General features: G+C 67.1%; 61 protein-coding genes, 1 tRNA gene and 1 pseudogene (2 of these 63 running past the window's edge). 33 read left to right on the top strand and 30 right to left on the bottom strand.

The annotated features are described in order from the left end of the window. From NO878_RS04395 to cyaB, 3 genes are all read right to left on the bottom strand, one after another. Positions 1-345 carry the beginning of a tRNA sulfurtransferase gene (locus NO878_RS04395; protein WP_379824189.1) on the bottom strand. It extends 837 nt beyond the left edge of the window, so 345 of the gene's 1,182 nt are visible here — the first part of the coding sequence; its start codon is at positions 343-345; the stop codon falls past the left edge of the window. A 64-nt stretch (positions 346-409) separates the two neighbouring features. Further along, positions 410-1,630: a methionine adenosyltransferase gene (locus NO878_RS04390; RefSeq protein ID WP_256404744.1), complete on the bottom strand. Its 1,221-nt coding sequence runs from the start codon at positions 1,628-1,630 to the stop codon at positions 410-412. 62 nt (positions 1,631-1,692) lie between these two features. Next, positions 1,693-2,241 carry a class IV adenylate cyclase gene (cyaB, locus tag NO878_RS04385; RefSeq protein ID WP_256404743.1) on the bottom strand — a complete coding sequence of 183 codons (549 nt, stop codon included), beginning with the start codon at positions 2,239-2,241 and terminating at the stop codon, positions 1,693-1,695. Positions 2,242-2,355: 114 nt separating this feature from the next. Between cyaB and NO878_RS04380 the strand changes: the two genes are divergently transcribed. Further along, positions 2,356-3,357 (top strand): FKBP-type peptidyl-prolyl cis-trans isomerase, encoded by a 1,002-nt coding sequence (locus NO878_RS04380; protein ID WP_256404742.1) that lies wholly within the window; start codon positions 2,356-2,358, stop codon positions 3,355-3,357. A 43-nt stretch (positions 3,358-3,400) separates the two neighbouring features. Here the strand turns inward: NO878_RS04380 and NO878_RS04375 are convergent, their stop codons facing one another. The 3 genes from NO878_RS04375 to NO878_RS04365 all read right to left on the bottom strand — a co-directional run bounded on the left by NO878_RS04375 (position 3,401) and on the right by NO878_RS04365 (position 5,210). Further along, the gene (locus NO878_RS04375) at positions 3,401-4,024 is read right to left on the bottom strand and encodes an RAD55 family ATPase (RefSeq protein WP_256404741.1); all 624 of its coding nucleotides are present in this window, start codon (positions 4,022-4,024) and stop codon (positions 3,401-3,403) included. A 9-nt stretch (positions 4,025-4,033) separates the two neighbouring features. Next, entirely contained in the window at positions 4,034-4,681 is a 648-nt protein-coding gene (locus NO878_RS04370) for a MinD/ParA family ATP-binding protein (protein WP_256404740.1), read from the bottom strand. Between the two features lie 154 nt (positions 4,682-4,835). Continuing rightward, on the bottom strand, positions 4,836-5,210 hold the full coding sequence (locus NO878_RS04365) for a YlbF/YmcA family competence regulator (protein WP_256404739.1): 375 nt from the start codon (positions 5,208-5,210) through the stop codon (positions 4,836-4,838). A 104-nt stretch (positions 5,211-5,314) separates the two neighbouring features. On the opposite strand from NO878_RS04365, the gene NO878_RS04360 reads away from it, so the two are divergent. Both NO878_RS04360 and NO878_RS04355 read left to right on the top strand, forming a co-directional pair. Beyond that, on the top strand, positions 5,315-7,348 hold the full coding sequence (locus NO878_RS04360) for a hydantoinase/oxoprolinase family protein (protein ID WP_256404738.1): 2,034 nt from the start codon (positions 5,315-5,317) through the stop codon (positions 7,346-7,348). Beyond that, the gene (locus tag NO878_RS04355) at positions 7,345-9,048 is read left to right on the top strand and encodes a hydantoinase B/oxoprolinase family protein (RefSeq protein WP_256404737.1); all 1,704 of its coding nucleotides are present in this window, start codon (positions 7,345-7,347) and stop codon (positions 9,046-9,048) included. The genes NO878_RS04360 and NO878_RS04355 overlap by 4 nt, the downstream gene beginning before the upstream one ends. Here the strand turns inward: NO878_RS04355 and NO878_RS04350 are convergent. Together NO878_RS04350 and NO878_RS04345 are read right to left on the bottom strand one after the other, a co-directional pair. Next, complete coding sequence (locus NO878_RS04350) at positions 9,042-9,701, bottom strand: RAD55 family ATPase (protein ID WP_256404736.1); 660 nt, start codon at positions 9,699-9,701, stop codon at positions 9,042-9,044. The genes NO878_RS04355 and NO878_RS04350 overlap by 7 nt on opposite strands. Next, a complete protein-coding gene (locus NO878_RS04345) occupies positions 9,694-10,290 on the bottom strand; it encodes a response regulator transcription factor (protein ID WP_256404735.1) in 597 nt (198 codons plus the stop codon). The genes NO878_RS04350 and NO878_RS04345 overlap by 8 nt, the downstream gene beginning before the upstream one ends. 99 nt (positions 10,291-10,389) lie before the next feature. Between NO878_RS04345 and NO878_RS04340 the strand changes: the two genes are divergently transcribed. Further along, positions 10,390-11,187 (top strand): BtpA/SgcQ family protein, encoded by a 798-nt coding sequence (locus NO878_RS04340; protein WP_256404734.1) that lies wholly within the window; start codon positions 10,390-10,392, stop codon positions 11,185-11,187. On the opposite strand, the gene NO878_RS04335 is transcribed toward NO878_RS04340, so the two are convergent. After that, positions 11,184-12,320: an NAD(P)/FAD-dependent oxidoreductase gene (locus NO878_RS04335; protein ID WP_256404733.1), complete on the bottom strand. Its 1,137-nt coding sequence runs from the start codon at positions 12,318-12,320 to the stop codon at positions 11,184-11,186. The genes NO878_RS04340 and NO878_RS04335 overlap by 4 nt on opposite strands. An 82-nt stretch (positions 12,321-12,402) precedes the next feature. Between NO878_RS04335 and NO878_RS04330 the strand changes: the two genes are divergently transcribed. Continuing rightward, positions 12,403-12,957 (top strand): beta/alpha barrel domain-containing protein, encoded by a 555-nt coding sequence (locus tag NO878_RS04330; protein ID WP_256404732.1) that lies wholly within the window; start codon positions 12,403-12,405, stop codon positions 12,955-12,957. Here NO878_RS04330 and mvaD read toward each other — a convergent pair. Continuing rightward, on the bottom strand, positions 12,954-13,922 hold the full coding sequence (gene mvaD / locus NO878_RS04325) for a phosphomevalonate decarboxylase MvaD (protein ID WP_256404731.1): 969 nt from the start codon (positions 13,920-13,922) through the stop codon (positions 12,954-12,956). The two genes, NO878_RS04330 and mvaD, sit on opposite strands and share 4 nt — an antisense overlap. 92 nt (positions 13,923-14,014) lie before the next feature. Here mvaD and NO878_RS04320 point away from each other — a divergent pair, with 92 nt between their 5' ends. Next, positions 14,015-14,896 carry a hypothetical protein gene (locus tag NO878_RS04320; RefSeq protein ID WP_256404730.1) on the top strand — a complete coding sequence of 294 codons (882 nt, stop codon included), beginning with the start codon at positions 14,015-14,017 and terminating at the stop codon, positions 14,894-14,896. Between the two features lie 39 nt (positions 14,897-14,935). Here NO878_RS04320 and NO878_RS04315 read toward each other — a convergent pair whose 3' ends face one another. Next, positions 14,936-16,642, bottom strand: coding sequence for a glutamate--tRNA ligase (locus tag NO878_RS04315; protein WP_256404729.1), 1,707 nt, complete (start codon positions 16,640-16,642; stop codon positions 14,936-14,938). 164 nt (positions 16,643-16,806) lie between these two features. Between NO878_RS04315 and NO878_RS04310 the strand changes: the two genes are divergently transcribed. Beyond that, positions 16,807-17,529, top strand: a complete 723-nt coding sequence (locus NO878_RS04310) for a fumarylacetoacetate hydrolase family protein (protein WP_256404728.1) — start codon at positions 16,807-16,809, stop codon at positions 17,527-17,529. Between the two features lie 18 nt (positions 17,530-17,547). On the opposite strand, the gene NO878_RS04305 is transcribed toward NO878_RS04310, so the two are convergent. Next, the gene (locus tag NO878_RS04305) at positions 17,548-18,504 is read right to left on the bottom strand and encodes a D-2-hydroxyacid dehydrogenase (protein ID WP_256404727.1); all 957 of its coding nucleotides are present in this window, start codon (positions 18,502-18,504) and stop codon (positions 17,548-17,550) included. Positions 18,505-18,599: 95 nt separating this feature from the next. Between NO878_RS04305 and NO878_RS04300 the strand changes: the two genes are divergently transcribed. From NO878_RS04300 to NO878_RS04290, 3 genes are all read left to right on the top strand, one after another. Further along, on the top strand, positions 18,600-19,973 hold the full coding sequence (locus tag NO878_RS04300; RefSeq protein WP_256404726.1) for an NAD(P)/FAD-dependent oxidoreductase: 1,374 nt from the start codon (positions 18,600-18,602) through the stop codon (positions 19,971-19,973). A 380-nt stretch (positions 19,974-20,353) separates the two neighbouring features. Then, positions 20,354-20,740: a DUF5820 family protein gene (locus NO878_RS04295; protein WP_256404725.1), complete on the top strand. Its 387-nt coding sequence runs from the start codon at positions 20,354-20,356 to the stop codon at positions 20,738-20,740. 25 nt (positions 20,741-20,765) lie between these two features. After that, positions 20,766-21,215, top strand: coding sequence for a UPF0179 family protein (locus tag NO878_RS04290; protein WP_256404724.1), 450 nt, complete (start codon positions 20,766-20,768; stop codon positions 21,213-21,215). Here the strand turns inward: NO878_RS04290 and NO878_RS04285 are convergent. The 3 genes from NO878_RS04285 to NO878_RS04275 form a co-directional block, all read right to left on the bottom strand. Beyond that, entirely contained in the window at positions 21,158-22,024 is an 867-nt protein-coding gene (locus NO878_RS04285; RefSeq protein WP_256404723.1) for a M14 family metallopeptidase, read from the bottom strand. The two genes, NO878_RS04290 and NO878_RS04285, sit on opposite strands and share 58 nt — an antisense overlap. Before the next feature lie 293 nt (positions 22,025-22,317). Beyond that, on the bottom strand, positions 22,318-22,812 hold the full coding sequence (locus tag NO878_RS04280; RefSeq protein WP_256404722.1) for a DUF309 domain-containing protein: 495 nt from the start codon (positions 22,810-22,812) through the stop codon (positions 22,318-22,320). Between the two features lie 118 nt (positions 22,813-22,930). Further along, positions 22,931-23,422, bottom strand: a complete 492-nt coding sequence (locus tag NO878_RS04275; RefSeq protein ID WP_256404721.1) for a protein-tyrosine phosphatase family protein — start codon at positions 23,420-23,422, stop codon at positions 22,931-22,933. Between the two features lie 152 nt (positions 23,423-23,574). On the opposite strand from NO878_RS04275, the gene NO878_RS04270 reads away from it, so the two are divergent. The 3 genes from NO878_RS04270 to NO878_RS04260 all read left to right on the top strand — a co-directional run bounded on the left by NO878_RS04270 (position 23,575) and on the right by NO878_RS04260 (position 25,898). Further along, complete coding sequence (locus NO878_RS04270) at positions 23,575-23,922, top strand: hypothetical protein (protein ID WP_256404720.1); 348 nt, start codon at positions 23,575-23,577, stop codon at positions 23,920-23,922. 242 nt (positions 23,923-24,164) lie between these two features. Beyond that, positions 24,165-25,178 carry a DUF7961 domain-containing protein gene (locus NO878_RS04265; RefSeq protein ID WP_256404719.1) on the top strand — a complete coding sequence of 338 codons (1,014 nt, stop codon included), beginning with the start codon at positions 24,165-24,167 and terminating at the stop codon, positions 25,176-25,178. A gap of 9 nt (positions 25,179-25,187) precedes the next feature. Further along, positions 25,188-25,898, top strand: a complete 711-nt coding sequence (locus tag NO878_RS04260) for a GIY-YIG domain-containing protein (RefSeq protein ID WP_256404718.1) — start codon at positions 25,188-25,190, stop codon at positions 25,896-25,898. Positions 25,899-26,281: 383 nt separating this feature from the next. Here the strand turns inward: NO878_RS04260 and NO878_RS04255 are convergent, their stop codons facing one another. Beyond that, positions 26,282-27,211, bottom strand: coding sequence for an ADP-ribosylglycohydrolase family protein (locus NO878_RS04255; RefSeq protein ID WP_256404717.1), 930 nt, complete (start codon positions 27,209-27,211; stop codon positions 26,282-26,284). 186 nt (positions 27,212-27,397) lie between these two features. On the opposite strand from NO878_RS04255, the gene NO878_RS04250 reads away from it, so the two are divergent. Beyond that, positions 27,398-27,577 carry a hypothetical protein gene (locus NO878_RS04250; RefSeq protein WP_256404716.1) on the top strand — a complete coding sequence of 60 codons (180 nt, stop codon included), beginning with the start codon at positions 27,398-27,400 and terminating at the stop codon, positions 27,575-27,577. On the opposite strand, the gene NO878_RS04245 is transcribed toward NO878_RS04250, so the two are convergent. Both NO878_RS04245 and NO878_RS04240 read right to left on the bottom strand, forming a co-directional pair. Next, a complete protein-coding gene (locus NO878_RS04245) occupies positions 27,567-28,571 on the bottom strand; it encodes a zinc-binding dehydrogenase (RefSeq protein ID WP_256404715.1) in 1,005 nt (334 codons plus the stop codon). The genes NO878_RS04250 and NO878_RS04245 overlap by 11 nt on opposite strands. 221 nt (positions 28,572-28,792) lie before the next feature. Continuing rightward, the gene (locus NO878_RS04240) at positions 28,793-29,287 is read right to left on the bottom strand and encodes a pyruvoyl-dependent arginine decarboxylase (RefSeq protein WP_256404714.1); all 495 of its coding nucleotides are present in this window, start codon (positions 29,285-29,287) and stop codon (positions 28,793-28,795) included. Positions 29,288-29,368: 81 nt separating this feature from the next. On the opposite strand from NO878_RS04240, the gene NO878_RS04235 reads away from it, so the two are divergent. Next, complete coding sequence (locus NO878_RS04235; protein WP_256404713.1) at positions 29,369-29,875, top strand: gamma carbonic anhydrase family protein; 507 nt, start codon at positions 29,369-29,371, stop codon at positions 29,873-29,875. 1 nt (position 29,876) lies between these two features. On the opposite strand, the gene NO878_RS04230 is transcribed toward NO878_RS04235, so the two are convergent. Further along, on the bottom strand, positions 29,877-31,490 hold the full coding sequence (locus NO878_RS04230) for a long-chain-fatty-acid--CoA ligase (protein WP_256404712.1): 1,614 nt from the start codon (positions 31,488-31,490) through the stop codon (positions 29,877-29,879). 114 nt (positions 31,491-31,604) lie between these two features. Between NO878_RS04230 and NO878_RS04225 the strand changes: the two genes are divergently transcribed. The 6 genes from NO878_RS04225 (at position 31,605) to NO878_RS04200 (ending at position 38,518) form a co-directional block, all read left to right on the top strand. Continuing rightward, positions 31,605-31,784 (top strand): DUF5786 family protein, encoded by a 180-nt coding sequence (locus NO878_RS04225; RefSeq protein WP_256404711.1) that lies wholly within the window; start codon positions 31,605-31,607, stop codon positions 31,782-31,784. A gap of 109 nt (positions 31,785-31,893) precedes the next feature. Further along, positions 31,894-32,472, top strand: a complete 579-nt coding sequence (locus NO878_RS04220; protein ID WP_256404710.1) for a DUF7524 family protein — start codon at positions 31,894-31,896, stop codon at positions 32,470-32,472. 65 nt (positions 32,473-32,537) lie between these two features. After that, positions 32,538-33,230, top strand: a complete 693-nt coding sequence (locus NO878_RS04215; protein ID WP_256404709.1) for a YqjF family protein — start codon at positions 32,538-32,540, stop codon at positions 33,228-33,230. Beyond that, a complete protein-coding gene (locus tag NO878_RS04210; protein WP_256404708.1) occupies positions 33,227-33,634 on the top strand; it encodes a thiol-disulfide oxidoreductase DCC family protein in 408 nt (135 codons plus the stop codon). Before NO878_RS04215 ends, NO878_RS04210 begins: the two co-directional genes overlap by 4 nt. Positions 33,635-33,689: 55 nt before the next feature. Further along, entirely contained in the window at positions 33,690-34,955 is a 1,266-nt protein-coding gene (locus NO878_RS04205; RefSeq protein WP_256404707.1) for a CaiB/BaiF CoA transferase family protein, read from the top strand. Between the two features lie 59 nt (positions 34,956-35,014). After that, positions 35,015-38,518, top strand: coding sequence for a PAS domain S-box protein (locus NO878_RS04200; RefSeq protein WP_256404706.1), 3,504 nt, complete (start codon positions 35,015-35,017; stop codon positions 38,516-38,518). A 353-nt stretch (positions 38,519-38,871) separates the two neighbouring features. Here NO878_RS04200 and NO878_RS04195 read toward each other — a convergent pair. Further along, positions 38,872-38,955: transfer RNA gene (locus NO878_RS04195), tRNA-Leu, on the bottom strand. 215 nt (positions 38,956-39,170) lie between these two features. Here NO878_RS04195 and NO878_RS04190 point away from each other — a divergent pair. The 6 genes and pseudogenes from NO878_RS04190 (at position 39,171) to NO878_RS04170 (ending at position 42,540) form a co-directional block, all read left to right on the top strand. Continuing rightward, positions 39,171-39,344, top strand: coding sequence for a hypothetical protein (locus NO878_RS04190; protein WP_256404705.1), 174 nt, complete (start codon positions 39,171-39,173; stop codon positions 39,342-39,344). A gap of 28 nt (positions 39,345-39,372) precedes the next feature. After that, positions 39,373-39,447: pseudogene (locus tag NO878_RS17375) on the top strand (DUF7837 family putative zinc-binding protein); the annotation flags it as partial. A gap of 231 nt (positions 39,448-39,678) precedes the next feature. Beyond that, entirely contained in the window at positions 39,679-40,911 is a 1,233-nt protein-coding gene (locus NO878_RS04185) for a glycosyltransferase family 2 protein (protein ID WP_256404704.1), read from the top strand. A 118-nt stretch (positions 40,912-41,029) separates the two neighbouring features. Then, complete coding sequence (locus NO878_RS04180) at positions 41,030-41,443, top strand: TRAM domain-containing protein (RefSeq protein ID WP_256404703.1); 414 nt, start codon at positions 41,030-41,032, stop codon at positions 41,441-41,443. Positions 41,444-41,709: 266 nt separating this feature from the next. Beyond that, on the top strand, positions 41,710-41,973 hold the full coding sequence (locus tag NO878_RS04175; protein ID WP_256404702.1) for a hypothetical protein: 264 nt from the start codon (positions 41,710-41,712) through the stop codon (positions 41,971-41,973). A 258-nt stretch (positions 41,974-42,231) separates the two neighbouring features. Next, on the top strand, positions 42,232-42,540 hold the full coding sequence (locus tag NO878_RS04170; RefSeq protein ID WP_256404701.1) for a cyclin family protein: 309 nt from the start codon (positions 42,232-42,234) through the stop codon (positions 42,538-42,540). Between the two features lie 87 nt (positions 42,541-42,627). Here the strand turns inward: NO878_RS04170 and NO878_RS04165 are convergent, their stop codons facing one another. The 3 genes from NO878_RS04165 to NO878_RS04155 all read right to left on the bottom strand — a co-directional run bounded on the left by NO878_RS04165 (position 42,628) and on the right by NO878_RS04155 (position 44,812). After that, positions 42,628-43,110, bottom strand: a complete 483-nt coding sequence (locus tag NO878_RS04165) for a phosphopantetheine adenylyltransferase (RefSeq protein ID WP_256404700.1) — start codon at positions 43,108-43,110, stop codon at positions 42,628-42,630. Positions 43,111-43,189: 79 nt separating this feature from the next. After that, positions 43,190-43,687: a winged helix-turn-helix domain-containing protein gene (locus NO878_RS04160; protein WP_256404699.1), complete on the bottom strand. Its 498-nt coding sequence runs from the start codon at positions 43,685-43,687 to the stop codon at positions 43,190-43,192. A gap of 48 nt (positions 43,688-43,735) precedes the next feature. Next, positions 43,736-44,812, bottom strand: coding sequence for a glutamate--cysteine ligase (locus NO878_RS04155; protein WP_256404698.1), 1,077 nt, complete (start codon positions 44,810-44,812; stop codon positions 43,736-43,738). Positions 44,813-45,181: 369 nt separating this feature from the next. On the opposite strand from NO878_RS04155, the gene NO878_RS04150 reads away from it, so the two are divergent. Further along, positions 45,182-45,481, top strand: a complete 300-nt coding sequence (locus NO878_RS04150) for a PadR family transcriptional regulator (RefSeq protein WP_256404697.1) — start codon at positions 45,182-45,184, stop codon at positions 45,479-45,481. Positions 45,482-45,733: 252 nt separating this feature from the next. On the opposite strand, the gene tenA is transcribed toward NO878_RS04150, so the two are convergent. From tenA to NO878_RS04115, 7 genes are all read right to left on the bottom strand, one after another. After that, positions 45,734-46,408 (bottom strand): thiaminase II, encoded by a 675-nt coding sequence (tenA, locus tag NO878_RS04145; RefSeq protein ID WP_256404696.1) that lies wholly within the window; start codon positions 46,406-46,408, stop codon positions 45,734-45,736. 72 nt (positions 46,409-46,480) lie between these two features. Further along, a complete protein-coding gene (locus tag NO878_RS04140) occupies positions 46,481-47,116 on the bottom strand; it encodes a fibrillarin-like rRNA/tRNA 2'-O-methyltransferase (RefSeq protein WP_256404695.1) in 636 nt (211 codons plus the stop codon). Beyond that, a complete protein-coding gene (locus tag NO878_RS04135; protein ID WP_256404694.1) occupies positions 47,113-47,958 on the bottom strand; it encodes an NOP5/NOP56 family protein in 846 nt (281 codons plus the stop codon). Before NO878_RS04135 ends, NO878_RS04140 begins: the two co-directional genes overlap by 4 nt. A gap of 286 nt (positions 47,959-48,244) precedes the next feature. After that, positions 48,245-48,958 carry an energy-coupling factor ABC transporter ATP-binding protein gene (locus tag NO878_RS04130; protein ID WP_256404693.1) on the bottom strand — a complete coding sequence of 238 codons (714 nt, stop codon included), beginning with the start codon at positions 48,956-48,958 and terminating at the stop codon, positions 48,245-48,247. After that, entirely contained in the window at positions 48,955-49,680 is a 726-nt protein-coding gene (cbiQ, locus tag NO878_RS04125; RefSeq protein WP_256404692.1) for a cobalt ECF transporter T component CbiQ, read from the bottom strand. Before cbiQ ends, NO878_RS04130 begins: the two co-directional genes overlap by 4 nt. Further along, positions 49,664-49,936 (bottom strand): energy-coupling factor ABC transporter substrate-binding protein, encoded by a 273-nt coding sequence (locus NO878_RS04120; RefSeq protein WP_256404691.1) that lies wholly within the window; start codon positions 49,934-49,936, stop codon positions 49,664-49,666. Before NO878_RS04120 ends, cbiQ begins: the two co-directional genes overlap by 17 nt. Beyond that, on the bottom strand, positions 49,933-50,595 hold the full coding sequence (locus NO878_RS04115; protein WP_379823908.1) for an energy-coupling factor ABC transporter permease: 663 nt from the start codon (positions 50,593-50,595) through the stop codon (positions 49,933-49,935). Before NO878_RS04115 ends, NO878_RS04120 begins: the two co-directional genes overlap by 4 nt. Positions 50,596-50,739: 144 nt before the next feature. On the opposite strand from NO878_RS04115, the gene cobA reads away from it, so the two are divergent. The 5 genes from cobA to cbiG all read left to right on the top strand — a co-directional run. Next, positions 50,740-51,630, top strand: a complete 891-nt coding sequence (cobA, locus tag NO878_RS04110; protein WP_256404689.1) for a uroporphyrinogen-III C-methyltransferase — start codon at positions 50,740-50,742, stop codon at positions 51,628-51,630. Positions 51,631-51,708: 78 nt separating this feature from the next. Next, positions 51,709-52,266, top strand: coding sequence for a precorrin-6Y C5,15-methyltransferase (decarboxylating) subunit CbiT (gene cbiT, locus NO878_RS04105; RefSeq protein WP_256404688.1), 558 nt, complete (start codon positions 51,709-51,711; stop codon positions 52,264-52,266). Beyond that, entirely contained in the window at positions 52,263-52,970 is a 708-nt protein-coding gene (locus tag NO878_RS04100) for a cobalt-factor II C(20)-methyltransferase (RefSeq protein ID WP_256404687.1), read from the top strand. Before cbiT ends, NO878_RS04100 begins: the two co-directional genes overlap by 4 nt. Next, on the top strand, positions 52,967-53,803 hold the full coding sequence (locus NO878_RS04095; RefSeq protein WP_256404686.1) for a cobalt-precorrin-4/precorrin-4 C(11)-methyltransferase: 837 nt from the start codon (positions 52,967-52,969) through the stop codon (positions 53,801-53,803). The genes NO878_RS04100 and NO878_RS04095 overlap by 4 nt, the downstream gene beginning before the upstream one ends. After that, positions 53,796-54,675: the 5' portion of a cobalt-precorrin 5A hydrolase gene (cbiG, locus tag NO878_RS04090; protein WP_256404685.1), read on the top strand. It continues 89 nt past the right edge of the window; 880 of the gene's 969 nt are visible here — the first part of the coding sequence; the start codon lies at positions 53,796-53,798; its stop codon lies beyond the right edge, outside the window. Before NO878_RS04095 ends, cbiG begins: the two co-directional genes overlap by 8 nt.

Raw genomic sequence — 54,675 nt, 5'->3', positions numbered from 1 at the left:
GGTGTCGGGCGGCGACGTGGCACGCGCCAGGGTGGCGAGTGCGTCGCCGATGGCGTCGGCGTCTGCAGGACGGGTCGCCACCGGTCGGGCCCAGACGACACCCGGCGCGTCGGCGGCGACGCGGGCGGCGCGTCCGGGGTCGGGGGTGTCGACGACGAGCCGTGCCCAGGTCTGCTCGACCGTCGCCTTGACGTCCCGGTCCGCGAGGAGGGCGGCGAGGTTGTCCCGGAGGCGACGGGTCATCTTCGCCCGCACCTCGCTACTTTTCGTCGAGAGTTCGCCAAAGCTCACGAGGACGGCGTCCGCGGGGTCGTTCCCGTCGGTGACGGTGTCACGCTCGTCCACGGTCACGGTCAGCGTAGGCGGCCAGGATACTAGGGTGTTCGGTCCGGTCGCGTCGGACCGGCGTTCAGAACGTCCGGAGTTCGCCCTCGATGACCGAGCGGGTCACGTCGGTCACGTCGGCGAGCTCCCGGTCGGCGATGGTCTCGATGTCGGCCTCGATGTCCGAGAGTGCGACGTCGTCCTCGGTGACGACGAAGACGTCGGCGACGTGCGGTTGGTCGATGGGGCGGCCAATCTGTGAGAGCAGGCGCACCCGGAACTCGCGGATGCCGGGCACCTCGTCGACGACCGACTCCGCGATGCGCGTGCTGAGGAGGTTGTAGATCTTTCCGATGTGGTTGACGGGGTTCTTGCCGCTGGTGGCCTCCATGCTCATGGGACGATTGGGGGTGATGAGGCCGTTGGCGCGGTTGCCGCGGCCGACGGAGCCGTCGTCGCCCTGTTCGGCGCTGGTGCCGGTCGTGGTGAGGTAGATCGACCCCTCGTCGTAGTCGTCGGCGGTGTTCACCTCGACGGCGACACTCCGGTCGGTGCGGGCCTCCGCGAGGTCCGTGACAGCCTCGCGAACCTTGTCGACGGCGTCGCGGTAGGCCGCCATGTCCGGGAGGTGCCGGTCGATCATCGCCGCGGCCACCGTCAGGTCGATGTGATCGCCCTCGCGTTTGCCCATGATCTTCACGTCCGGGCCGAGTTCCGGATTCTCGGCCGCGTAGGGGCCGTTGAGATGCTCCTCGGCGTCGCGGACGATCCGCTCGGTTTCGGTCAGTGGTGCGTGGCCGACGCCGAAACTCGTGTCGTTGGCCATCGGGACGGCTGCCCCCTCCTCCCCGAAGACGGTCTGGAGGTCGCCGCTCCCTTCCCCGAGGCGCACGTCGACGATCACGTCGGTGCCGAAGTCGAGTTCGGGGACGACCTCGTTCAGATATTCGCGGGCCGCAGACAGCGCCGCCGTATCGACGGGGAGGGTGTACTCGGTGCCGTCCGGCGCCTCGTACTCTCGGGTCGCCCGCCCCACGATCAGGATGTAGATCGGTTCGACCACCTCACCGCCGCCGAACGCCGGCGCGGCGTTGCCCGCGGCCAACTGCGTCTCGTCGGTGTTGTAGTGAAGCACTTCCCCCACGCGGTCGAGATAGAGGTTCGACAGCGCACGCGAGACGTGTTCGGCGATCCCGTCACAGAGGGAGTCGGGGTGGCCGATCCCTTTCCGCTCGACGATCTCCACCTCCTGGTCCTCGACCGCACGCCGGTCGCTGGACTCAATTCGAATGTTCCGGTCGCTCATCGGCGGCAGTTGTCGCCGCCGGGTGCTATAACTTGCGGAAACCTTTCGACTCCGTAGTATTACTACTGAGAATTTTCTGCGTCCAACAGGAGGCCGAGATACGACGTCCGGATCTGGTCGTCCGGGTCGAGGGTTAGGTCACGGAGGTGAGCGGCGGCGCCCTCACGGACCGCCTCAACGTCCGCTTCCGTCGCCTCGCGTTCGATTTCGACGAACTCGCCAAGGTCGCCGACCGTATCCAGCGTCACCGTGTAGCCGTCGAGCCGGTATCGGTCGCGGTCCTTCTCGACGACGGCCGCGGGCGAGAAGCCGAGGGCGTCGAGAACCTCGGCCATCCGGTCGGCGTCGGCGACGCCCGTCTCCACCTCCCGGCGGGTCTTCGAGGCCGCCTCGACGAGTGGCCCCTTGTACGTGATCCGGGTCGCCGAGTCGTCGTCGGCCTCCTCCCGCCGGATCCGAAGCGCCTCGTCGGTTTCGCCGAAGTCGCGGTGGGGGGCGTCGTAGTAGGTGTCCACCTGTTGGACGCGCCCGACGTGTTCGGCGTCGAGCGCCGACAGTCGCTCGCGGACCGCCTCGTGGGATGCCCGCACCTTCAACTCGACTTCGTACATACCCCATCCGTCGGGAGCCGGGCCGAAAAAGCCCGCTATCGGTGATCGCGGCGCCGCCACTCACGTCGGACGGGAAACGTGATTCTTAAGGGTCGCACGGGAGTTGTGGGTGGTATGAGTGACGAACAGGCCGAATCGGCCGACGAGCCGGTAGACGCCGACACGGCCGATGACCCCGACGCGGAGACTGCAACTGAGTCCGAGACCGAGGCGGCGTCCGGCCTGCAGGACGGTGACTTCGTCCGTCTCGACTACACCATCCGAACCACGGACGACGACCAGGTCGTCGACACGACCAGTCAGGAGGTGGCCGAGGAGGCCGGCATCGACGAGGAGGGCCACGAGTTCGAGCCCCGAACCGTCGTTATCGGCGCGGGACACGTCTTCCAGGCCGTCGACGACGACCTGATCGGCAGTGACGTCGGCGACGAGAGCACCGTCGCGGTCGACGCCGTCGAGGCCTTCGGCGAGTTCGACCCCGACGACGTGCGGACCGTCAGCGCCGAGAAGATCGACGAGGACGACCGCTACCCCGGCGCTCACGTCACCGTCGACGGAGAACAGGGCCACGTCGAGACGATCATCGGCGGCCGCGCCCGTGTCGACTTCAACCACCCGCTCGCCGGCGAGGACCTCGAATACGAGTACGAGGTGCTCGACGTCGTCGACGACCCCGCGGAACAGGCCCAGGGTCTGCTCGGCATGTACCTCGATCAAGCGCCCGAGGTCTGGATCGAAACCGACGAAGTCGAGGAAGAGGTTCAAGTCGAAGTCGAGAGCGACGACGACGAGGACCCCGAGTACGAGACCGAGACCCAGACCGCCGAGAAAGAGACGCTGTACGTCGAAGCCACGCCGACGATGACGATGAACCAGCAGTGGCTCTTCCAGAAACAGCAGATCGCTCAGCAGATCATGGACCGTCTCGACCTGGACCGCGTCATCGTCCAGGAGACCATCGACGGCTCCGGCGGCATGATGGGCGGTATGGGCGGCATGATGGGCGGTATGGGTGGCGCCGGCGGCGCCGACGTCGAGGAAGCCCTCGAGGATGTCGACGTTGACGCCGACGAAATCGTCGAAGAACTCGAAGACGACGTCGACCTCGAAGAGTAACACGCTTCTCCGTTCTTCGAGCCGACGGGTCGTCGGTGACCCGTCAGGCGATGTCGCGGCTGGTGTCGATAGTGACGCCGTCGGTGAGTTTCAGCTTGATAGTCTCCTCTAGGGCGCTCCCGCCGCGGAACTTGGGGACGGCGAGTCGGTTGACGATCTGTGAGCCGCTGGTGTCCGTCCGGAGGTCGAACACCACGTCCGCCATATGTTCCGTGAGCGACCGGTTGGGCGTGTCGTCGCCGTGCATTGCATGTAACACCGCAATCGATCCCGTGTTGACCATGTGGGTCTGGAGTTCGTTAAGAAAGCGCCGATACCGGGTCGGCTCGGCGTCTTCGAGGGGATCAACGACGTCGATGAGGAGGTTGGCACTCTCGGGGAGGTCCTTCACGAGGCGGGTCGCGTTGTCGATGGGTGGGTAGTCGCCAGCGTCACGGACCGACAGGCGGTCGACGCCGCCGCGGTAGCGCTCGATGGCGTCACGCACCGCCTGTTCCGAACGGATCGTCGTCACGTACAGCGTCCCCCGCGCGGCCGCAATCTCGTACAGTAGCGACTCAGACTGGCTGGCCGGATCGGCGCTCAGCAGGAGGATGCTCCCCGGCGGAATCCCCCCGTCGAGCTGTCTGTCGAGGACCGAAATCCCCGTTGGCAGACGCTTGGCCATTGTTCGATATCACGCTTGGGACGCTAATAGGTCTTCTCCCAACTGCATCGCGAGGCGTCGGTAGGCGCGTCGTACCCGCTCGTCGTCGAGGATTGGCGGGTCAGCCGGGGGCACCGACGCGGCCACCGGACAGTCGAGGAGGTCGGTCACCGCGTCGGGGGCCGAGCGTGTGCGGGTCAACACGACCCCACACACCGGGGCGCCGAGGGTCCGGGCCATCGCGGCCGTCTTGACGGCGTCCCGGAGCGCTGGCGCACAGAGCGTCGTGACGAGGAGCGTCGCGTCCGCGGCCCGGAGCGGGGCGGCGGCATCCGGGCCGGCGCCGCCGGGGCAGTCCACGAGCGCCGGCCGGTCGGCCGCGGCCACCCTGTCGAGCGCCCGGGCGAGTGCGTCCGGGTCGGCGCCGGCGTCGCCGACGTGGGGCGCAGGCAGGACGCCAACCCCCGGCTCGTCGGATCCCGTCCGTGCGACGCCTCCCACGCCACGGTCGTCGACGGCCGCGAGCGTCGGCTCACGGTCGACGCCGGCGAGCGCGTGCAGGTTCGGCATATCGGCGTCGGCGTCGGCCGCGACGACCGGCGGGTCGAGCGCCGCGGCCAGGCCGAGGGCCGTCGTCGTCTTTCCCACTCCGCTCTTGCCTCCGGCGATGGCGAGCATGGCGGGGGGTGGACGCCCCACCGGATTTGAACGTCGGGGTGAAAACGGGTCACACAGCCGTCTCGATGGTGTTCCACGAATGACGGGAACTGTTTTCTGGTGGTTCGTCGGAGCATCTCGGCGACCCACCGGTAACGATTCGGGATACCCCGTATCAGTCGTGACAGCAGCCGCCGGCCTCGCCGCCGAAGTCGACGGCGAGTGGCTCGGAGATTGCGCGGTTGACCGCTTCGAGTTGGCTCTGGAGCGCCTCTTGGGCGTTCAGGTACTCCTCCATCACCGGCAGCGAGTGGAGGTCGTTCTGTGCCTGCTGGAGTTTTGCGACGTGTTCCTGGCTCGCCTCGCCGGCCTCGCGGGCCGTGACGAACTCGTCGCGGAGGCGTTCGACCTCGGCGATCCGCTCTTGTGCGTCCGGGTCGTCCTCGACGGCGGCTTTCGCCTCCGCGAAGCGCTCGTAGGCGGGTGAGTCCGCGATGGCTTCGCCGAGTTCCGAGCCCAGATCCTCCAGCCGACTCGTTGTCGTGCTCATATCTCCCCTTGCGGCTCCCGGCGTTTCAATTTGCCGCCCCCGCCCTCCGCAACTGGGTCGGGAGCCGGCCGGAGGTTTATCTGCCACCCCTCCCTGCCCCCGGTATGGAAACCGACACACGTGTCGGGGTCGACGTCGGCGGCACCTTCACGGACGTGGTCGTCGCCGACGCCGACGGACTCGCGACGCTGAAGGTACCGTCGACGCCCGACGCCCCGGACCGGGGCGTTCTCGACGGGGTCGACGCCGCGGGCGAGGCGGCCAATCTCGACCCGGCCACAGTCGAGTTCTTTGCCCACGGAACGACCGTCGCCACGAACGCCCTCCTCGAACGCGAGTGGGCCGAGACGGCGCTCGTGACGACCGCAGGGTTCCGCGACGCGGTCGAGATTGGTCGACAGACCCGCCCCGACCTCTACGACCTGCGCGCCGAGAAGCCGTCACCGGTCGTCGACCGGGACCGGCGCTTCGAGGTGCCCGAACGCCTCGATCACCGGGGCGAGGTCGTCGAACCCCTCGACGAGGACGCCGCCCGCGAGGTAGCCCATGCCGTCGCCGACGCCGACGTCGAGAGCGTCGCCGTCGCCTTCCTCTTTGCCTTCGAGGACGACGTCCACGAGCGGCGGATGGCGGCACGCCTCCGCGAGGCGGGCGTCGACGCCGAACTGTCGCTGTCCAGTGACGTCTTGCCCGAGATCCGAGAGTACGAGCGCACGCTGGCGACGACGATCAACGCCGCGCTCAAGCCGGTGATGAACCGATATCTGGGGCGCTTGGAGGAGGGTATCGCCTCGGCCGGCGTTCCCGCGGCGATGCAGGTGATGCAGTCAAACGGCGGGGTCGCCTCGGCGGCCGCGGCGCGAGAGCGTCCCGTGAATACGCTCCTCTCGGGGCCGGCCGCGGGCGTCCGCGGCGCCGCCCACGTCGCGGGTGCCGCCGGGTTCGACGACGTCCTCACGATGGACATGGGCGGCACCTCGTGTGACGTGTCGCTGGTCCGGGACGGCGACCCCGTCGTCTCGACGGAGGGATCGGTCGGCGAGTATCCGGTCAACGTCCCGATGGTCGACGTACACACCATCGGCGCGGGCGGCGGCTCGGTCGCGTGGGTCGACGAGGGGGGAAGCCTGCGCGTCGGTCCCCGGTCGGCCGGCGCCGACCCCGGCCCGATCTGTTATGGCCGCGGCGGGACCGAGCCGACGGTCACCGACGCCCACCTCCTGCTCGGCCGGATCGACCCCGGTGCCTTCTTCGCGGAGAGCGCAGACGAGGCGACCGTCCGCGAGGCGGTCCGGGAGCGAATCGCAGACCCCCTCGATCTGAGCGCCGACGCGGCCGCACAGGGGATTCTCGACGTCGCCAACGCGAACATGGAACGGGCGCTGCGCGTCGTCTCCGTCGAGCGCGGCCACGACCCCCGCGATTTCTCCCTCGTCGCCTACGGCGGTGCCGGGCCGCTCCACGCCGCGGAACTCGCCGCCGAACTCGACGTACCGCAGGTCGTCGTCCCCCGCTCGGCCGGCGTTCTCTCCGCGCTTGGCCTCCTCATCAGCGACGTGGTCTACGAGGACGGCGTCTCGGCGGTCCGGCCGTGGGACGCGGTCGACCCCGCGGCACTCACCGAGCGCTTCGAGGCGCTCGCGGACGAGCGCCGGGACCGTCTCGCCGACGAGGGCTACCCCCCGGAACGCCGGCGGTTCGAACGCGCTGTCGACCTGCGATACCGCGGCCAGTCCTTCGACCTCCGGGTTCCGCTCCCGGACGGCCCACTGGACGACGCGGCACTCGCGACCGTCGAGGATCGCTTCCACGAGCGCCACGAGCGCCGATACGGCCACGCCTCCCCCGACGAACCAGTCGAACTCGTCACCCTTCGCCTTCGCTCGCGGGGCGTCGTCGATCCGCCTCCGCTCTCGATGGCCGACGAGGTGACGGGTACGCCGGCCCCGCAGGCGACCCGCACCGCCTCCTTCGACGGGGCGACCCACGAGACGCCGGTCTTCGACCGTGCGGCGCTCGGACCGGGTGCCGCACTCGACGGCCCGGCGGTGATCGAGGGGACGGAAAGCACCGTCGTCGTCCCGCCGGGGGCGGCAGCGAGCGTCGACGACCTGGGAAACGTGGTGATCGAGCCATGAGCGAGGCGGTCGATCCGGTGACCCTGGAGGTCCTCCGTAACGCCTGTGTCGCCGTCGCCGAGGAGATGAACGCGACGCTCGTCCGGACGAGTTACTCGCCGAACATCAAGGACCGCCGCGACTGCTCGTGTGCGCTGTTCGACCTGACCGACGGGGTCGCCGAGATGATCAGCCAGGCGGAGAACATCCCGGTTCACCTCGGCGCGATGCCGTACTCGGTGGCGGCGGCGGTCGAGGCGTTCCCGCCCGACGAACTGCAGGATGGCGACGCCATTCTCCTGAACGACCCGTTCCACGGCGGCGCCCACCTGCCCGATATGACGCTCGTGACACCGATCTTCGTCGACGACGAACTGGTCGCCGTCGCGGCCAACCGCGCTCACCACGCCGACGTGGGTGGGGGACAGGCGGGCAGCGTCGCCGCCGATTCGACGGAGATCTATCAGGAGGGCCTCCGCGTCCCGCCCGTGAAACTCTACGACGGCGGCGACCCCGTCGCGGACGTCTTCGACCTGCTCCTGACGAACGTGCGGACGCCCGACGAGCGACGGGGCGACTTCCGCGCCCAGCGGGCGGCCAACCGGACGGCCGTCGAACGGGTCCGCGAGGTGACCGAGCGCCACGGCCTCGATACGTTCCGCGCGGCGACGGCGGAGATAAAGGCCTACGCCGAACGCCGGATGCGCGCCGAAATCGACGCGCTCCCGGACGGCACTGTCACATTCGAGGATTACCTCGACGACGACGGTCAGGGGCACACGGATCTTCGGATCGCCGTCTCGGTGACCGTCGACGGCGACGAACTCGTCGTCGACTTCGCGGGGACGAGCGACCAGGTCGCGGGTGCGATCAACGCCCCCCTCGCGGTGACGGCGTCGGCGACGTACTACGCGGTGCGCTGTGTCACCGATCCCGACGTGCCGCCGAACGCGGGAACGTATCGACCGGTCGAGATCCGTGCCCCCGAGGGGACGGTCGTCAACGCGACGCCGCCCGCAGCCGTCGTCGGCGGAAACCTCGAAGTCTCACAGCGGGTGACCGACGCCCTCCTCGGGGCGTTCGGGACCGAGGCGCCGGAGCGCTCCGTCGCCGCCGCTCAGGGGACGATGAACAGCGTCACCTTCGGCGGGGCCGACCGGACGGGCGAACCCTTCGCGTTCTACGAGACGGTCGGCGGCGGCTACGGCGGTCGGGCCGGCGCCGACGGCATGGACGGCGTCCACGCCCACATGAGCAACACGCTCAACACGCCGGCGGAGGTGCTCGAAACCGTCTACCCGCTCCGTGTGCGCCGCTACGCCTACCGCCCGGACTCGGGGGGCAGCGGCGAGTTCCGCGGTGGTCTCGGCCTCCGGCGCGACATCGAAGTGCTCACCGATGGCGTGGCGTTCAGCCTCCTTGCCGACCGGCGGCACCACCGACCCTACGGGATCGCTGGCGGCGACGCCGGCGACGCCGGCGCGGACCGACTCCACCGGGACGGCGAGTCCGTCGCTATTCCGGCTAAGTCGACTCACGCCCTCGACGCCGGCGACGTGGTGTGTCTCCGGACGCCGGGCGGCGGCGGCTACGGCGACCCGGCGGACCGCGACCCGGAGGCCGTGGCTCGCGACCTACGTCTGGGGAAGGTGTCCGCGGCGCGAGCCAGCGAGGTGTACGACATCGACCCCGACACCGCCGCCGAGCGCGACGATCAGTAAGGGAACGCGGTCCACTCGGGGGCCATACCGGACAGGCCACGGACACGAACCTCGCGGTTCCCGTCTTCCTCGCGGAGTTCGATCACGGCGTCGAAGATGGAGGTGACGACGTTGACGAAGCGGTCCTCGTGGGTCGTGGGGTCGAGACTGTAAACGCCGAGGTAGCCGGCGGCGCTCGTCCGCCGGGAGAGCACGTGCAGGAACGAGAAGGCTCGTTCGGCGTCGACGTACTGGAGGAGCGTCGAGATGGAGACAAAGCCCAAGCGGAGCCGAGGAGGGGACCCGACCGCCTCGACGGCCTCCGTGAACGCGACACCCATCCCGGTGAGGTCAGCGGGCGAGTTCACCCGGTGGACCGTGGGGTCGTCGTCGCCGGGGGCACCGGAAGCGTCGACGATACGGAACGTCTCGGGGGTGATGCAGCTCTGCCGATCCTCGAACTCCGTGTGGATGCGCGGCGCCGGATCGTCGGTCGTCATCACGACGATTGGGTCGGTCGATGCCGCAGGCGCGAGGAGGTCGAACACCACCTGGCGCTTGCCCGACATCGCGGGGCCGGAGACGAGCAGGTTCATACCGGGATCGAACGCGCCGACGTCGATAGGCAGGGCGTCACCCAGCGGGTATTCGGACTGGGCGTCGCCCTCAGCCATCGGCGGCCCCCTCGCCCGAGTCGTCGATGGCCCGGAGGGTGGCGACGAACCGCGCGTCGTCGGTGTAGTCCGCCGCCTCGGCTTCGAGCGTACTCCGCAGCGACTCGATCCGCTCCTCTAAGTCGGCGAAGGCCTCGTTTCGGTCGAGTTCGTGTGCCGATTTCCCATCGCGTAGCGCCGCACGCTTCGCGAGCAGTGAGTGGTACTTCCGGACGTCCTCGGCGTGCTGGCTCAGGGAGAGCAGGTCGTCGATGGTCGCCCTGAGTTCGTCGTGACTCGTCGGCTTGGTGATGTAGTCGTCGAATCCCATCCCGAGGATGTCGAAGTCGGGGTCGACGGCGGTCACCATCGCCACCCGCACCCCCAGGTCACGGTCCCGGATGCGGTCGAGCACCTCCCCACCGGAGACGCCGGGCATCCGGCGGTCGAGCAACACCACGTCCACCGACTCGTCGAGTTGCGATAGCGCGCTTTCGCCGTCGTACGCCTCACGGACATCGTACGACGTCTCTAGATACCGGCGGTACGTGCGAACGACGTCTCTGTCGTCGTCGACGATGAGCACCGTCCCCCCCTCGCTCGTGGTCATTCTCGCGGTCTATCGCTAGTCCGGGACGGCGATAATTAAACCCCCTTGTCGTGGGGCCAGGGCGGAGTGTTTTCCCCTCCGAGTACGCACAGGTTCGTGATGACCAACCTCCCACGCGTCGTCGGCATGGTCCACCTGCCACCGCTCCCGGGGTCGCCCGGCTTCGACGGCGACCGTGCGGCGATTCGTGACCGTGTGCGTGCCGACGCACGGGCACTCGACGCGGGCGGCGTCGACGCCCTCCTCGTCGAGAACTTCGGTGACGCCCCGTTTTACCCCGAGACCGTCCCTCGACACGTCGTCGCGTCGATGACCGATCTGACGCGACTCGTCGTTCAGACGGTCGACCGGCCGGTCGGGGTGAACGTCCTCCGCAACGACGCGACCGCGGCGCTGTCGGTCGCGGCCGCCGCCGGCGCCGACTTCGTCCGCGTCAACGTCCACACCGGCGCGCGCGTCGCCGACCAGGGCGTGATCGAGGGTCGCGCCCACGAGACGCTCCGCCTGCGCGACCGTCTCGACGCTGACGTGTCGATCCTCGCAGACACGGCGGTGAAACACTCGACGTCCTTGGGCGACGCGACGGCCACCGACCGCGACACGACGGGTGACGACGTCGACGACCTGGTCGAACGGGGGCGTGCGGACGGCGTGATCGCCAGCGGTCCCCGGACGGGCGAGGGTGTCGACCACGCCCGCCTCGACGCGGTCGCTGAGCGGTGTGTTGCCCACGACGTTCCGCTGTACGTCGGCAGCGGCGTCACCCCGGCGACGGTCGGCGACCTCCTCGACGTGGCCGACGGGGTGATCGTCGGGACGGCGCTGAAACGCGACGGCGAGACAACCGCCCCGGTCGACTCCGACCGGGTCCGGGACCTCCTCGCGGCGGCGGATTAGCTCAGTTCCTCGCGTGCCAACTCGACGGCCCGGGTGACCGCTCCGACCGAGGAGAGGTGACCGGCGCCGACGGTGGCTTTCATCGCCCGTGCGGCGGCCCCCCGGAACACCTTCGGGCCGACCGTAGCGACGGCGTCGTCGCCGACGGAGGCGATCCATCCCGGGGCGTCGAACCGGAACGGCTCCAGTCGGGGTTCGAAGCCCGCGTCTCGGGGGTCGCTCTCCTCGCGTGCGGCCTGGACGAGACGGTCGATGTTGGTGGCGACCGTTCCCGCCTCGCGGATCGCGGCCGCGGCGCTTGCGGGGACGGCCTCGCCGTCGGCGTCGACAACCTTCGCGGCGTCGCCCACGGCGAAGGTGTGGGCGTCGAGTCGGAGGTCACCTCGCACGACGGGCCGGTCACCGTCCAGCGCCGCCGGACCACAGATGCCGCCGGTCCAGACGAACGTATCGTAGGGGACGGTCCGGCCGTCGACCTCGACCGCCTCGGCGCTCGCCCCGGTCACTTGGGCGCCGGTTTCGACGGCGACGCCCGCGTCAACGAGGGCGTCCCGGACGGCCGACTGAAACGACGCGGGAAACGCCGGCGCCACCGAGTCTAGCCGTTCGAGAAGTGTCACCTCGACGGCGGCGTCGCGTTCCTCGGCTAGCGCCGCGAGTTCGCCCGCTACCTGCACGCCAGAGAGGCCGGCCCCGCCGACGACCGCCCGACCCCCGGTCGCGCAGGTGTCGAGGAAGTCCTCGCGGAGGCGGCGGGCGTGGGAGAGCCGCTTCAGCGGAATCCCGTGTTCGTGGACGCCTGGGATGTCGTAGAAGGCCGTCTCGGCGCCGAGACAGACTGCCGCGTAGTCGTAGTCGAGGTGGCCGTCGTCTAGGTGGACGCGGCGGGCTTCGCGGTCGATACCCTCGACGCGCGCGGGCCGAACCGTCGCCCGCGAGAGGGTGTCTTCGAGCGGCACGGTGATGGCGTCGGCCACCGACGGCTGGCGGACGACCCGGTGGAGTTCGTGCTGGACGAGGTGGGTGTCGGACTCGTCGACGACGACGAGCTCGACCGACTCGGGGAGCCGGGATTCGAGGCGACGGGCGAGTGTCAGGCCGGCGTAACCGGCACCAAGAACGACGACGCGCATACCGTCCCGTTGGCTCCACACGGCAAAGAAGGGTCGCCCGGGGACGGCGGGGTCCGGAACAGTTCGGCCGACCCATATAAGTATGCGCGCGCCGACCCCCCAACGAATGGGCGTCGAAGGGTTCGTCTGCTGGACGGCACACTCGATTCACGACCGCACCGAACTGCGGCACGTCCTAGACGCACAGCTATCGGGAGGGACGCAGGCGCTCCGGGAGGCCCGCGAGGCGGGACTGCTCGACGGGACGGCGTTGCGTCCGCGGGGTCTCGCCGCCGCCCACGAGTTTGCGGAACAGAGCGGCCTCCCCATTACCGGGCCGACCGACGCAGTCGCCGACTTTAGCGCGCTCCTCGACGGGATTCGAGCCGCCGCCGACGAGGGGCGGGCGCTCACCGTCGAGGCCGTCCCCGAAGGCTTCAGCCGCGTTACCCCCACCGCCGGCCGGTTCGACCGAGCGTACCACACCGTCAACGTAGCTCGGGAGTACCCCGACGGCGTGGAGGTGGAGTTGAACTACCGCTCGCGCGATCCGAGTCACCCGGGCGAGACGAGACCCAACCGGTCGAGTGCGATTCTGTGGCTCCGCGGCGACGTGGACCGCGAGTACGACCACCGACGCGAGTGGGTCGAGGGTTAGAACAGGGCGTCGTCCTCGGGGCGGATCCGCGCGGGACCGCCGACCTCCCACACCTCGGTCTCGACGCCGCAGTCGGCAACCGCCGAGACTACGCGGTCGACGTGGTCCGCGGTGGTGTTGACGTAGACGCTCGCACCGGTGTCCGTCGAGAAGTAGACGGGAACGCCCTCGTCGCGGAGCGCCCGCACCGTATTGAACACCGCGATGGTTCGGGGTTGCCAGTACACCCACCCCGCGGGGCCGGTCATCGTCGTCGCCGCCAGCGACAGGGAGTCGTGTTCCGCGAGTTCGAACGTTCGGTCGAACTGCCCGTCGCTGAGCGCGTCGCGCATCTCGGCGATCTGTCCGTGGATGTGGGCCATCCGCGCCTGGAACATGTGGCTGTCGGCGGCCTCCTCGTGAGCCTGTTCGGTCTCCTTGTAGGAGGGGACGAGTGCGGCGACGATCCGCAACTCATCTTCGAGATCCGTCTCGATCCGCTCGGAGCGACAGTCGGCGTCGTTCAGCCCCGTCCGGAGGTGAGAGAAGGCGCCGGTGACGGCGCGGGCGGCCGACGCGGAGCCACGGCGAGCGATGGTCGAGATTTCGGGACGAGAGAGGTCCAGATCGGCTGCCTCGGCGAGCGCCATCGCGGCCGCGGCAAAGCCCGAGGCCGAAGAGCCGAAGCCGACGTTCGACTGGAAGGAGTTCTCGCTCTCTAAGCGGACGGGCGCGTCGATGTCCGCACGCTCGCGAACGTGGTCGACGACGGCGTCGATCCGCTCGGCGCCCCGTCCCTCGACGGGGTCGCCGTCGACGACGTAGACGTCCTCGTCAGTCGCGCCGAACTCGACGGTGGTGGTGGTCCGGCTGGGCGCCGTACAGACGCTAATGCTGTCGTGATACGGGAGTCTGAGTTCGGGGTCGCGCATCCCGTGATACTTCACGAGCCCCTGGATGGGGTGGGCCGTGGCGGTCGCCTTCATGTTCGAAGGGGCGTCGGACGGGCGGATAAACGTCCCGAAACGGCCGGCTCCGGGCGGGGCAGGTATAAGAGCCGCCGGGCCGAGGGCGTGATATGCCACGCGTCTCTCGACGACGACTCATCCGAACGGCGGGCGTCGCCGGCGCGTTCGCGCTCGCGGGTTGTTCTGCCGACGGCGACGACGACCCGGTGACGGGAGCCCCCACCACCACCGGGACGCCGACGGCCACGTCGACGCCGACGCCGACACCGCGCCTGCCGGCGGACGAATCCCTCGGATTCGAGGCGCTGTTGGCGCGGACGCCGACCCACCCCGAAACCCCCGACCGGGCCACCGTCTGGGCGCGATATCTCGACGCGGCGCCCCTTCTCGCCGACGTGAACGACGACACGGTCCGACAGCGACTCCGACAGGGGTGGCTCGGCTCGGGGCCGCCGGCGCACACCGACGCCGACGCGTTCGAACTCGTCCACGTTCAGCCGGCGACGCTGCCGAACGTGACTCTCGGCCGGGGCGACTACGACGCCGAGACGGCCGTCGCGGGGATGCGGGCCGACGGCTGGACCGAATCCAACACCGACCGCCCCGAGGTGTACCTCACCCACGGCGGCTACGCGGCCGCGGTCGGGGAGCGCTTCTGGATCGTCACGAGCGTCGCCGACGCCGACACCGTCGCGTCGCTCGTGGCGGCGATGACGACCGATCCGCTCGTCGACCACCTCGACGACGTGGACCTGACGGCGGTCGCTCGCGCGACCGAAGAACGGGGCAACTACACGGTCGTGGAGCGGTCGGTGCCGGGCGACTACGCGGCCGGAATCGCCGTCGACTACGAACCCCATCGCTTCCCGGTCGGTGTGTTGCAGTACGCCGCCGGCCGGGCGTCGCCGTCGTGGGAGCGCGTCGAGCGCCGCTTCGAAACCCGCGTCGCCGGCGAACTCCGGGCGTCGGATTTCGGCGACGACTTCGGGTAGGGACGGCGGCGGTCCCGCTCGTCACCGGTGGGCTAGCGCCTACTCGTGGGTGAAGTACGCCACCGCCTCGTCGCCGAGGGCGTCGATCCGAGCGAAGCCGACGCGTTCGAACTGCACCACGTCGTCGACGGCGGCGTCGGCCAGCGCGGGTTCCGCGACTCCCGTCACGTCGCCGTCGGTCGTCCGCAGTCGGAGGGGGACGCCGCCCTCGGCGGGCGCCCAGTGGATCACCGGTACGTCCTCCTCGCGGACGGCGGCGATGTCGTCGCCGACGTACGTGAAGCCGTCGTCGACGTGGCGGACACAGCCGAAGCCCTTGAGCCAGACTCGCTCGCCCGTCGGGGGAACGTCGGCGGGTTCGACCAGGACCGCACCGGGCACGGGCACGTCGCGGCGGCCACGCTCCTCGTGTTCTGGGTGGACGGGCGGGTGGCCCGCGTCCGGCCCGCCGTCGACGGCCATCTCGACGCCGTCGCGGACGAAGAAGTGGCGGTCGGCGCCGTCGTCGATCAGGTCGCGGTTGTTCGCGTACACCGCGCTCATCGACAGTTCGACGTTGCTCGTCGAGGTGCCGAGTTCGATCATCGCGTCGACGATGGCCTGGCCGCGGATCCCCCGACGTCGCAGGCTGGCGAGCGTCGGCGCGCGCGGGTCGTCCCAGCCGTCCAGCTTCCCCTCGTCGATCAGTTCCTTGATCGTCGACGTCGAGAGGCTCACGTCGTACTCGTCGACTTGGACGTGCCCCCAGTGGACGACCTCGGGGTACTCCCAGTCGAAGTAGTCGTAGACGAACCGCTGGCGCTTCGCGGAGTCCTGCAGGTCGATGCCGCGGATGATGTGGGTGACGCCCGTGAGGTGGTCGTCGACGCCGGACTGGAAATCGAGCATGGGCCAGCAGCGGTAGTCGCTGGCCGCCTCGCGGGGGTGTGGCCGGTCGATCATCCGGAAGGCAACCCAGTCCCTGAGCGCCGGGTTCTTGTGGGTGATATCGGTGCGGACCCGAAGGGTCATCTCGCCCGCGGAGTACTCGCCGTCGATCATCGCTTCGAACTCCTCGCGGGTCTGCTCGGGGTCTTTCTCGCGGTGGGGACAGGCCTCGCCCGCGTTCTTCAACTCGGAGAACTCGGCCCCCGGACAGGAGCAGGTGTAGGCCCCGCCGCGGTCGATCAGCTCTCGAGCGTGGTCGTAGTAGGTCTCCAGACGGTCGCTCGCACGGAGCACCGTATCGGGTTCGAAGCCAAGATAGTCGATGGCATCGAGGATGGCGTCGTAGGCTTCCAGGTCCGGGCGCTTCGTCTCGGGGTCCGTGTCGTCGAACCGGCAGATGAACCGGCCGTCGTAGCGTTCCTTGTACGTCCCGATGACGGCGGGCATCCGGGCGTGTCCGAGGTGCCACGGGCCGTTCGGGTTTGGCGCGGCGCGCATCACGACGCCGTCTTCGACGTTCGACAGGTCCGGGAGCGGATGCTCCTCGCCCTCGTCTTCGCTCTCTAACTCGGCCAGTTTCTCGGGGGCCAGCGTCGCGAGTTCGTCGCGTCGCTCCGCGTCCGAGAGTCCGTTCACCTCGCTCACGACCCCGCCGATGACGCCGGGAATTTCGTCGGCGTGCTCGCGAAATTCGGGGTTCTCGCCCATCAGCGGGCCCATGACCGCGCCCACATCCGCATCGCTCTCGTATTTCACCGCGTTGAGGAGTGCGTGCGTCCGCGCCGCTCGTTCGACACGGTCGCGCAGTTCGGAGTCCATTACCCTTCGGTTCCGGCCGGCGCGTAAAAACTGACGTGGATCGAGGGCCGCGGGTAGGGGTACGTCAGTCGTTACCGATTCACATAGTAAACGCTTTCGGCCCGACCGGTGCGCCCACGGCGGCGTTCCACAAGCGGTTTGTCGGTCGGCCGGGACGGGAGCGTATGAGACGCGCGCGCATCGCGGTAGACGGCGCAATCCACGAAGGCGAGTACCGGGACGGTGTCGTCACGACCGACGCCGGGGAGTTCGTCGTTGGCGACGACGGCCACTTGGCCCCGCCGTGCGATCCCTCGGCACTCTATTGTGTCGGGCGGAACTTCGCCGAGACGCTCGACCAGATGGAGTACGACGTGCCCGACCAGCCGGCGTTCTTCATCAAGCCACCGGCCTCGGTCATCGCCCACGACCAGCCGGTCCCCTACCCAACGTTCTCTGAGGAGGTAACCTACGCCGGCGAACTCGCGGCCGTCATCGGCGAGCGGTGTCACCGTCTCGACCCCGAAGAGGTCCCCGAGGTGGTGCAGGGCTATACGATCATGAACGACCTCGACGCGCTCGATCAGCCGGGTCGCACCGCGCGGAAGGCCTTCGACGCCTCCGGGCCACTGGGCCCGTGGATCGAGACTGACCTCGATCCGCACGGAATCGACATGCACACCGACGTGAGCGGCGAGCGCCGGCAGGAGGCGAACACGGAACTCATGCTGTTCGACCCCTACGATATCGTCGCCTTCCTCTCCGAGCGGTTTACCCTCCGCCCGGGCGACGTGATCGCCTTCGGCAGCCCGGCCAACCCGGGCACCGTCGAACCCGGCGATAGCGTCGAGATCACCTACGAGGGCGTCGGCACGCTTCGTAACGAGATCGCGCCGCCAGAGCGCTGACGCCGCCCCTGGCCGAGATCAGGCCACCTGATTGTCCAGCCCCTCGACCGCCCCCGTCTGTTCCATCCGGCGCAGATTTTCGGCGAGAATGTCGGCGAGGCGGTCGTAGTATTTCGGCGTGTTGCCGGCGTTGTGTGGCGTGATCCGCACGTTGTCGAACGACCATAGCGGGTGGTCCGCGGGCAGGGGTTCGGGGTCAGTCACGTCGAGTGTCGCCCCGCGAATGTCCTCGTTCCGGAGCACCGTCACTAGAGCGTCGGTGTCGACGACGGGGCCGCGCGCGACGTTGACGAGGAGTGCGTCCGCGCGCATCGATGCCAGGGCGTCGGCGTCGATCAGCCCTCGCGTGGTGTCGGTAAGGGGGCAGGCGAGGATCACGTAGTCCGCCCGGGCGAGGGCCTCGTGAGTCCGGTCGAACCCGACCACCTCGTCGGTCGGGCCGCCCTTCTCGGGCGTGTAGCGGACTCCAATCGTCTCGACGCCGAAGGGGTGGAGACGGTCGACGAGCGCGGAGCCGATGGCGCCGAGACCGACGACGGCGGCCGTGCTCCCCTGAAGTTCGCGGACGGGATAGGCCTCCCAGTGGGCGCGTTCCTGTCGCTCCCGGGCGAGGCGGAATCGGCGTTCGTGGGCGATCAGCGACCCGACCACGTACTCCGAGATGTTGGGGCCGTGGACGCCCGCCGCGTTGGTGACGGCGACGCCGGCGTCGGTCAGCGCCTCCACGTCGAGGTGGCCGGTGCCGGCGTAGGTACAGGCAAAGAGTTCGAGGTTCGGAGCATCCTCCAGCCACGCGGGGTCGAAGTCGATGCCGGTCGCCACCCGCGCTCGGGCGAGCAGATCGCGTTCCTCCGTGGGCGTGGTGGCAACGGCAATCTCGTGATCGGGGAGGCGCTTGCGGAGCCTCTCGCCGTAGGATTCGGGTGCCATGCCGTGGACCTTCTGCCGCAGGACGACGACGTCCGGATCAGTCATGGGCGGCGTTGCTCGCGCCTCCGTTATAGACCCTCGGGGACGGACCGACCGTCGCGTTCCGGGCGTTTAATACAGTCGCCCGCCGGAGGGTGGGTATGGAATACGTCGACGTAGCCGTCGTCGGCGGCGGGCCAGCCGGATCGGCGGCGGCGCACGCGGCGGCCGAGGCCGGCGCGTCCGCGCGCGTCTTCGAGAAGGGCGTCCCCCGCGACGACCGGCCCGGACTCGGGCCGGATTCGACGGACGCCGCCGGGATTCTCGATTACTGGGTCGACATCATGGGCATCCATCCCGACGAGTTTCCCGACGACGTCCTGCTGTCGCAACTCGACCGCGCGGCGTTCGTCGGGCCGACGGAGTCCTGTGTCCTGCACAGCACGGGGATCGACTCGTCGTACGACGCCTTCGGCTACACCTTCCACCGCGCCCGCTTCGACGACTGGCTCCGGGAGCGCGCCGAGTCCGCGGGCGCCGACTACCGCGTGGGCGTCTCCGTCCGCGACGTGGAGACGACCCTCGACGAGTCGCCGAGACACACCATCAAGCTGGCCGACGGCGACGCGGTGGCCGCCGACTACGTCATCCTCGCCGACGGCCCACAGCGCACCGTCACCAACCGCGTGCTGGACCGCTACCTGCCCTACCCGGTGACCGACCGCCTCGGGACGACCACGGCCAACCACATCGCGTATCAGGAACACCGACGTCTCCCCCCGGCCGTCGCCGAGGACCTTCGGGGCGCCATCACGTTCTGGTGGGGTTATATCCCCGGGCACACCGCCTATCCGTGGATCTTCCCCAACGACGACGACGTCGCCCGCATCGGACTCACGATGCCCATCGGTCTCGACTTGGACGACGTGACCGATCCCGGCTCGTACGCCCTGCTCCGGCCGGACGACGAGACGGTGCCCGGCGGCGGCGAGTATCTCCGGCGCCTCCTCGAATACGAGTACGGCGACGAATACGACGTTCCGGAGGACTTCCCGCTGGTCGAGGACCGGGGCAAGTCCAGTGGCACCGAAACCTACCCCATCTCCTCGACCCGACCCGTCGACTCCCCGGTCGAGGCGGGGGTTGCCGTCGTCGGCGGCGCGATGGGCACCACCTCCGCGTTCCACGAGGGTGGCGACCACGTGGCCGTCCGCACCGGGTCGATAGCGGGCGAGTTGGCCGGCTCCGGCGACCTCTCGCGGTACAACGACGCCTGGAAGGACGCCATCGAGAACGAAATCCTGCGGAACGTGACGATGGCCGACATGGTCACGGACTACGGCCCGAGCGACTGGGACCGCATCTTCCGCACCGCCAGCCGGATGCTCGCCTCGGAGGACGGCTATCAGCTGTTCGACCGGACGTTCGCCGCCGGGTGGAACGCCATCAAACTGCTCGTGGGCTATCGGTGGCGGAAGCGACGCCTTCGGTCGGGCGGCTACGTCAACATCCCCGCGACCGACTACGTCTACTGACGCCGTGTCACAAGAGGTTAGCCGCTGGGCCGTCTCTGGTTGAGTGCGTGCCTTCAGTCCCCGCCCGAGCACGCCCACTAGGGCGCGATGACCGCGCGGCGAACCCGGGCACGTGACACGGGCTGTCCGTCGCACAGCCGATCCAACCCCGCGACCGCCCGGCACGAGGGTTAGCCGGCCGACACGGCACGCCGCCAGGGATGAGGCCGGACGTTAGTGTTCCGGGCGACACTTTGCTGACGACCCACCTATCACCACCTCGGATCGCGTTCGCCGGACGCCGAATCCACCCGCTCGAACTCACCGACCCGAATCGTCGTCGATAGCGACTTCTCGACCGACACCACGAACTATAGGGTCGTCGGGACGAACGGGGAACTGTGACCTTCGACTCGCTCCCCGACGGCTGGACGGTCTGGCACGAGGAAGCCGAGGGGCGGGCGATCCTGGCGTACCGCCCCGACGTGTTCGACACCGACGCCTTCCCCGCGCCCTGCCTTCCGACGGTCTACCTCTCGCCGGGGTCGCCCCGGCGTCGACCCGGTGGCAGGCGCGGGAACAGCGACGGCTGGACCGTCACGCTGTATCTCGAACCCGAGGTCGAGGCGCGGGTCGAATCCGCCGACGACCGGGCCGGGGCCACCGCGACGGCGGTCGAGTTCGCCCGGGCGTTCGCCGCCGGTGAGGTCGACTACCGCGACGCCTATCAGGTGCCCCGCGAGGCGTACTTCGAGCGCCTCGACGAACTACTCGGTCGCGAGGCTTAACCGACAGGGCCGTGAACCTCCGTACATGTCAGAGGTCACGCTCATCGGAACGCGCCTCGCGGAGGTCGGACGCGAGTTCGTCTTCCGCGGCGAGTCGAGCGCCTGCGAGGGCTGTCCGTACCGCGGCCAATGTCTCGACCTCTCGCCGGGCACTCGCTACCGGATCACGGGCGTTCGCGAGAACGCACAGACCCTCGACTGTGCCGTCCACGACGGCGGCGTCCGTGCCGTCGAGGTCGAACCGGCGCCCATCCCCGCCAACGTGCCCTCGAAGAGTGCGTACGCCGGCAGCAAGACGGAGTTGGCGGGGTCGTGTCCGTACACCGACTGTCCGAGTCACACCTACTGTGTTCCTGACGGCGCCGAACTCGGCGTCGAGTACCGCATCGACGAAGTCGTCGGCGACCCGCCACACGACTACTGTATGCTCGACCGTGACCTCACGCTGGTCGAACTCGTCTCCCGCGAGGAGTGACCGTCCGTTGGGTCGTCGACGTCAGCGAGGCGGCCAACCCGCTCGCCCGCGTATCCGAACACGTCCTCGTACCCCTCGGCCGACATCAGAATGGGATAGAAGGGTTCCTCGGCCACCCGGTCGTCGCCGTCGGCTGCCGCGAACGGCACGCCGGCGGAGACACGCTCGAAGTTCTCGACGAACACCTCGTGTTCGTCCGCCGGCGCCTTCGGCACCTGCCCGGTGAGACGGAAGATCGGTACGTCGGGATCGGGCGCCGCGGGTGCCGTCTCCTCCGGTAGAACGTCCGTCGCCGCGAGGAAGGCCTCGATCAGCCGTCGGGCGTTCGCCGCAGCGGTCTCGGACCACTGGAGACCACACTCCACCTCGACGATGCCGGGGTAGTCGATCAGCCGACCGCCGGCGTACGCGGCCGTCTCGACGACTGCGTCGACGGGGAGGTGGGAACACAGCGCCGCCGTCTCCGGACCGATAGTGTCAACCAGGGCAAAGGGATCGGCATACGACTGTGTGGAGTGGAGCGCGAGCGTCGTACAGCCCTCCAACTCGGCCAGCAGTCGGGGGGCCAGTCGCCGCTCGTGGCTCTGTGCGTTCGTGTCGCCGGGGAACGCCCGGTTGAGGTCGTCGTCCAGATACCGCACGTCACGGTCCAGGGCACGCTCGTTGGCGACGACGAACTTCACCGGCCGCCGGAACGCCGGCGGGTCGGAAAGCAGTTCGTCGACCGCACGGGGGCCGCAGGGTTCGTCGCCGTGGACCGCCGCGACGACCGCCACCTGGGGGTCGTCGCCGAACTCTCGAATCCTCATTGTGCGTCCCAAGTTCCCGGCGTTGAAGTGCGTTTCCGTCCGCTCGGGACCACCGTGGGCCGGTGGCCCGACTGAGGTCGGGATGGACGAACACACCCGTGAGTCCGCCGTGGGGTCGCCGGTGTCTAGTGATCCAACCGGCTGGAGTGCGGTGCGTACCTCGTCTAACGGGTGAGAACACGGCACGCTCCGTCGCGCGGCCGCCCACGGTCCGCCGTTACAGCGCCGACACGTTCCACGAATCGCACGACCGCTTCGAGATTGCTTTCCGATGTCCCAACGAATCCGAACAGTTACTCCAACTGTTCGGCGAACTCACGGTCGTGGTCCATCGCGACGGGACGGTTGCCATCGAGTTCGATGTGCCAGCCATCGAGTGTCTCCGGGTCGTCGAGAGCAGCCTGTAGTGTCGTCCGAACCTCGTCGACGCTGACGCCGTAGTAATCTTCGGGCACCCCGTGGAGGTACTGGAGCGCCGTCTCGAACAGCGAACGCATGCCGTCGTCGTTCTCGAAGTCGAAGTGTTTGTACGCGCCCGCAGCGACCTGTACCATCCCGTGGAGAAACGCGCTCTCGGTCGACCCGCTCCCGTAGTTGTACCACTCTGATTCGAAACAATCGTGTGCCTCGTGGAAGGCACCGGCATTGTAGAGGCGCACACCGTGAACCACGGCGCGACGGAGCGTGCCGTGTTCCCACCCGTTGGACAGCCCCCGGCTGGCGTCCCATCCTGTGGGGCTTCCCGAGATTGGGGGACCCACAGTGTCGTCTCGGGTGTGATCGTCCATAGCGGCGGATAGTAGTCCAAGCCACCTAATCGCACCGACCGATCCCCTCGTGAGCGCTGTTGGCGGGCTGCCGAACTTCACCGTTGAGAGGGGTGACCGTGCCCGATACGACAGTCCGCTACAGTAACGCGCGCAAGTCAGCCCTACTCGCGGCCTCGAGCGGTCGGCGTCCCATTCGGCGCACTTCCGCGACCGCATCTTCGACGCTACAGCCTCGGTCGTATGCGAGCCAGAGCGCCAGTACGTGTCCCGTTCGTCCCGAGCCTGCCGAACAGTGGACGACGACGCGCTCCGAGGCGGCTTTCGACGCGTCGAGAAACGGCAGAATCGTCTCGTGGAGTGTCCCTCGGTCGACGACGCTGAAATCCTCGATTGGCGCGTGAGCCACGCGATCCGCGCCGAAGCTCGTCACGTAGGTGTCGAGGAGGTTGTCGTACTCGCTCAGCTGTGACTCGTCGAGCAGACAGCAGACGCGCTCGACGTCTCGGTTCTGCATGTCTCGCACCCAGTCGTCGACCGAACTGTCGGGTGGCGCTCGTCGCGGGTGGTTCGGACGACAGGCGCCGAAGACGATCCGTTCGTCCTCGGCCGCGGGGGCGAACTTGTGCATCGTCGATAAGTGACCCACTCCACTGTAATAGCTATCCGTGACGTCTGTCCGCGTCGCGCTCGATGTCTCTTTTCGATCTCGGTGTCGCCTCTGGTCGGTTGGTGTTCCTGCTGGGAGTGATCTTATTGTTCTCCGAATCCCGACTGCACACGGTGACATCGAGCCACGACCCGACCGAGACGACTGACCGTGCGATCACGGTCGTCTTGCTCGACACAGACCGAGAGCGGCGCGACTGTCAGTCCTACGAGGAAGCCATCGCGGTCGTCAAAGCGGAACTCACGCCGGAAACGGTCGCCAAGATCGAAAACCGCGAGGGCGAGATCGTATTCACCTCTACCGAGATGTCTATCGACGCGTGGGAGGTCGAATGGCGACAGCAGAAACGTCGCCTCTCGGTCGAAACCGAAGCCCACGTCTGCCCCTACGACAACGTCGGTTGTATCTTCGACGACCTCTGTGTCCAGTGCAAGATGGATGCCGTCCAGAATAGCTTCTGAGTATCCGGGGAGCGCGGATCGACCAGCGACGAGAGCGAAGGACACAGCAGCGTTACCGTCTCGGAGCAGACCGATCACCAACAGCGCCCCAGCGAACTCTCAACGGGAGCGATCAGAGACCGCTACATCTTCCAGATCCCCACGGGGGGTCATAACGACCACAGCCCGTCTCTTACTGTTCGTGAACGTGCGCGATCGGGGTGGCCGATAGATTCATCAGCCGCGTTTTGGATATCGACATGGTGTACCTCTATACGCCCGACGGCGTCGACCGCCAGCGCGCGCACCACCAAGCCGTGAAACAGGGCGCCGACAACATCCCCACCAAACGCCGTGGGAATCTCGGCGAACTCGCGTTCGAGCAGTTCTGTCGGGAGTACCTCCCGGTGGAAATGTGGGAGTGGGAGAACGAGGCGGCGATCCGCAAGTGTAACCCCGAGAGTTTCTCCGCCTACGATTTCGAGGTGTTCGGATATGAGATTGACGTGAAGACCTCCCGAGACGTCTCTGCGTTCCGTCCGTCGAAACTGCTCGCACAGGATCCCGACGACGAAATCGTCGTCATGGTGTGGCACCGGGACAACGAAGACGGCCTCATTCTGCTCGGCTGGGAGCGCGTCGAGACACTCGAATCGAAGGTCGCGACGCAGGAAGTGTACGCCGGAGACGAACCCACGAAACTGGATCACCTCGCGACCCGTCCGATGAACGAGCTGATGGATCTGGGTCCGAACACCGCCCACATGAACCAGAAACCGCAGAATCCCTTCTCGCCGGGTGATCGCGTCGTCAAATCCGGTGATCCGGAGGCGTCGGTGGCCGTCGTCGTCGAAGTGCTTCCTCCGGAGAAGGACGCTGGCGTCTACGGTCAGTCGATAGACGGTGAAGCCGTTCGGGTCGCATTCCCCAGTACGCTCGACACCGGTCCCGGTGACTGGCGAGACATCGATCCCGCGCTTCTCTCTTCGTACTGTGACGACCAGGATGTCAAGCTGTACACGTACAAGCACACGAATCTGGATTTCGCGACGAATCCGTTCACCGCGGGTGATCGCGTCGTCAATGCGAACCACGAGGATCCCGACGAAGCGATTGTCATCGCCCGGGCGGACGACTCTAACGAGTCGGTGGCCGTGGTCTACACCGGACAGCTTGACGATCTGGGGATATCCCCGGGAAAGCTTGCCTCGCACTGCGACGAGCAAGGGCTGAAGCAGTACTCGTACACCCCAGCTGATTTGCAGTGGGCCGAATAGACGCATCCTATGGATCGGGACGCACGCCTTGATCGGCTGTATTCGCTCTTCGACGATCTCGAACGACATGTTGGCGGGAAACGCCGCCTCCGCGACTGCGACGGCTACATGGACTGGCCGGATCGAGGCGTTTACTTCTTTTTCGCCAACGGCGAGTACCGAGCGAACGGCGATCAGCTACGCCTCACGCGCGTCGGCACGCACGCCGTCTCCGAGGGAAGCGGTACGACGCTGTGGAACCGCCTCCGAACCCATCGTGGCGCGCTGAGTGGGACGTACGAGGATGGCGGCAACCATCGAGGCTCCGTCTTCCGGGAACGCGTTGGGGAAGCGCTCGTCGAACGTCACGGTCTCCACGACGAGTATCCTCAGTGGGGACACGGAAGCAGTGCCGGCCGCGATCTCCGTCTTGAGGAACTCGATCTTGAACGACGCGTCAGCGACTACATCCGCGACCTTCCCTTTCTCTGGGTGAACGTCGACGACGAACCAAGCCCCGATAGCGACAGGGCGTACCTCGAACGGAACGTCATCGCGCTCGTGAGCAACTACGGCGAGGACCCGATCGATCCCCGAGACGCTCGGTGGCTCGGCCACGACACTTCGAGCGAGAAAATCCGTCGCTCCGGCTTGTGGAACGTCGATCACGTCGACGAAGCCTGTGATCCCGCCGTACTCGATCGGGTATCTGAGGCGATTGTGGAGACTGATTCGCCGTAGTTGCCCCCCACGAGTTGGAACCGAGATCGTCCTTCTGTGGCCTGAGAGGACTTTGGGTGCCACACTGTCCCGTTGCGCTATTGCAAATGAGGGATCTCACGGACCGGCTGTCGAACGGTGATCCCGGCCCTAGCTGGGACCCATCGCACAGGGCTGATCGGTCAACCCGCTCGCATCGACACGACGAGATCGAATCCCGTCACGCCGGGTGACGGTCAAAGATCGTAACGGGGCGATTGGAGTGGGCTCGATTCCGAGTAGTCGAATTAGCCCGATCACTCCTCTCGCAGTTCCTCGTCGCGTTCCCTGCCTTCGTCAAGAAATTGTCGAGCGCGCGTGGAATCCACGACACGCGTACCGGTACAACCGTTCTGGAGCGCCGCTCAGGACGGTACTGGCGTGTACGTTCCCTCGAACAGGTCGCCGGCGAGGTCACGAAGTTCACCGACCTCGTCGACCACATCGAGCCACGCGGGCGGGAGTGACGACGCGCCGAACCGAGCGCCCGCGACAGCGCCGGCGACGGCACCGAGCGTGTCGGTGTCACCACCCCGATTGACGGCGCCGATGATCGCTTCACCGGCCTGATCGGCTGTGAGTGCCTCGTAAAGCGCCGTCTGGAGCGTGTGGACGACGTAGCCGCTGTTCGAGAGTGGCTCGGGCTCTGCCCCCGCAACGATCGGTTCGAGTGCGTCGACGAGTTCGTCTGGAGCGTCCACACGAACGGTCTCCAGCGCGGCCGCGAGCGGCCGTTCGCGCTCGTGCAGACAGTTCGCGACAGTGAGATTCAGCACGGCACAGCCGTACGTACACCGCGGGTCGGCGTGGGTGATCCGAGAGGAAGCCGCACTCGCAGTCACGAGCGCGGATTCGTCGCCGTCGAACGCGAGCGCGTGCGGCCCACATCGCATGACGCTGCCGTTGCCCGCGTTCTGTCCTTCCGGCCGCGCCTCCCAGCAGGTTTGTCCGGCGCCGTCCCACGCGTGTCCCTGGTCGATGAGTCGGAGGGCGTCGGCAGTGAGCCCGCCGATGTCGAACGGGTCACTCCGGTACCACTCGACGAACCGTTCCGCGATGTCGGCGCCGTCGAACGTACCTCGCTCGACGAGACTGCGGGCGATCCGGAGCGCCAGTTCGGTGTCGTCCGTGATGGTACCCGGCGGTTTGCGGTGGGTACCGTCGCCCACCATCTCGTCGAGTCGTCCGTGCTCCCGTTCGATACGCCGTGGTGATCGGAACTCGACCGGACGACCGAGCGCGTCGCCGCACGCGAGTCCGAGCAAGACGCCTTCCGCACGATCAGTGGCTGTCATCGAAAATCATCCTCCGCGTGTCGTCGCCGTCGACACGCTGGTGCCAGACTATCGCGTCCGCCGTACAAAGTAGTAGGGTCCGGTGGGGGGCGTGGGCGGCACCATCAATAGTGACACCCTGCACAAATCGTCGACACAGTCGTCGTACGGCCGTGGCGTATAGAACGGGCGCGTCTCACTCTCTTGTTGCCTCGACTCGTCGGTCGCGGCGACGCGAGATTCGCCGTCGGACACCCCTCGGACGAAATCGGCGAACCCCTAACCGTCGCCCTCGCCGGCAACGACGACGTGACAACCGAGTTCACGAGTGGCGTCGAGGAGGACGCGGCAGCGAGAGAGGGGATCGGTCACGCACTCACTCGTTGACGAGCAGAAGTTTGCCGACGAAGTCGCCGTCTTCGGCGCGGCGGTGGGCGTCCGCGGCGTCCGCGAACGCATACCGGTCGTCGACGTGTGGGGCGAGGACGCCCTTATCGACGAGGGTCGCAATCGTCTCGAGTTCGTCGCCGATCCGCGCTTGTCCCCGCCCGGCCAGGACAGGGTAGATGACGAGCACGACCCCGAGTTCCAGCGAGGTGGCGTGCATGGGCGAGAGGTCGACACCCTCTGCCTCGCTCGATTCGGTCGTCACGACGCTTCCGTAGGGGCGTACCGCCTCGAACGCCGTGTTGAGGTGGTCGTCGCCGACCGGATCGAAGACGACATCGAAGCCGGCGCCGTCCGTGTACTCGTCGACGTACGCCCCGACGTCGGTTTCGGTGTAATCGACCGTGGCGTCGGCTCCCAGATCCGTCGCGAGGGCGCGTTTGTCCTCGCTCGACGCCGTCGCGGTGACGGTCGCCCCGAACCAGTCGGCCAGTTGGACGCCGACGTGACCGACGCCACCTGTCGCGCCGTAGACCAACACGTCGTCGTCGACGTCGACGGCCGTCTTGTCGGCAAGCATCTCCCACGCCGTCAGAGCGACAACCGGGAGCGCGGCGCTCTCCGCCAGCGGAATCGACTCGGGGGCGTGTGCGAACGTCCCCGCGTGGCCGACGACGTAGTCGGCGAGTGCGCCCTGTCGACCCACGCCGCCGGGCATGCCGTACACCTCGTCGCCCGCCTCGAACGCCTCAACGTTCTCACCGACCGCGTCGACGACGCCGGCCGCGTCGCAGTGAAGCGTCGCCGGGAAGTCGGGCGCGAACTCGGGAATGTACCCCTGTCGAACCTTGTAATCGACCGGGTTGACGCTGGAGGCGACGACCTCGACGCGAATCTCGTCGGGGCCGGGATCGGGCACCGCGGCCGTCGTCTGCTCGAATACGTCCGGGTCGCCAAACTCTTCGATCACGTAGGCGTCCATCTCGGAAGGCATCTCGGCTCGGGGTTGGTGACTCGGACGGGTATACTCGGCGTTCGCGGCGACGCGTGTGGGCGTTCGCTGATCGCCGCCCGCGCCGCAACCGGGCCTCGATCCTTCGGCGGCCGTCTCGTCGGCGGCCGCCTCGCCTCACCCGATCAGCGTCCTGACCGTCCGGGGTCGCGCGCTCGGCATTCCAGCGGAACGCGTGGCCGGTATCCCGGCGCCCGTTCCCGCTACCGTCGACCGTCGGCGGCCTCTCTCGCCTCTGCGAGCGGGCCGTAGACGGCCGCGACGACCACCGCACCGGTTCGGTCGACGGTGTGTTCGTGGACCGCCAGTTCCGGGTCGCCCGCCCAGTCCCAGTCGCGGAGTCGTCGGGCGTCCGCGAGTTTTTCCCGGAGATCCGCCCGCACCGCCGCCGCCGATCCCGCGTCGCTCTCCATCAGGACGCCGCCCTCCCGGGCGCGAATCCACCCGAGACCGGCGGCGACCGTCTCGTTCGGCCGCGTGGACTCCCGCTCTGCCCGGACCACCCCGACCGGCGTGCCAACCTCGTACGGCGCCTCGACCTGTCCCACCGTCGTGACCGACCGCTCGGGCGGCACGACCGACGAGTAGGTGACGAGGTTGTAGTTGTGGATGCCGGCGTCCGCCAGCGCGGCGTCGAACGCGCTCAGTGGCGTCCGAGCCTCGCCGTCCCCCCACACGACCGCGATGTCGTCGCTCATGCCGACGCTTCGCGGGCGAGGGCGAAAGGGGGTTCGGTCGCGACCCGTGACTCTTTATTTAGGCCTGACGCACGCACACGCATGGTACTCAGAGCGGTCGACGGCGCCGAACCGACGGTCCACGAGGACGCCTACGTCGATGACGCGGCGGTCGTCATCGGCGACGTGACCGTCGAACGCGACGCCTCGGTCTGGCCGAACGCGACGCTTCGCGGCGATCAACCGATCCGGATTCGCGAGGGGGCGAACGTCCAGGACAACGCCGTCTGCCACGAGGACGCGGTGGTCGGCCCCTACGCCACCGTCGGCCACACCGCAATCGTCCACGCCGCGACTGTCGCGGAGCGGGCGCTGGTCGGGATGGGGGCGGTCGTCCTCGACGACGCCACGGTCGGTTCGGGCGCTATCGTCGCCGCCGGGAGCGTCGTCACCGAGGGGACGGAGGTTCCCCCCGAGACGCTGGTCGCCGGGACGCCCGCCGAAGTCGTCAAGGAGGTGCCGGACTCCTCGTGGCAGGACGCCGCCGACCGGTACGTCGAGAAGGCCGACCTGTACGCCGAGACGTCGCGGGTCCTCGACGAGGAGTGATTTACCCCTCGCCGATCATCCGCTCTTCGTCTTCCCACTCCTGAGCGCGGAGTTCGTACTTCTGGATCTTCCCCGTCGCCGTCGTCGGGAGCGTGTCGACGAACTCGACGCGTTTGAGCGACTTGAACCCCGCGAGGCGCTCGCGGGTGAACTCGATCAGTTCCTCGCCGGCGACCCCCGGCGCATCGGGGTCGCCGCTCTCCGGGACGACGAAGGCCTTTGGCTCCTCGCCCCATCGGTCGCTTGGCGCGGGAATGACCGCGACGCTCGACACCGCCGGATGCTCGAACAGCGTGTCCTCCAGTTCGATACTGGAGACGTTCTCCCCGCCGGTGACGATGATGTCCTTCTTGCGGTCCTGCACGGTGATCATGCCATTCTCGTCGACCGTTGCCAGGTCGCCCATGTGGTAGTACCCTTCGGCGCGCTCGGAGAAGGCCGCCTCGGTGGCCTCGGGTTGCTCCCAGTATCCCTCCATCACCTGATTGCCGCGGACAACCACCTCGCCGATGGTCTCGTCGTCCCGGGGCACGTCCTCGCCGTCCTCGTCGACGACGCGGACCTCGGTGCCGAGAAAGCCCAAGCCCTGGCGTTTCTTGACCGCGAAGCGGTCGGTGGAGTCGTCGTCGAAACGGCGGCGGGCATCGGAGGTGGTGACCAGCGGTCCCGTCTCGGTGGCGCCGTAGACGTGGGTGAGATACCAGCCGAACTCGTCTTCGACGGTGCGGATGGTGGCCTCCGGCGGCGCCGACCCTGCGGTGGCGATTCGAACGTCGTTCGCACCGCTGGTGGGGACGTCGTGCTCGCGGTAGTGGTCGATCAGCAGGTTCAGCACCGCCGGTGCGCCACAGAGATAGGAGACGTCCTCGGCGACGACCGTCTCGAGGATCCACTCGGCGTCGACCCCACGGGTGCAGACGTGTGTCGCGCCCATGCCCGTGACCGCAAAGATATGCCCCCAGCCGTTGACGTGGAACATCGGGAGCGTCCAGAGGTAGACGTCGTCGTCCGCGATGCGCTGGTGGATTGTCACGAGGTAGGCGTGGAGCGTCTCACACCGGTGACTGCGCATCACGCCCTTGGGGTCGCCCGTGGTCCCCGAGGTGTAGTTGATCGTGATGACCTCGTCCTCGCTCATCTCCGGGCGGTCGTAGTCGGTCCCCGCCCCGTCGATCAGCGCGTCGAATCCCTCCCAGTCCCCGTCGACGGCCGCCGGGTCGTTCGTGACGAACGTCTCGGTCGGGACGTCGTCCCGGACTGCCTCGACCGCCGCCGCGTACTCGTGGTCGGCGTAGATGGCGTCGACCCCCGCGTCCGCGAGGATGTACTCGAAGTCGTCGGCGGTGAGCCGGTAGTTGAGCGGGGTGTGGACCGCCCCGAGTTGCATGATGCCGTAGGCGGCTTCGAGGTGGTAATGCGTGTTCGGGTCGAGCACCGCCACCCGGTCGCCTTTCTCGATGCCCCGCGCCTGGAGTGCGGCCGAGAATCGGTCCGCCCGCTCGCCGAGTTCGTCGTACGTATATCGGTCGCCCGTCGTCGCCACGACTGCCTCGCTGTCACCGTAGTACTCCCGGGCTCTGTCGAGGAAGTCGGTCACTAGGAGCGGCTTCTGCATGACGATCCGAACGTCACCGTCCAGGTCTATAACTATTTTTGTGGCAGTACGTCGCCGGACGGCTCCGTGCAGGGAACCGAGTCACTTTAACCCCCGTCGTGCGCACTCTCCGGTATGGGTTTTGGGAGCTACGATGAGTCCGAACAGCAGAACCAGGAGATCGACGCCGACGACGAGTCCGAGGGCGTGTCCGTCCACGAGAGCGACCACGAGGGTGAGGTCACCTTCGAGACGGACGCCTCGACCGACGACCTCGTCGACCAGTTGTCGGAGATCAAAGACGACGACGAGTAGGCGGCCGCGGGCGGCCCCGTCACGGGCGGGCCGGGTCGCCGTACGCGAACACCTCACGACGCCGCCGAACGGCCTGAAGCTTTTTCGTCCCCGGGTGTGACCGTCGACTGTGACTCCGGTGTTGCTCGTCGAGTTGAACCGTGGGCAGCTTCACGACGTCGAAGCACCCGCTGAGTTCGCGACCGGGGAGCCGTTCTCGGTCGAACTCCGCAACCACGGTGAAGCTGTTCACGTCCACGTCCGCGCCGACGACGCCCTGTCGCCGGTCGTCCGCATCGACGCCGACGGCAACCTCTTCGTCGAGCGTGAGACCACTCGGTCGGTCCCCGTCGGCGTGAGCGACGTGGACGAACCGGTCACGGGGACCCTCGAAATCGCCACCGGGTACGGCGCGGAGACCCAGACCGTCGAGGTGACGGTCGAACCCGACGACGACAGCGGGCCAGTCGACGTCGACGAGACGCTCTCCAGCCCCGCGAGCGAGGAGGGTACCGACCGAACCCCGCTGAGCCAGCGGCTCGCCGGGGCACTCCCCGGCCGGCGGGCGCTTCCGGTCTTGCTGCTCGGTTTGGTTGCCGTCGGTGTCGCCGCGGCCGTCGCGAACGCCGTCGACAGCCCGCTGGTACTGCTCGGCGCGGGCGTCGTCGTCGGCGCGGTACTCGTCGCGGTGGTCGCCCTCTTTCAGTGACCGGCGGCCGACGATTTCCGGTACCCGGACGGCGACGTTTTGGTGTCGGCGCCCCACGTTCGAGTATGGTCCCACTGGAGATGGGGTGGCGACACCTGCTGTTCGAGAACTGGCCGGTCGACCCCGCCGTCGTCGACCCGCACCTCCCGGACGCGCTGACCGTCGACGAACACGACGGTCGGGCGTGGCTCTCGGTGATTCCGTTCACGAACGTTGCGGTTCGGCCCCGGGGACTCCCGGCGTCGCTCGGCCTGCCGCTCCCGGAACTCAACCTGCGGACCTACGTCACCTGTGACGGCGAACCCGGCGTCTACTTCTTCAGCCTCGACGCCGAGGGACTCCTCGGCGTTCTCGGTGCCCGTCTCACCCAACACCTCCCGTACTACTACGCGCGCATCTCGCTGACGGGCGCGGACGGCGGCGTCCGGTTCACCAGCCGACGGCGCCACCCGGGCGCCCGCCCCGCGGCGTACGCGGCGACCTACCGCCCCACCGGTGCGGCCTTCGAGGCGGGCGAAGATTCCCTCGCGCGCTTTCTCGTCGAGCGCTACCGCTTCTACACCGAGGCGCCGGACGGCTCGCTTCGCTACGCCGACATCGATCACGAACCTTGGACGCTGTACCCCGCCACAGTCGACGTACGGCGGAACACGCTCTTTGCGGCCAACGGCTTCCAGCGCCCAGACACGGCACCGATCCGCTACTACAGTCCGGGCCTCGACGTAACCGCCTCGCGGAGCAAGTCTTGGGACCGATGAGCGACGACCCGGTTCTCCTGTTCGACGGCGTCTGTAACCTCTGTAACGGGGTCGTCCAGTTGCTCGTCCCGCTCGACCCAGCGGGTCGCATCCGTTATGCCCCCATCCAGTCCGCGGCGGGACAGACGTTACTGTCGCGGGCGGGCCTGCCCGACGACCCCGATACGGTGGTGCTCGTCGAAGGGGACCGCGCCTACACGAAGTCGGCCGCCGTCCTCCGCGTCGCGGAACTACTCGGGTGGCCCTATCGTCTCCTCGGGGTCGCCCGCCTCCTCCCGCGACGACTCCGAGACGCCTGTTACGACGTCGTGGCCGCCAACCGGTACGACTGGTTCGGCCGCCGGGAGCAGTGCATGGTGCCCGACGACGACGTACGCGACCGGTTTCTCGACGACGAGGTGTGACCGCATCTCGGGCGGCCTCGGAAGGATTTTAGTCGGGTCGCTCGCAGTTGCGTGTATGACAACGACCGACGACGCGGACACAGATCGTATCCTCGACGGCATCACCGTCGTGGACCTTACCACGTTCGTCACGGGCGGGTTCGCGACGCTGATGCTGGCCAATCAGGGCGCCGAGGTGATCAAGGTCGAACGACCCGGGGTCGGCGACGACAACCGTCACTCCGGTCCACCCTTCGTCGAGCCGAACGCGGAGTACGACGGTCCGGGGCGAACCGCCGACGACAACGGCGAATCGCCCTACTTCTGGACGATCAACTACGACAAGCTGAGCGTCGAGTTCAACCTCAAGACCGATTCGGGGCTCGAAGCGCTGTACGACCTGGTCGCGGAGGCCGACGTGGTCGTCGAGAACTTCCGCCCGGGGACCGCCGAGCGCCTCGATGTCGGCTACGACGACCTCCGCGAGGTGAACGAGGACATCGTGTACTGTTCTATCTCCGCGTTCGGCGAGACGGGACCGTGGAGCAGTCGCCCGGGTTACGACCTCCTCGTGCAGGGGACGAGCGGCATCATGAGCGTCACGGGACCGGAGGACGGCGACCCCGTGAAGGTCGGCCTGCCCCAGACCGACCTCATCACGGGCATGTGGGCGGCGTTCGGGGTCGTCGGCTCGCTGTTCCGGCGGGAACTCACGGGCGAGGGCGACCGGATCGAAATCGGAATGCACGACGCCGCGCTCCCGTGGCTCACCAAACAGGCCGGCAAGGCGTTCGTCGGCGAGCAACCGGAGCGCATGGGGACGAAAGACCCGGTTCTCGCCCCCTATCAGGCGCTGCCCACCGCCGACGGCTACCTCAACGTCGGCTGTGGCAACCAGAAGCTCTGGGAAGAGCTCTGTGCGGCTATCGACCGCCCGGACCTCGCCGAGGACGACCGCTTTGCCAGCAACCCCGACCGCGTCGCCAACATGGACGAACTCGAGACGGAACTGGCGGCGGTGTTTCGCGAGCGGCCGACCGAGGAGTGGGTCGACCTGTTGGCCGACGAACGCGGCCTCCCCGTCGGCCCGGTGTACGACGTGCCGGCCGCCCTCGACAACGAACAGACGGAAGCCCGCGACGTGATCCGGGAGATCGACCACCCCGCGCTTGGGACGGTGCCCGTGATCGAACACCCGCTCAACTACGAGCACGCCGACGCCGGCTTCGACGGCGCGCCGCCGCTTCTCGGCGAGGACACCGAGGCCATCCTCCAAGAACTTGGCTACGACGACGCGGCACTGACGCGGCTGCGCGAGGAGGGTGCGATCCCGGACGCCTGACCACCCACCCGTCCACATACTTATACCTCACCCGATGTAACGGGACTTAATCACCCACGATGACCCCGAGCACGGACCGAATAACCGTCCTGCACGTCGACGACGACCCGGCGTTCGCCGACATGGCCGCGACCTTCCTCGAACGCGAGGACGACCGGTTCGACGTCGAGACGGCCGTTGGCGCGAGCGAGGGACTGGAACTGCTCGGGACGATGGACGTTGACTGTATCGTCAGCGACTACGACATGCCGAAGCGAAACGGCCTGGAGTTTCTCGACGCCGTCCGGGCGGAGCATCCGGACCTGCCGTTCATCCTCTTTACCGGCAAAGGGAGCGAGGAAATCGCGAGCCAGGCAATCTCTGCCGGAGTCACCGACTATCTCCAGAAAGGGGGCGGCACCGGCCAGTACACCGTCCTCGCGAACCGCATCGCGAACGCGGTCGAACAGTATCGCTCCCAGCGAGAACTCGAAGCCAGCCAGCAACGACTCTCCCTGTTCATCGAGCAGTCGCCGCTGGGCGTCTTAGAGTACAACAGCGACTTCGAGATTGTTCGGCTCAACGACGCTGCCGAGGAGATTCTCGGCTACACCGAGGCGGAGCTTCGCGGCGAGACGTGGGAGACCATCGTCGCCGACGACAGCTACGACAGCGTCGAGGCGGTCACGGCTGCGCTGGCAGAAACCGAGGGCGGCTACCACAGTATCGACGAAAACGTCCGCAAGGACGGCGAACACATCGTCTGTGAGTGGCACAACCGAGTCATCACCGACGCCGAGGGTGCGGTCGTCGCCGTCTTTTCGCAGTTTCAGGACGTCACCGAGCGCCGGGAGCGCCGGCGACGGATCGAGGCGCTCCACGAGGCGACCCGCGAGTTGATGGCCGCGGATACGAGCCAAGCGGTCGCCGAGCGGGCGGTCGAGACGGCTCGGGATGTCCTCGACCTGCAGATAAACAGTGTCTACCTCTACGACGAGGCCGCGGACGCGCTCGTTCCTGCGGCAGTCACCGACGAGGCCATCGAGTTGATCGGTGAGCCGCCGACCTACGAACCCGGCGAGAGCCTCTCGTGGGAGGCGTTTCGGACCGGCGAGGTCCGCGTATTCGAGGACGTCAGCGACGAACCCGGCCGCTACAATCCCGAGACGGCCTTCGGCGCCGAGATCATCCTGCCGCTGGGCGATCACGGGGTGATGTACGCCGCCGCGACCGAGGCCGGGGCCTTCGACGAGTCCGATGTCACGCTCGCGCGAACGCTCGCTGCCAACACCGAGGAAGCCCTCTCCCGGATCGAACGCGAACGGACGCTCCGCGAGAGCCGCCGTCGGTACCGCACACTCGTCGAACAGTTCCCCGACGGTGCCGTCTTCCTCTTCGACGAGAACCGCGAGTTCGTCCTCGCCGGCGGGGCCGAACTCGACACCATCGGGCTGGACCCCGGGTCGTTCATCGGCCGAACCGTCACGGACGTCTTCGGCACCGACGTGAGCGACGCCCAAGACTCACACTACCGCGCGGCCCTCGACGGCGAGGAACGGGTGTTCGAGCAACTCTTCGGCGGAGAGTGGTACCGCGTCCACATCGTCCCCGTCGACCACCTCGACTCGACAGAGGGCATGGTGGTCGTGCGGAACGTGACCGAACAAAAGGAGTACGTCCGACGTCTGGAGACGCTGATCAGCAACCTCCCGGGGATGACGTACCGCTGTCGGAACGAACCGGGGTGGCCGATGGAGGACCTCCGTGGAGAGGTCGAGGCGCTCACGGGCTACACCGCCGACGAACTGGAATCAGACGCCGTGAACTGGGGAAAAGACGTCCTTCACCCCGCGGACCGGGAGAAGTCCTGGGAGGCCGTCCAAGACGCCCTCGAAGACGGCGACTCCTTCGAAGTCACCTACCGCATCCGCACCGCGGACGGCACGATCAAGTGGCTCTGGGAACGCGGCCGGGCCGTCTTTGACGCCGACGGTGAACCGACCGTCTTGGAGGGATTCATCACCGACATCACCGAGCGCAAGGAGCGGGAGGCGACGCTCCGCGCCGAGCGCAAGAAGATCCGACGGCTGTTCGAGACCAGTCCCGTCGGGATCATCATCGTCGACCCTGACGGATCGATCCGCCGAGCGAACGAACGCGCCGAGGCGATCCTCGGGCTTTCGCGGGCGACCATCACGGACCGCACCTACGACGACGCGGCCTGGGGTGTCGTCGACGAAAACGGCGACCCCGTGCCCCGGTCGAAACACCCCGCCAGGCGCGTTCTCGAAACCGGTGAGCCGGTGATGAACCACGAACTGGGGATCGACCGCCCGGACGGCGAACGCCGATGGCTCTCGGTCAACGCCGCCCCCGTAACCACGGCCGACGGTGAGGTTGAGGCCGTCGTCGGCGCCATGATGGACGTTACCGAGCGACGCGAACGGGAGAGCGAACTCAGACGCCGGACCGCGGAACTCGAGACGACGACGAGCCGACTCCGAGCACAGTATCGCCGCCTCTTCGAGGAGGCGCCGGTCATGGCAGTCGTCACCCGTGCGGAAGACGACACACTGGTGATCGAGGACTGCAATCGGCTGTTCGCCGAGACGGTCGGCTACGACCGGGCGGACGTCATCGGCCGCGAACTCGCATCGTTCTACACCGCTGACTCGCGCCGTCGCATCCACGAAGACGACGGCGACGAACTCGTGACCGCGGGCGAACTCGTCCGCACCGACCGAAAGCTCCGCACCGCCGACGGTGACGTCGTCGAGACGCTCCTCCGGTCGGTCCCCCGGCGAGACGGCGAGACCACCGGCACGCTCACCTTCTACATCGACGTCAGCGAGCGACGGGAACTGGAACGCGAGAAAGAACGGCTCGACGAGTTCACGAGCATCGTCTCACACGACCTCCGCACCCCGCTCAACGTCGCCCAGGGACAGGCGAAACTGGCACAGGAGGCCTGCGAGGCGGGCCACGACAACCTCGATTCGGTGATCCGGGCCCACGAACGCATGGAGACGCTGATCGACGACCTGCTCACGCTCGCCCGGAGCGGGACGGGCATCGACGACGTGGAACCGGTCGCGCTCGACACCCTCGCCGAGACGTGTTGGGCCACCGTCGAGACGGGCGCGGCCGAACTCGTCGTCGCCACCGACCGAACGATCAAGGCCGATCAGAGCCGACTCCGACAACTGCTGGAGAATCTGATCCGGAACAGCGTGGAGCACGGCTCCACGGGCAACCGGACAGTGTCCGGGAACAGCGAGGGATCGGACACTCCTCAAGACGCCGGTCACGCTACCGACCCCGGCAGGGGCGCGAACGTGACGGTCACCGTCGGGACACTCGACGACGACCGGGGATTCTACGTCGCCGACGACGGCCCCGGCATCCCCGCCGCCGAGCGTACGAACGTCTTCGAGGCGGGCTACTCGACTGCCGCGGACGGCACCGGCTTCGGCCTCAGCATCGTCGACGGCGTCGCCGAGGCCCACGGCTGGGACGTCTCGATCACCGAGAGTGCGGCGGGCGGCGCCCGCTTCGAAATCACCGGCGTCGAGTTCGTCGCGTAGGGCCGTCGGGTCAGTCGCCGCCGACCGCGTTCTCGACGATTTCGATACCTTTCCTATCTGGCCGTCGGGATTGACCTCGATTCCGTACTTGAAGCCACGTACCAGCACCGCTGACGGGAGTCGACGTCACGCTCCGCCGAAATCTGCTCTCGACTGCGATTGTCTCGTGTCTGGACAGAACTGGATTCGAATCTCACCGTTCCGCTCCGTGTCCCGTGTTACCAGCTAAGCGCACTTTCGGCCCTCTGGTTCGCTCGAATCAATATGCACGACACCAAATTTGAACCGGACGAAACCTCACTCCGCTCGGCGAGAGTTTAATTCGGACTTGCTCTCTCAGTCGCCTCGTTCAGTGCGCGGGACCGGATTTGAACCGGCGGACCCCTACGGGACAGCGTCCTAAGCGCTGCGCCTTTTCCTGGCTTGGCTACCCGCGCTCGTACTCTGTTTGCCGGTTTTCGCTCCGGCAAGCGGATTTAGCGGCTATAACTTTATAAACTTACTATGTCGCAGGGCTACCCGCTGTGGACATTTTCACCAATGAGCCGACTTTGTCGTGGTGTTCCTACGCCTGTTTCGTCTGTCCCGCCCTTCGTCCACCGTAATCGGTCGTCCAACCAGCGAAAGAAGTGCACGTCTCGCGGCCGATAGTATGAGTATGAACGACGGACAGTCCAAGAATCCACCAGTCCGCGTCCCACAGTCGGCGGAAGCGGCCGAAGAACTCGCGTTAGAAGACGCCGACGAGAAACTGACTGACGACGAAGAGTGGAAGCGGCGCAATCTCGCGGTGGCGTGCGCTCGGAAGATTGGGGACATTGACTGACGAGTAGCCCAACGACGAACTCCGGCCCATGACTCCCGACGAATCGTCTCTCGGTCGTTGCCCGGACTGCGGCGAGTGTATCCCTACTGCGTGGCGTCTCATTTAACTAGAAGGACGACGGCACCGAGCGCATGTGGGCCGAGTGTCCGGCGTATAATGACTCCGGAGTGATGCCGCCGAACAGTATTTCTCACCGGACAAAGACCGTCTTGAATCGTTCCGTGGTTCGGTTTGAACAATCCCTGTGAGGTGGGCGATTATCGAACTCATTATGTGGTTGTCAGGTCGTGGATGAAAAGTTAGTAATGCGCATGAACATAGTCCCGAATACGCTATGGTGGAATTTGTTTCAGCCCAAGTTCTACTCTCTATACTGTTGTGGGCCGCTCTCGTCGTGTACGGGTTTTCTTCTCTCTGGTGGATTATCGAAACATTCGTTCTTTCGCACGGGTGGAAGCCAGATAGCACTGAAGTATGGGGATTAGACGACATTCAAGTCCGTATCCTTACAATTGACGCCGAGCCGGTCGTCCAACAGACCGTCAACGCGATACCGGACGGCCTGACAGATGTTCGTGTCATTGCCGAGGCCGATATTGCTATCGACGGGGCGACAGTCCACGTCGTGCCAGACGAGTTCATTTGTGACGCAACGAACAAGGGACGTGCTGTCGAATGGGCGCGGCGCAACGTAGCCTGTGACGAGGAGTACGTTCTCTATCTCGACGAGGATACCCTCGTGACGGATTTCACCGGACTCCCGGACGCCGATTTCATTCAGTTCACGGAGAAACCGATATACACTGGCTCTCGGCTGACGTATCTCTGTGAGGTCTTCCGGACTGGCTACCAGTTCGAGCAACTCGGGTTTCATCGACTGTCGTATCCGCTCTACGCGTGGGGCGGTGGGTTTGCTATCCGCCACGAAATCGAACAGGAAATCGGATGGGACGTAGCGACGATTACCGAGGATACGAATCTGATATGGCGTGCCGCGAAAGAGTACGACCTTACATACCAACTTGTGGATTTACGCTTCCGGAATCAAGCCCCACCATCGGTCAAATCAATGCTCAAACAGCGGCGTCGATGGATGTCCGGGACAGTCAAAGACGACTATCTCCTTCCGTTGTTGTACCGACCACTCTACTTCACCCGCATCATTGCGTGGGCGTTCTCTCCGTTCGTGCCGTTGTTGGCCATCGCTTCGTATCTGCTTCCCGGTACGGCCCCCGGCGTTGAACTCTACAGTCTAATTTCAACGGCTTTGCTCGGTATCTTGTTCGTGTATATGTTCCTCGGCGTCATTGCATATCGGAAACATCCGATACTCTGGCCTATCTTCTTGCTTCTGACACCGTTGGCTGTCGTGCTTCACGCAGTTGGGGCGCTGTGGGGTGTCGTCCGGCCTGTCGAAGAGTTCGAGGTAACGGAGAAAGTAACGGCTGAAACCATCGAAGAAGTCAACCAAAGTCTCGAAGAAGGAGAAATTCAGAACCACGACGGGACAGAACGGTTACTTCGTGAATCGAGTGACGCCTACGAGACACACATATTCGATGATTGACTGTCACGAGAGCGTGTCGGCCGAGGGGACGGTGTGCGAAGACGTTGTAGTACTGGAGTAGTCGGAGACAGTAGAAGTCAAGTGTTTTTTGTCGCCTATGTCGTTCAAGATACTACTGATGGAAATATCGGAGCAACTTCGCTGTCTGTTTTCTGCGACCGTCGAAGAACGGGGTAACTTCTACGTTGTCGAGGTTCCCGAGCGAGAGGTTCGCCTTGGCGACCTTCAGGACGGCGAGACGTATCGGGTGGCGCTTCTACCAGCCTCGTCCAAGGACGGACCCGACGAGACCGAAACCGAAACAGAGCGCGAACATGACCCACAGAAGCCACCTGTCGAAGAAGGCGAACAGCGCACCGTCGAAATCCAAGACATTGGCGAACAGGGCGACGGTATCACTCGCGTCGAGCGTGGATTCGTCGTCATTGTCCCCGACACCGAACAGGGCGAGCGTGTCACCGTCGAGATTACTGACGTGAGCGAGAACGTCGCCTTCGCAGAAGTTGTCGAGCGCGTGAGCTACTACGACTGACATTCTCTTACTCCGAGATTCGTTCGCAGGGTTTGATAAGCCGCCGCTGTGACGTGACAGAACGACATGGAGAGGGACGCTGTTAGGGAGGATGTCGACCAATCTGACGCCGTTCTCGACTCTTCCCCGCAGATGGACGAGGCCAACACGAAGGCCGCTGTTCTTCGTGATTTCTTGAGCCTTCTTGACTGACAGATTCCGCAGAATACCCAATTAGAATACTCCGTTGAGGCGTTCGGGCAGACGTACAAGGTCAAAGCGAAGTAATGGCAGAGGCGGTGAATTATCTGATTCAGAACCGCGACCTGATTTCTAAAATCAATCCACTATCGTATATTCCCGGAAGAGAGAAGGCCATAATCAACTATAAACCTGCTTCTCCGCATGATGAACAAGCTATGAGACACTTTCAGGAATTGGTACAGGGCTACTATCTTGACACGCATATGGATAAGGAGACGAAAAGGCGTCATATTCAGGGTGTAGCTGATCGGTGCGGACTTGATGTTGAGTTTTCAGGGGAATGGTGACGGACTAATACACCCTTGAGTGCCAATTCAGGTACGCTTCTGCTGAACTGTTATTGGTTTGAACAACCTGCCATCCGATATGTCGTTTCGTCTTTCCGACGACCGAATTCCCGAATCTGAACCCTGACGTGACCGCGAGTTTCTCGAATGGACGTACAGGGAGCGCGGTCTGTCCCCACGGACGATTCGCCGCCGAGCGGCGTAAGTAGCTGTCGTCTCGTTCGGAAAATTAAATGCCCCGGCGACGAAGGGTAGGATATGTATCGGGCGCGGGACCGCGTCGACAACGAGGAGTGGGTGGCCCGACTGACGCGGGCGGCGGACGGGCTTGATCTCGGTTCCGAGGCGCGGTCCAACGCGGTGGATCTCTTCCTCTCGAACGTCCCCGATGAGGACCGCTCGAAACCGGCCGTCGCGGCCGCCAGTCTCTACGCCGGCGCCTTGATCGCTGGCGAGGAACGATCCCAGAGGGCGGTGGCGGCGGCGATGGACGTGACGCGACTGAGCGTCCAGGGGCGGTGGAAGGAACTGCTGTCGGACTCGGGGTTCCGCCCGCCGGAGTGGTGAGGCGTCATACGGGTTATCGTAAGTCATTACCAGTGGTTCGCCGGACCGTCTCGGCGAACTACTGGTAAACAGTTACAACAATTCGTATCAGTCCGTCTCGGGGGTGCGTTCGGGCGTGAGGTTGCCGTGGCGGTCGATTTCGCCGCGGACGATCCGCGTCGAGGAGATGCGTTCGCCGTCCTCGGCGGGGACGTGATCGACCATCTCGACCCGGAGAGGGGCGAGTCCGCGGTCCGCCCGAATCTCGTTGATACGCTCGGCGCCGTCCCGGGTCTCCGGCGAGACGACGATGGCGTCGAAGCCCAATTCGGTGGCGATGCCGGTGGGTTCGTCGAGTCGTCGGATGCGGTAGGAGCGGTCGTACGCCGCAGCGAGGGGGTCGAGTTCGGCGTCGATGTCCGCCCGCCGTTTCTCGAAGGGACGTACGCGCCGGGGTACCTTCCGCGTCTCGGCGGCAAGGTCGTCGCTCGTGAGTCCGACGGTGACGTCGCCGAGTTCGAACGCCCGGTCGAACAGGGCTCGGTGTCCGTCGTGCACCGGGTCGAACGTCCCGCCAAGCGCGACCTGCATATCCGGGCACACGAATCGGCGAGACTTAAACGGGTCGACTCATCGAGTCCGCCCGCTCTCGCTTCGTTCCCTCGACAGCTTACTCGTCGGCGTCCTCGACAGTGATCCGGACGGGGTCGGCCTCACCGCCTTCCGCCCGGTCTTCCGACCGTCGCTCCAGGTTGAACACGGCGTTCAACTGCTCTTGGACCTGGCCGACGGCGTCGTGGACGAGCGTGCTCGGCGCGATGGCCTCGTACTCGTAGGGGTTGTTGCCGGCGCCCGCGCTCTCGCGTTTGCGGCGCTCGACAGTTCCTTCCTCGTGGAGTTGGGCCAGGGCCTCTCGGACCGTACTCGGGTAGAGTCCGGTCCCCTCCGCGACTTCGTCGCTCGTCGATCCGGGATGCTGTCTGAGATAGACGTAGATCCGTGCGCGCGTCTCCGTGTCGAGAATCCACGCCAACAGGTCGACGACGCCCTCGTCGAACTCCGTGACCGCCCGGTCCGCCTCGGCTTCCAGGCGCTCGCGGGGTGATACGTCGTCCACGGTCGCCTCTTCGTCTGCGTCGAGCCGTTCGGAGCCGTTCTCTTCAGACATATGTTCTCGTCTGAAGGTCAGAACCCGACAGTAAAAAGCTTGCTGCGCTCAGTCGAGCAGTAACGACTCGCGAAGCGCCGCGACGCCCGCTTCGCGGCGCAGGCGGCGCTGGGTGGCCGCGCCGCTCGGCGCGTCGAGTAGGTCGCGGAGGCCGTCGACGCCGAGGCGATCACACTCCCGGTCGACGAGGGTGTCGAGCGACACGGTGTCCTCGCCCGACCGCTCGACGAAGGCGGCGTCGTGACCGTAGCGCATGGCACGCCACTTGTTCTCGTCCAAGAACTCGCGGCGGAGCGAGGGACCAGTCTCCCCGTCGTCGTACCGGTCGGCCAGATCGAGAACCAGCGCGTGGACGTACTCGGCGATGGCGAGGACGCGGTCGGGGTCGGCCTGGGCGTCCGGGGTTCGTACCTCGACGGTGCCGTGGCCCGTGTGCGGACGCACGTCGTACCAGAGTTCGCCGCGGTCGTTGATCGATCCGGTCTCGACCATCCGTCGCTCGAATCGCCGGTACGCCTCGAAGTCCTCGAAGGCCGTCGGGATGCCGGTGTTGGGGAGGTTCTCGAAGATCTTCGCGCGGGCCGAAGCCAGACCGGTGTCGAAGCCGTTCCAGAAGGGCGAGTTCGCCGAGAGCGCGAGGATCGGCGGCAGATACCACCGGAGGCGGTTGGCGATCCACGTCGCCTTGTCCGCGTCGTCGACGCCGACGTGGACGTGAAGCCCCGCGGTGGTGTTGCGATGTTGAGGGTACTGGATGCGGTCGAGTTGGGCACGGTACCGCTCTTTGGTGGCGTGATCGAGTTCGCGCCACTTCGCCGTCGGGTGGAGACCGGCGGCTGCGATCCGGTAGCCGTGGGCGGCGGCGTGGTCGACCAGCGCCTCCCGGACCGTCGATAGCGCGTCGGCCGCGTCGCCCGGGCGCTCGATCAGCGGCGTCTGGGTCTCGATGGTGAACTGAAACAGTTCGTGATCGAGGCGGTCGACGAGGGGTTCGGGAGGGTCGCTCCCGTAGATCAGGTCGTCGATACCGGCGGTCGGTCGCCCCGCCTCGTCGACGATGTAGAACTCCTCTTCGATGCCGAGCGTACCCATCCGCTCGAAGGCGTCCCGCGAGCCGAGATCCATCGACGCGTCGTTTGAGGCCGCCGATTAAATAAGTCGTGGACGCCGACCGAACACCCCCCCGGCCGTCCCGATCTCCTGTAATCGTCCCGAGATGTCCCCGGACGCCGCTCCCCGATTCTGCCCGCCGAACTGCGACCTATCGTCGGTCGTCGTACGACGCCCACCGGGTGCCGCCGAGACGACCCGATCCCAGTATCAACGGGCGGTGATGTCGCCGGATTTCGCCGCCGATCCGGTCGGTCGGGACGCTGGGCGAGTTCCGGTGAATCGGTTCGATGGGCGATTTTGACGGCTATTGGCACGAATCCGGACGCATCGTGTCCTCCCACGGAAGACGTATAAGCATCGAGATATAAACGATGGACGACGATGCACGACTTGACCGGTTTCCAGCGAGATCTCCTGTACGTGATCGCCGGCCTGGACGAACCCCACGGACTCGCAATCAAGGAAGAACTCGAGCATTACTACGAGAGCGAGATCCACCACGGCCGCCTGTATCCGAATCTCGACACCCTCGTCGAGAAGGGACTCATCGACAAGGGTCAGCGGGACCGCCGCACCAACTACTACACGCTGACGCGTCGTGGACGCCGGGAGCTCGAAGCGCGCCGCGAGTGGGAGAATCAGTACGTCGCCGACCTGATCGAAGAGGCGACGCCGGCGTGACCTGCCGCGGCTGTCGGGAGCGGGGGGAAGCTCCCGACGGCACCGTGCCTATGGCACGGTACATGATCTAGTGGCTCCGGACGGTTCAACCTCGCGGACGTGTGCATCACCGCTGCTCGGCACCGCTCGATGGGGTCTCGCCGTCTGACTCCGTCGGTGTGGCGGTGATCGTCAACGTTCGGATGGCCGGTCGTCCCGGTGTCGGCCGCCAGGGTCGACGCTCGCTGGATCCGGTCGAGCGGCCGTCGTCGGCTACGCCGGGTCGACCGTCCACGTCTCCCCGCGCCAGGCGGCGTCCCAGAACCGATACTCGTAGCGCGCCGAGGTGACAAAGCGGTCGCGGTACCGCTCGCGTGCCGTCGCGGGGGCCTCCGCCGCCACCTCGTCCATCAACTCCTTACACCACGCGGTCAGTTCCGAGAACTCCTCGCCAGCGTAGGTCCGAATCCACTCCGCGTACCGCTCGTCGTCCGGCATGCCGTCGGCTTCGAGTCGGCGCGCCGTCTCGTTGAACCCCCACATGCAGGGGAGTAGCGCGGCGACCAGTTCGCCGAAGGTGCCCGTGGCGGCTGTCCGCACGAGGAAGTCAGTGTAGGCACGGGTCGTCGGCGAGGGGTCGGTCGCCTCCAGATCGGCTTCACTGATCCCGAACTCCGCGGCGTACGCGCGGTGGAGGTCCATCTCGGTGTCGACCGTCTCGTGGAGGAGTTCCGCGAAGGTACCCATCTGTTCGAGCGACGGCGCGCTCGCGGCGCCGTGGGCGAACACGCGGGCGTAGTCGATCAGATAGACGTAGTCCTGTCGCACCCAGTACTCGAACGGCTCCACGTCGAGGGTGCCGTCGCCCAGCCGAGCCACCATCGGATGGGCCACAATCTCGTCCCACAGGGCCGTCGCCGTCGGTTGCAGGTCGTCGGTGAACGCCATAGGCGAGCCTCGGGGCGCTCGCACCAAGAAGTTTTCCGGGTTGTATCACCGGCTGATACTAGGCGTCGACCCTCACTCCGCCAGCGGACGCGCGACGACGGCGAGGTGGTCGTCGTGGTAGCGGTCGAGTCGCGCCGTCGCCAGTATCTCGTAACGGTCGCGCAGGGTCGCGAGGACGTCCTCGAAGACGGCCGCGGGTTCGCGGGTCACGTCTTCGCTTCTGGCCTTGATGGCTGCGAGGAGGCGACCATCGGGGGCGAGAAATCGCCGGTTACGGGCCGCAACGCGGGCCTGACCGCGAGTCGCTACGTCCTGTATCAACACGTCGAGGTTCGATTCGACGACGTGGGCGTACGTCTCGGGACGGCGCGCGTCCTTCAGGAGGGGGAACAGGTTGGGGCGGGACGCCGCGACGTCGACCAGGTCGCGGGCCGGCCGGGGCGCGAACTCGACGGCGTAGGTTGGCCCCGCGAAGTCGGCGACGTGGCTGACCGTCGTCCCGCTCGCGGCGCCGAGATAGAGGACGCCCTCTCCCCCCGTGAGGCCGGTATCGAGGCCGAGTTCTAGCATCGCGCCGAGCTTCGACCGCCCGGCGTCCCACAGGCGCCACGGCCCGTCCGTCGGTTCGCCGTACACCGGCTCCCCGCGAGTAGCGAGTCGTTCTCGGTCGTCGACGCGGCGTCGCGAGACTCCCTCGGGGAGAGTCATTGGTCGGCCCTCGCGCGGATGGTGGCGATCCGTTCGTCGAGTTCCTCGTGGACCGACGGCCGGATGTCGCCGGCGTAGTGGTCGATCCGTGCCGCGATGGTGAGTTTGCCGGCGAGCGCCCGGGCGGCCGACCCACGGTCCGCGGGGCGGGTGTTTCGGACGTAGTCGTGGGTGTAGATGACGCCGTGTTTCGGCGACGGCGCCCGCCCCGAGAGGTGAGCGAACAGCGCGTCCTCGGCGCCGAGTACCTGTACCGTCCCCGAGGGCTTCTTCGCGAGGGTATCGAGGCCGCCGGCGAGGGCGATCAGCCGCGCCGCGAGCACCGGCCCGGCCATCCGGCACAGATTTGGCGCCACCGCGGGCGCCGCCCGCTCGATGTACGCGCGCAGGTCGTCGGCCTCGTCGGCCAGGTCGACCACTCGCTCGGCGAGCGAGACGGCCCGGCGCTCCGCCGCCGTCTCGGCGTCACGTTCGGCCACCGACCGCGCGCCGGCGACGCCCGTGTCGGCGTCGTCGAACAGCGCGCCCGCCCACTCGGCGACCCGCTCCGCGAGTTCGTTGGCCGTCCGCTCGGCGTCGTCCATGGCCCGGATGCAGTGGATCAACTGCTGGTCGTCGGCCCGTTCGCGCTCCCTGACCGCCGCCCGGGTCGCGGTCACCGTGGCCTCGTGTAACCGGTCGTAATACGTCGCTTCGTCGGCCGCGAAGCCGGACGCGACGGCGCGGGCGGGCCAATCTGCCGGGTCCGTCGTCCCGCCGTCGTCGATGGCGTCGCGGGCCGCGTCGGCGTCGCCAGGGGTCACGTCCTGAAACCAGGCGGACGCGGTAGGTTCGTCGGTCATGTGCCGTGTGTAGACGCCCACCTCGTAAATGCACTTTCGATGGCGTGACCCGTGAGTACGGGGCGAGAAACAGTCGGTGAGTGACCGAGAGGCGACGACGACGCTTTCGTGGGCGGGACAGAGTTCCTGATCGGCATGGCATGTCGCTGGCAGTCATCCAACTCGGGGCCCGCCGACACCGGCCGCCTCTCATCGAGACGTGTAACGTTGGAGGGTTAAATAACCGATCCGATTCCCAGTAACGTGGACTCGGGTAGTTACTTATACTGTCGTCGAGGCTCGCCGCTCACCCCACGTCGCCGAAGTGTCGCAAGCCGAAGCGCTCGGCGTCGGCGCCGTCGAGTGACTGGCCGCGGTACGCGACTCGCCCCGCGTCGAGCACCCTGAAGCGGTCGCCGACGGCCGCGGCGAAGCCCGGATAGTGGGTCGCGATCACGAACGTGATCCCCTCCTCGGTCAGGCCACGGATCAAGTCGACGAGGGCGCGCGTGCCCTCGCCGTCCAGCCCCGCGGTCGGTTCGTCGAGGACGACGTAGTCGGGGTCCATCGCCAACACGCCCGCGAGAGCGACCCGCTTTCGCTCGCCGTTGCTCAACCGGCTACAGAGTCGGTCCTCGTAGCCGTCGAGGCCGACACGGGAGAGTGCCCGCGCGACGCGGGCCGCCGTGTCCCCGCCGCCGTCGCGGTTGGCCGGGCCGAACGCGACGTCCTCCCCGACCGTCGGGGCAACGAGTTGGTCGTCGGGGCGCTGGAAGACGAACCCGACCCGACGGCGGAGGGCACGAAGCGCCTCGCTGTCGTACGCGACGCGCTCGCCGCCGACGACGACGTGCCCCTGGTCGGGTTCCAGCAGGCCGTTGAACTGCTTGAGCAGACTCGACTTGCCGACACCGTTGCGCCCGAGAAGCACCGTCACCGCCGCTGTCGGGGCGGTGAACGCCACCCCTCGGAGAACGGAGCGGTCGCCGTAGCCGAAGTGAAGGTCGACCGTCTCGATCACACGACCCACCTCGCGGCGACCAGAGCGACGAGCACGACACCGACGACGGCGTACCCCCCGTTTTCGTACTCGGGGACGGGCATCCGACCGGCGTAGTTGCGCGACGCCATGGCGCGCTCGAACGCCTCCGCTCGGTCTATCGACCCAACCAGCAGCGACGCGCCGACGCGTTTCGTCGTGCGAAACAGGGTGCGCCGGGAGTCGAACCCGCCGCGGAGGCGGGCAGCGGTGTGGAGGCGGGCCGACCGCTCGACGAGGACCTGGATGCCACGGTAGACGAGCAACAGGAGTTCGATCACCCCCGAGGGAAGCCGGAGGTCGTCGAGGGCGGCGACCAGTTCGGGGACCGTCGTCGTCAGCGCCAGAAACGACAGCACGGAGAGCGATGCGACCGCCCGAAAGCCGGTCGTCGCGGCGACGGCGAGGCCGCGGTCGGTGATGGTCACGACCGGGAGGGTGAGGACCGGCGTCCCGGGAGTGACGACGGCGACGACCACCACGCTCGGGAGCAAGAAGGCGACGGGGTATCGCAGCAGCGTGACGTACGACCACCCGGCGGCGTGAATCGACAGACAGGCGAACGCGAGGGTGGCGACGGCGTAGACGGCCGGTCGCGCCGTCGTCGCGGTGAGCAAGAGCGCGACGAGGACGAAATACACCCGCAACGGGCCCTCGACGACGGGCGTGGAGGTCACCTGGACGTCCTCAAGCGTCCGGTGCATCCCCGTCACCCGTCCGCAACCGGTCGAGGTAATGTCCTAAGAGGACCGCCCCGACGCCCCCCTGAAGCGCAAAGAGGAGCGCCTCGCCCGTGGGGGCCGGCGCCCAGACGGGGGCTGCCCAGCGGTCGTACGCCGGTGTCCGATCCTCGATCTCGGCGACCGCCTGCCCGTCGGTGCCGGCCAGGTTGCCCCCTGCCGTCGCGAGGAGGAAGACGGCGAGGGCGACGATGACGCCGAGCAACAGGTGTCGTCTCACGAGGCCACCCCCAGCCGGGTCCCGTCGAGGGTGTCGAGACGGCAGAGATACCCAACCATCGCCGCCGCGAGGAGGCCTTCGAGGACGCCGATGGGGAGTTGTGTGACGGTGAACACCGCGGCGAAATCGAGCGCCGCGGCGAGGACGCCAGCCGGGTCCCCTCCCGCAGGGAAGGCCATCCCGAGTTGGACGGAGGTGACCAGATACGTCGTCCAGTCGGTGACCGCCGCGGCGACGAAGGTGGCGCGTTCGAGCGACAGCCGCGGTCGGACGGCCCGGTACGCCACCCACCCGACGAACGGGCCGACGATTCCCATCGAGAAGACGTTGGCGCCGAGAGTCGTCAACCCGCCGTGGGCGAGGAGGACCGCTTGGTAGAGGAGGACGATGACGGAGACGAAGGCGGTGACCGCAGGGCCAAAGAGCACGACCATGAGTCCCGTTCCGGTCGGGTGTGACGAACTCCCCGCCACCGAGGGGAGTTTGAGCGCCGAGAGCACGAACACGAACGCCGCGGCCACCGCGACGAGTGCCTTCGTGCGGGCGTCAGTTCGGACGGCCGACAGCGTCCGCCGCGCGCCGTACGCGACGAAGGGAAACGCCAGGACTGTCCAGACGACCGCCCAAACCGGTGGCAGAAAACCTTCCATGATATGCACGTCGAGATCACTTCCCGTCGGTGCCGATTACCTCCCACGCAAAAACAATACCGCTTGCGATAACGAAACCGAACTTTGGAAACCGGCCGCATCCGACAGAAACACAAGTAGATTGAAGTTACTGCAATCAGCGCTTATCTACCGATGGAAGAGGACACCGCTCGCGGACCGGGAACGGGGAACGGACCGCAGAGGCGCCCCCAGGACGCCGACGACGAGGCGATCCGCCGGTCGCCCGAGCACGCGATGCCCGAGCGGTCGCGTGCGGCCGCCGGACGGGTGTATCTGGTCGGCGCGGGACCGGGCGATCCGGACCTGCTGACGGTCAGGGCGTGGCGGCTGATCGCAACCGCCGACGTGGTGTTTCACGACGCTCTCACCCGGGATACGCTGGTCCACCGCATCCCCGCCGCAGTCGAGGTGATCGACGTCGGCAAGCGCGCCGACCGCAAGACGCCACAGGCGGAGATCAACGAGCGCTTGGCCGACCGCGCGGCTGCCGGCGACGCCGTCGTCCGCCTGAAAGGCGGCGACCCGTTCGTCTTCGGCCGTGGCGGCGAGGAGGCCCAGTATCTCGCCGCCAACGACGTCCGGTTCGAGGTCGTGCCGGGCGTCTCCAGCGTGATCGCCGCCCCCGGACTCGCCGGCATCCCACTCACCCACCGCGATGTGGCCTCTCGATTTACGGTCATCACAGGCCACGAGACACCCGACAAGGGCGCCTCGACGCTCGACTGGGCGGCACTCGCCGACGAGATTCGAAACGGATCGACGCTTGTCATCCTCATGGGCGTCCGGACGCTGGAGCGCAACGTCTCCGCCCTTGGGGAGGAGGGCGTCGACGGCGACGTGCCCGTCGCCCTCGTCCAGAAGGCTGCGTGGGACGATCAGCGCGTCGTCCGGGGCACCCTCGACACTATCGTCGACGACGCGGACGACTCCACCATCACGCCCCCCGCGACCACCGTCGTCGGCGACGTGGTGTCGATCCGTGACGACATCGCGTCCTTCCTCGACGAGTTTGAGCCGGCCTGACCCGCCGACAGAAGTGAAAGTTCGATTTTTATAGGACAAGCAAAATTGTTTTCATGTGGGCGCGAAATGGTGGTGGTGATGCCTCAGGTAGCGCTTCCACACGACGCGAAGGCCGGGCCGACGAAAGCGGAGATTCGCGGGGTAACGCTCCGGAAGTTGGACCTGCAACCCGCGGATCACTTCGTCGACGTTGGCTCCTGTACCGGCGCGGTCACGGTGGAGGCGGCCCGCCGTGCCGGTCGGGTGACCGCAATCGAGCGCAAGCCCGACCGACTGGCGGTGACGCGGAAGAATCTCGCCGCAAACGAGTACGACGCCGAGGTATCGCTTCGCGAGGCGGAGGCGCCGGCGGGCCTTCCCGACGACGCGGACGCCATGTTCTTGGGCGGGAGTCGGAACTTCGAAGCCGTCCTCGATCACGCCGTGGCGACGGACGTCGACCGGGTGGTGATGAACGTCTCCCGCGTCGAGGTGGCGGGCCGTGCCGTCGACGCCTTCCGCGACCGTGACCTCCTCTCGGAGGTCCTCCAGATTCAGGTGAATCACGGCTACGAACTCGCCGGCGCGACGAGTTTTCAGGCGGACAACCCCGTCTACGTCGTCGTCGGGCGCCGCGACGGGGGCGGTCTCGCGTGACCGTCTACGGCGTCGGTCTCGGCCCGGGCCAGGCCGACCTGATCACCGTCCGCGGCAAGCGCGTCCTCGACTCCGTCTCGACGGTCTACTCGCCCGGCCGCCTCTCGCGGACCGTCGCCCGCGAGTACGTCCCGGCGTCGAAACTCGGTGACCTGGACTTCCCGATGACCCGTGACCCTGATGAACTCCGGCGAGCGTGGCGGACGGCCGCGGACGCCGTCGCGGAGACGGCGGCCGACGACGACGTTGCCTTCGTCACCCTTGGCGACCCGAACGTCTACTCGACGTTCGGGCACCTCCGGCGGACGCTGTCGGCCTTCCACCCCGACGTGGGCGTGAAGGTGGTTCCGGGGGTGAGCGCCGTCACCGCGTTCGCGACGGCGCTGGGCGTCGAAATCGAGGCTGGCACCGGCCTCTCGCTCCGCGAGGCCGCCGACGGCGCGGCGCCAATCGGTCCCGACCGGATGATCCTGTTCAAGGTGACCGACGCGGTGACCACCCACGAGCAACTCGTCGACGCCGGCTACGACGTCCGGTACGGCCGCCGCCTGTTCATGGAACAGGGGGAGACGACGGTCACGCGCGACCCCACCGAGGTGGTCGAGCGTGACTACTACACGCTCGCTTACGCCGAGCGGGAGGGACTGGACCGCGACCTAGCGACCGCCGCGTTCGAGGACGGCGAGCGGGAGGGGTCGGCGTGAGTGGCGATCACACCGCCGGCGACCTGCGGGAGGGGATTCCCTTCATCGGCGCCGGTCCCGGCGATCCGGGACTGCTCACCGTCACTGGGAAGCGCCTCGTCGAGGACGCGGACCTCGTCGTCCACGCCGGCTCGCTGGTCAACAGCGAACTGCTGGAGGCGTACTGTGCCGACGCAGAGCAGGTCAACAGCGTCGGCAAGGACCTCGAAGAACTGGTGCCGTTGATGACCGACGCCTACGAGGCCGGGCGGACGGTCGCGCGCCTCCACAGCGGCGACCCTGCCGTCTACGGCGCCGCCTTAGAGCAGATGGACGCCCTCGAAGGTGAGGGCGTTCCGACCTATTTCGTGCCCGGCGTCACGTCGGCGTTCGCCGCCAGCGCCACCCTCGGCACGCAACTGACGCTCAACGAGGTGGCCAACCACGTTGCCTTCACCCGGCCCCAGGGCAAGACCCTCTCGGCCGAGGAGGACCACATCAGCGACTTCGTCGGCTTCGGCGACGTGACGACCTGCATTTACCTGGGGACCCACGCCGTGAGCGAGACGATGGACCGCCTGCTGGCGGACGGCCACGACCCCGACACGCCCGTCGCGGTCGTCTATCACGCCTCCTGGCCCGACGAGGACGTGATCCAGGGCACCATCGCCACCATCGGCGAGAAGGTCGAGACGGCCGGCTACCGCGCCTCGGCGCTGGTGATCATCGGCGAGGCGGCCACCGGCGCCGGGTACGAGCGGTCCTACCTCTACGGCGACTGGGCGAACGGTGAGGGCGAGGACGAGGAAAGCGACCCCGAGAGCGACACCACGACCGAGACCAACCATGACTGAGAGCACTACCGACACGACGGACGACGGCTGTAGCACCCCCGACAGCGACGGGGAGGTCGCCGAGGAAATCGCGATCATCGGCTTCGAGCGCAAACTCGACACCGCCGCCGAGATCGAGGCCGGCCTCGCGGACGAGTACGAACGCATCGACGTCCTCGAATATCACGGCGACGTCTTCGCGGAGCACTGGGGCGAGTACGACTGCTTCGTCGGCCTGATGGCGAGCGGCATCGCCATGCGAAAGACCGCGCCCCTCCTCGACGACAAGTGGGACGACCCCGCGGTGGTCGTCGTCGACGAGGAGTTGACGTGGGCCATCCCACTGACCGGCGGCCACCACGGCGCGAATCAGGTGGCAGGCGACCTCGCCGGCCTCGGTGCTGTCCCCGCGATGACGACGGCGTCGGAGGCGGCGGGCAAGCAAGGCGTCGAGAGTCGGGCGAAGGCGCTCGATACGCACGTCGTCAACGGCGACTCGACGGTGGCGACGAACCTCGCGGTCCTCGACGACGACCTGGGGCCGGTCGCCCGCCTCGACGGGCCGCGGGCGGTTCTCGTCGGCGACGACGTGACCGTCCTCAAGCGGAACACGGACGACGGCGTCGTCCTCGGGACCGGGAGCGTCTCCGGCGCCGACGCCGACCAGTTCCTCGCGGCCTGGCGAACGGCCCTCGAAGAGGCGGGTCTCACACCCGACGACGTGGAGTTCGTCGCGACGGCCACCCGTAAGGAGGACGAACCCGGCCTCATCGAGGCCGCACGGGAGTTCGACGTCGGAGTGGCATACCTCGATAAGGAGACCTTAGAGGCCTTCGAGGGGCCGACACCCTCGAAGTCAAAGGAGCTGATCGGCTGGCCGGGCATCGCGGAGG

The sequence above is a fragment of the Haloplanus ruber genome (assembly GCF_024494725.1).
In the GTDB taxonomy this organism is placed as follows: Archaea; Halobacteriota; Halobacteria; order Halobacteriales; family Haloferacaceae; genus Haloplanus; species Haloplanus ruber.
Note: the sequence above shows the minus strand (reverse complement) of the source record. Positions and strands in the feature narration are given on the sequence as shown.

Coding starts and splice junctions, on each gene's coding strand:
- NO878_RS04215 (WP_256404709.1), top strand. CDS start 32,538: ATGGTCCCACTGGAGATGGGGTGGCGACACCTGCTGTTCGAGAACTGG.
- NO878_RS04190 (WP_256404705.1), top strand. CDS start 39,171: ATGAGTATGAACGACGGACAGTCCAAGAATCCACCAGTCCGCGTCCCA.
- NO878_RS04280 (WP_256404722.1), bottom strand. CDS start 22,812: ATGGACGATCACACCCGAGACGACACTGTGGGTCCCCCAATCTCGGGA.
- NO878_RS04165 (WP_256404700.1), bottom strand. CDS start 43,110: ATGCAGGTCGCGCTTGGCGGGACGTTCGACCCGGTGCACGACGGACAC.
- NO878_RS04290 (WP_256404724.1), top strand. CDS start 20,766: ATGTCAGAGGTCACGCTCATCGGAACGCGCCTCGCGGAGGTCGGACGC.
- tenA (WP_256404696.1), bottom strand. CDS start 46,408: ATGGCGTTCACCGACGACCTGCAACCGACGGCGACGGCCCTGTGGGAC.
- mvaD (WP_256404731.1), bottom strand. CDS start 13,922: ATGAAGGCGACCGCCACGGCCCACCCCATCCAGGGGCTCGTGAAGTAT.
- NO878_RS04275 (WP_256404721.1), bottom strand. CDS start 23,422: ATGCACAAGTTCGCCCCCGCGGCCGAGGACGAACGGATCGTCTTCGGC.
- NO878_RS04225 (WP_256404711.1), top strand. CDS start 31,605: ATGGGTTTTGGGAGCTACGATGAGTCCGAACAGCAGAACCAGGAGATC.
- NO878_RS04160 (WP_256404699.1), bottom strand. CDS start 43,687: ATGTCTGAAGAGAACGGCTCCGAACGGCTCGACGCAGACGAAGAGGCG.
- NO878_RS04260 (WP_256404718.1), top strand. CDS start 25,188: ATGGATCGGGACGCACGCCTTGATCGGCTGTATTCGCTCTTCGACGAT.
- NO878_RS04245 (WP_256404715.1), bottom strand. CDS start 28,571: ATGCCTTCCGAGATGGACGCCTACGTGATCGAAGAGTTTGGCGACCCG.
- NO878_RS04285 (WP_256404723.1), bottom strand. CDS start 22,024: ATGAGGATTCGAGAGTTCGGCGACGACCCCCAGGTGGCGGTCGTCGCG.
- NO878_RS04150 (WP_256404697.1), top strand. CDS start 45,182: ATGCACGACTTGACCGGTTTCCAGCGAGATCTCCTGTACGTGATCGCC.
- NO878_RS04300 (WP_256404726.1), top strand. CDS start 18,600: ATGGAATACGTCGACGTAGCCGTCGTCGGCGGCGGGCCAGCCGGATCG.
- cobA (WP_256404689.1), top strand. CDS start 50,740: ATGGAAGAGGACACCGCTCGCGGACCGGGAACGGGGAACGGACCGCAG.
- NO878_RS04340 (WP_256404734.1), top strand. CDS start 10,390: ATGACCAACCTCCCACGCGTCGTCGGCATGGTCCACCTGCCACCGCTC.
- cyaB (WP_256404743.1), bottom strand. CDS start 2,241: ATGTACGAAGTCGAGTTGAAGGTGCGGGCATCCCACGAGGCGGTCCGC.
- cbiQ (WP_256404692.1), bottom strand. CDS start 49,680: ATGCACCGGACGCTTGAGGACGTCCAGGTGACCTCCACGCCCGTCGTC.
- NO878_RS04230 (WP_256404712.1), bottom strand. CDS start 31,490: ATGCAGAAGCCGCTCCTAGTGACCGACTTCCTCGACAGAGCCCGGGAG.
- NO878_RS04365 (WP_256404739.1), bottom strand. CDS start 5,210: ATGAGCACGACAACGAGTCGGCTGGAGGATCTGGGCTCGGAACTCGGC.
- NO878_RS04135 (WP_256404694.1), bottom strand. CDS start 47,958: ATGACCGACGAACCTACCGCGTCCGCCTGGTTTCAGGACGTGACCCCT.
- NO878_RS04185 (WP_256404704.1), top strand. CDS start 39,679: ATGGTGGAATTTGTTTCAGCCCAAGTTCTACTCTCTATACTGTTGTGG.
- NO878_RS04330 (WP_256404732.1), top strand. CDS start 12,403: ATGCGCGCGCCGACCCCCCAACGAATGGGCGTCGAAGGGTTCGTCTGC.
- NO878_RS04360 (WP_256404738.1), top strand. CDS start 5,315: ATGGAAACCGACACACGTGTCGGGGTCGACGTCGGCGGCACCTTCACG.
- NO878_RS04370 (WP_256404740.1), bottom strand. CDS start 4,681: ATGCTCGCCATCGCCGGAGGCAAGAGCGGAGTGGGAAAGACGACGACG.
- NO878_RS04205 (WP_256404707.1), top strand. CDS start 33,690: ATGACAACGACCGACGACGCGGACACAGATCGTATCCTCGACGGCATC.
- cbiT (WP_256404688.1), top strand. CDS start 51,709: ATGCCTCAGGTAGCGCTTCCACACGACGCGAAGGCCGGGCCGACGAAA.
- NO878_RS04320 (WP_256404730.1), top strand. CDS start 14,015: ATGCCACGCGTCTCTCGACGACGACTCATCCGAACGGCGGGCGTCGCC.
- NO878_RS04155 (WP_256404698.1), bottom strand. CDS start 44,812: ATGGATCTCGGCTCGCGGGACGCCTTCGAGCGGATGGGTACGCTCGGC.
- NO878_RS04170 (WP_256404701.1), top strand. CDS start 42,232: ATGTATCGGGCGCGGGACCGCGTCGACAACGAGGAGTGGGTGGCCCGA.
- NO878_RS04200 (WP_256404706.1), top strand. CDS start 35,015: ATGACCCCGAGCACGGACCGAATAACCGTCCTGCACGTCGACGACGAC.
- NO878_RS04315 (WP_256404729.1), bottom strand. CDS start 16,642: ATGGACTCCGAACTGCGCGACCGTGTCGAACGAGCGGCGCGGACGCAC.
- NO878_RS04175 (WP_256404702.1), top strand. CDS start 41,710: ATGGCAGAGGCGGTGAATTATCTGATTCAGAACCGCGACCTGATTTCT.
- NO878_RS04210 (WP_256404708.1), top strand. CDS start 33,227: ATGAGCGACGACCCGGTTCTCCTGTTCGACGGCGTCTGTAACCTCTGT.
- NO878_RS04345 (WP_256404735.1), bottom strand. CDS start 10,290: ATGACCACGAGCGAGGGGGGGACGGTGCTCATCGTCGACGACGACAGA.
- NO878_RS04240 (WP_256404714.1), bottom strand. CDS start 29,287: ATGAGCGACGACATCGCGGTCGTGTGGGGGGACGGCGAGGCTCGGACG.
- NO878_RS04380 (WP_256404742.1), top strand. CDS start 2,356: ATGAGTGACGAACAGGCCGAATCGGCCGACGAGCCGGTAGACGCCGAC.
- NO878_RS04350 (WP_256404736.1), bottom strand. CDS start 9,701: ATGGCTGAGGGCGACGCCCAGTCCGAATACCCGCTGGGTGACGCCCTG.
- NO878_RS04180 (WP_256404703.1), top strand. CDS start 41,030: ATGGAAATATCGGAGCAACTTCGCTGTCTGTTTTCTGCGACCGTCGAA.
- NO878_RS04335 (WP_256404733.1), bottom strand. CDS start 12,320: ATGCGCGTCGTCGTTCTTGGTGCCGGTTACGCCGGCCTGACACTCGCC.
- NO878_RS04235 (WP_256404713.1), top strand. CDS start 29,369: ATGGTACTCAGAGCGGTCGACGGCGCCGAACCGACGGTCCACGAGGAC.
- NO878_RS04310 (WP_256404728.1), top strand. CDS start 16,807: ATGAGACGCGCGCGCATCGCGGTAGACGGCGCAATCCACGAAGGCGAG.
- NO878_RS04305 (WP_256404727.1), bottom strand. CDS start 18,504: ATGACTGATCCGGACGTCGTCGTCCTGCGGCAGAAGGTCCACGGCATG.
- NO878_RS04390 (WP_256404744.1), bottom strand. CDS start 1,630: ATGAGCGACCGGAACATTCGAATTGAGTCCAGCGACCGGCGTGCGGTC.
- NO878_RS04375 (WP_256404741.1), bottom strand. CDS start 4,024: ATGGCCAAGCGTCTGCCAACGGGGATTTCGGTCCTCGACAGACAGCTC.
- NO878_RS04355 (WP_256404737.1), top strand. CDS start 7,345: ATGAGCGAGGCGGTCGATCCGGTGACCCTGGAGGTCCTCCGTAACGCC.
- NO878_RS04255 (WP_256404717.1), bottom strand. CDS start 27,211: ATGACAGCCACTGATCGTGCGGAAGGCGTCTTGCTCGGACTCGCGTGC.
- NO878_RS04140 (WP_256404695.1), bottom strand. CDS start 47,116: ATGACTCTCCCCGAGGGAGTCTCGCGACGCCGCGTCGACGACCGAGAA.